The following is a 43,349-nucleotide window of genomic DNA, read 5'->3' as shown; positions in this document are numbered from 1 at the left end:
TCAATCTACACTGAAAGTGACATTTTCTTAGAAGAGTTACGGTGACATTTTCTCAGACTATTGACATAGTGCGTTCTCTTCTAATGGTCAAATTGTTTCATTTTACGTTTGGATGTATCTTTCTTTTCCTGTTAATCAAAAGAGCACTCGCAAATGATCCAATAAGCAAAAAAATGGAAATGAACAAATCCACATCCTTCATCCCAGCGTTGAAAGCACTAAATACTATTTTCTTACTTTCTTCAAAAGCCGGCATTTGTTTGAATGCTTCAGCTTGTTTACTGTCGAAAATTTGTGAGCCGGCAAAAGCTCCGGCTTTATGAAAAACATCCAGCATTTGATTTTGGAAGGCTGGATCTAAATTTTCGCTCTCCATAATATGGTTATCCAGTGAATGGTTATAACCCTGGGTCAACATTATTCCTAACATGACCACACCAAATGAAATGCCCACTTGCCGGAATACGTTTAAAATACCGGAAGCCATACCAACCTGTTTTTTATCAACAGCACTCATAACAGCATTCGATATTGGCGGGTTTACCAAAGCGTTACTAATTCCTAGAAGAATAAACCCGGGCATTAAATAGCTCCATTCAAAAGGGACTTTAATCATATGATTCATAACCATGATCCCAACCGCTCCAATAAATAGCGCGCCGCTGATCAACCAGCGGTTTCCGATTTTACCGGAAATAATTCCGGCCAAAGGACCCAATACCATGGTAAACCCGCTGATCAACAGCATTTTCACCCCGGTTTCAAACGCAGAGTAGCCCATATAGTTTTGCATAAGAATGGTCAGGTAGGTAAAGCCGCCATACAATCCGGCTCCCAAAGCAAAGGCCGCAATGTTGGCGCCGTTAAATGACCTGTTTCTAAAAATCGACAGTTCGATCATGGGTTGTTTAACCATTCTTTCGGTCAAAATAAAAGCAATTAATAAAATGCCCGATAACCCAAATAAGCTTAAAATATGCCAATCCGTCCACAAATAATTTGTATGCATTTCTTTTTGAATCAGCGCTAGCACCATCGTAAAAATCAATGCCGTGCTAAAAATAAATCCTAAATAATCGATTTTTTCATTATTATTTTTCTCACTTTCCCGAATGAAGAATATTCCCAACAGGATCGCTACCATACCAATAGGAATATTGACCAGGAAGATTGACCGCCAGCCCAAGCTATCCACTAAAGCACCGCCAATAAGGGGCCCTCCCGCAATAGCAAGACCAACCGCACTGCTCCAAATCCCCAATGCGAGTCCTCTTTGTTTTTCAGGGAACGAAGCTGTAACAATTGTTAGGGATAAGGACATCATTGCTGCTCCGCCGATTCCTTGGAAACCCCGAAAAATGTTCAACCAAAGATTGCTGCTTGCTAAACCGCTTGTAAGGGAGCCTATCACGAAGATGCCCAATCCGATTAGAAAGACTTTTTTGCGCCCGATGATATCCCCTAATTTCGAGACTGGCAATAACATTGCAGCATAGACTAAAGTATAAGCATTCAACACCCATTGCAGATTTGAAAAATCGGATGAAAAGCTTTTTTGAATCTCAGGAAAGGCTACGTTGACAATAGTAATATCTAACATTGCCATAAATACGGCTAAACTGACTGTGGCTAAAACCCACCATTTTCTAATAGACTGTTCCAAAATAAAAACCCCTTTACGTGTTTTTGTGTGCATAAATGCGCATATTGTATAAAATGAAAAGCACTCTGTTATATCAAATTCATGAGTGCTTTCATGTTATTTGTTGTCTCTTCAAATGTATCGACAATCAATTTTTTATTGGCTTGGTAATAAACCTCACGCCCTTCTTTTCTGCGCTGCACAATATTAAACCGGTTCATATAATCCAGATGGCGTGAAATCACTGAACGGTTCTGAGGAAAATGCTCCGCTATTTCCCCAATCGTCATTTCCCCGTTAACAGCAAGGAATATCAACAGCTCACTCCGGACCGTATCGAAAACCGCTCTAAAAAATTCAATATTTACATTGTCTTCAATCATCTTTTTACATTTATTCGGATCAAGATTGAGTCCCATCATCTCACCACCTGATTTCATTATATGCATTCGTGTGCACATGTCAACAAATTAATCATGCTGCAAGCGAAGGCAAGCTGCCCTTTATGTATAAGCCCATTTTTTGCCCATTCAGCACCAACAAATGCTGCCCTTCATATGATGATTTGACTGTATCCCTATACCTTGTATCCGACAACTACCCAGGCAAGGAGGGGTGACTACATTGAAGGGCATCGATCACAAGAGCAAGTTCATCCTTACCCACCGCGAGCGCGAAGTATTTGAGCTTTTGGTTCAGGACAAAACCACCAAAGATATTGCGCAGCAGCTTTTCATCAGCGAAAAGACTGTCAGGAACCACATCTCTAACGTTATGCAAAAATTAAACGTTAAAGGCCGTTCGCAAGCGGTCGTGGAACTGATCAAGCTTGGGGAATTGAAAATCTGATAGACCTAACCGCATACCCCATCCTTGGGCCTGTTGCCCGCCTTCGTCGAGAAGGCGGGTAGGGGCTTTTTCTTTTGGGAAGAAATTAACTGTAGCATCATATATGACAACAGATGTCCTATTCATAGTCTATACTATAATAGAGCAAACAGCTGAAGAAAAAGGAGCGGTGCATGATCTATATGGCGGAAATGAGCCGGTTTGAGTGATGTTTCGGAGCAAGCACAGTCCGGATAGCAGCAGGCTGAAATAATCTGTTCTAAAGCGGGACGCTCTCTTCTGCTATCCTCCCATCCGCAGCTCCCTTCTGAACCGCCAAAACAAAAACCCCGCACGAAGCGCCTGGTCGCCGGCAATCGATAACCAGACTCCCGCGATTCCCAGCTGAAGCTGAATGCCCAGCACGTAGACGCCTGCCACCCTGATGAGCCACATGCCGATGGCTGTGCTGTACATGGGGCTTTTGGTGTCCCCTGCCCCTTGCAGCGCACCGGCCAGCACCAGTCCCACCGCCAGGAAGGGCTGGGCAAAGGCATCAATCCGCAAAGCGGTGGTCACGTTGCCGATTACCTCTCCCTCCCCCGTAAACCACGAAGCGGCTGCCGGGGCCAGGACGAACAGCAGGATACCGGCCAAGCCCATAAACACAGCGGCCACCGCGGCTGTATAGATCCCATACCGGTATGCATCCCGCCGCCGGTTTGCGCCTAAGTATTGACCCACCAGGGTGGTGGCCGCCACCGCCAGTCCATACCCGGGCATATAGGAGAAAATCTCGATATTCCCGGCAATGGTATGGGCCGCATACACCTCTGTCCCGATACGGACGATCAGCCCCATGTACAAAACTTGGCCCAGACGCATAATCAACCGCTCCGCGGCAGCCGGTCCGGACAGCTGCAATAAAGGCAGCAGATGCGGATGCTTCCCCTGTCGGAGCAGCGGAAAGGCCAGCGGGGATTTTTGAATCTGCCGGAACAATGCCACGCTGCCGACAAGCCGCGCCAAAACCGTTGCCGCCGCCGCTCCCGCCAGCCCGAAGCCGGGAAACGCCAGCAAGCCGAAGATCAGGACATAATCCAGAGCCAGATGAAGCAGGTTGATCCAGATTCCCACCTTCATCGGGGTTTTGGTATCCCCGGCGGACCGCAGGATGCTTCCGAATACGGTCATCAATGAGATAAACACGGAAGGAACGGCAACAATGCGGAAGTACAGGCTTCCGGCCCGCAGCACCTCCGGCTCCGCCCCCATCCATTCCAGCAGAGGCTCGGCAAAAAACAGCGTAACCACTCCAAACAACAGTCCGGCGGCAATGGAAAGCCATGCGGCCTGCCGGGCGATCTGCCTGGCCTCATCCATCCTTCCCGCCCCCACCCGTTTGGCAATCATGGAGGAAGTGCCCACCCCGATGGCGAGAAAAAGCGCCAAATACACATTCAATAGCGCATTGGAGATTCCTACTGCGGTCACTTCCGTCAGCCCGATCCGGGAAACAAACAGGGTATCGGCAAACCCGACAACGGTCTGGAGAAGGTTTTCGATCATGGCCGGCACACCAAGGGCCAAAATAATGCTCAGCTTTTCCCGGGGAGTGGTATCTCTGATTTCAACATGGGCCGCCACCGCTATCCATCCTTTATATTCATTTGCTTTCCCGGCAGAATACCTGTACGATTTGTATGATAATGAACACTTTGTTTGATAACAGTATAGGCAGGCGGCTGAGACGGCCACAACAGTCAATTGCCCCCAACTGTACGTTACTGGACAGTTGGGCGAATTTGTACACCGGGAGGAGCTTATGGACAGACGGCAGCAAAAAACAAGGGAAGCGATTTTTGAGGCTTTCCGCTTGATTTTGTCGGCAAAGGGCTATTCGAAGATTACCGTCCAGGACATTATTAGCGAAGCGAATGTAGGCCGCAGCACCTTTTACTCCCATTTTGAAACCAAGGATGATTTGCTGAAGGAAATGTGCACCGACCTGTTTGACCATATTTTCTCCGAGACGCTGAATACGGAGGCCACGCATGACTTCTCTCTTGCCGGAGGCCATCCCGGCTCCATGATGACGCATATCCTCTACCATCTGCGGGACAGCAAAAAGAACATCACCGGCATTCTGGCAAGCGAAAGCGGGGAGCTTTTTTTGCGCTTCTTCAAGCAATATTTATCCCAACTGATTATTCAGCATCTGCTGGAGGATGTGAAACAAAGGCACCCGGGTGTTCCCGATGATTTCCTGGTCAACCATATTGCCGGGAGCTTCGTGGAGATGGTGCAATGGTGGATCAAAAGCAATATGAAGCATTCGCCGGAGGAATTGGCGGCGTATTTCCTGGCGGTCACCAATCCGGCCTGAAGCCATTCACTTTTGGGGGATTGTTTGATTACCGCAGCAACCGCAGCCCGCTTAGGATCACCAGCAGGGTGCTGCCCTCATGGCCCACCACTCCGGAAGGCAGGTTGATGCCGCCGAAAAAGTTGGAGACCACCAACACCAGCACCACTCCGATGGCAAAGCTCAGGTTTTGCTTGATCACCCGGGCCGTACGGCGGCCAAGGGAGACGGCAAAGGGGATTTTGGACAGATCATCCGCCATCAGGACAACATTGGCCGTCTCCAGGGCCACGTCCGTTCCTGCCGCCCCCATGGCGATGCCTACCGAGGAAGCGGCCAGCGCCGGGGCGTCGTTTACCCCGTCCCCGATCATGGCTACCTTGCCGGCTGCGGACAGTTTTTTTACAATAGCGACCTTATCCTCCGGCAACAAATCCGCATACACCTGGTCGACGCCAAGCTGGCTGCCGATTGCCCGGGCCGTTGCTTCCCGGTCCCCGGTCAGCATCACCACCTGCATCCCCATCCCTCTTAACGCCGCCACCGCTGCTTTGGCATTGGGACGCACCACATCCTGAATGGCCACGATTCCGATCAGTACCTGATCCGCCTCAACATAAATGACGGTTTTCCCTTCCGTCTCCAGCCGTTTGACAATGGCGGCATCCCGGTCGGACAGAGTTTGATTGTGCAAAAGCCCCAGCTTCCCCACCTTGCAGCATACGCCATTCACACTGCCGCTTACTCCCTGGCCGGGGATTGCGGTTAACTCCTGCGCAGTGTCCAGCGTCAGCCCTCTATCCTTGGCCTGCTGGACAATCGCCTTGGCAATGGGATGCTCGGACAGGTTCTCGATGGATGCGGCCAATTGCAGAAGCGCTTCTTCGGTGCAGCTCTGCAAAGGAAGCACATCGGTAAGCTTCGGCTTGCCCTCCGTCAATGTGCCCGTTTTGTCAAACGCCACAGTGGACACATGGCCGATATGCTCCAGGTGGACGCCGCCCTTAAACAGCACACCCTTCCGGGCGGCATTGGAAATCCCGGACAGAATGGCCGGCATGATGGAGGAAACTAGGGCGCACGGCGAAGCGACCACCAGGAAAATCATCGCCCGGTAGATGGTTTTATCCCAGGTCCAATCCAGAATAAAGGGCGGCAGAGTCATCAGCAATACGGCAGCAGCAACAACAATTTTGGCGTAGATGCCTTCGAACCGCTCCACGAACAGCTGACTGGGGGGCATTTCATTTTTGGCTTCCTGCACCATATGTATAATCCGGGATAACAGGGTCTCCGCCGCCGGTTTGGTAACCTGAATCTTAAGCGCTCCCTGACCGTTGATGGTGCCGGCAAAAACCTCGTCTCCCGCCAGCTTGTCCACCGGGATGGATTCTCCCGTAATGGAGGCCTGGTCCACAGCGGATTGGCCCTCCGCCACCTGCCCGTCCGCCGGAATCCGCTCGCCGGGCCGCACCAGCACCATATCCCCCGGCTGAAGCTGGTCCACCTTCACCCTTCGTTCGTCTCCCTCTTGCAGGACAACCGCTTCCTCGGGGCGCAATTTCATAATGGACTGAATATCCTGGTTCGTCTTTTCCATGGTGAAATCCTCAAGGGTTCCGCTTAGACAGAAGATAAAGATCAGGACCGCGCCGTCCATCCAGTATCCGATGCTGGCCGCTCCCACTGCAGCCACAACCATCAGGAGATCCACATCCAGATCCTTTTCCTTAAACAGGGTTTCCAGACCCTCCATGGCTTTGCGGTAGCCGCCAACCGCATACGCCAACACATAAAGGGCAATTTCCGCCGCCCTCCAGCTGTTTCTGCCTGCTGTCCACGCCAGGATAATAAACAGCAAACACAGGATGGTAATGAGGATCGAGCCGTATTTTTCCCAAAATGTACGGAATGAGTCCAGCCTTTTTTCGTCCGAACGGGCAGCCTGCTCCATGCTTTCCCCGCCTCCTTCGCTATATATACGGTATACCCCTATATGGTATGGTAACTGATAATGATTGTCAATGACCCAAAAATGAAAAAATCTTGACAGCAGCCTGTGCCGTCAAGATTTGATTGATGTTATTCAGTTGGAGGGAGTCCGGTCTGGATTAGCCTATCCGGGAGAAATGCTCCACCGCCTTGGCGAAATCGGCGATGGTCTTTTCCGGGTCGCCATGCTCGATTCCCTCGCGGACGCAATGCTGCAGATGCCCCTCAAGAATCAGCTGGCCCACTTTATGCAGCGCAGCCTTGGCCGCATTGATCTGCACCAGTATTTCTTCGCAGGGGACTTCCTTGCCAGCCATATCCGAAATGCCCCGCACCTGTCCCTCAATCCGCTTCAGCCTCGCCTGCACCTTGGCTACATCCATGCATTGTCTCATGTTATGCTCTCCAATCCTCGTTATGGCCCAATATCGGCAGCTGCTTGTCCGGTATCATTACCTATACGGTATATGAAGGGAGAAGGCTTTGTCAATCTGAAGCGGAAGCGGAATCACAATCCGGGGGCGGCCCATTCCTCCGATACCGCCTGCCCGTTGCGGTATTCGGACAGCTTGACGGACTGGTCGTCCCGCTCCATGTTCTGAACGGTGATGATCTGGGTCCGCCCGTCCTTCAGGCGTACCTGCATCGTATTTTCGTCCACGGCCCTGACCGATTCGATGACCGCTTCCACTTCAAAGGGCTCCACAACCGTAATATACCGGGCTTGTTTGCCCCAAGTCCGCACAGCGTAGGTCCTGCGCCGCTGGGCTTCGTCGCCGGGAAAGGCATCCGCCCCGATCAGCCCCACAAACCGGACCGCATCCAGCCCCGCCAAATCCAGGCGGATGACGCCCTCCAAGTCATGGTCAAGCGGGCTTGCCGGAAGAGCGTGGGGATATTCGTTGCCGATAATCGTCACCCGTCCGCCTTCGTAATCCTTGCCGATGCCGCAGCCGCCGTCCACATTTTCACAGGTGAAGTCCAGCTCGCTCAAATTGATTCTCCGCCCGTCTCCGGTGAGGATATACGCCTCTCCCCAAAAAAGCCCCTGCTTGCTCCGGTGCGGATACTTCTGCTCATCGTAAACGGGATGGTTTCGGACCCGCAAGGCCAGGGTGCAGGCGCCCCGGAGATCAATATCGCATTTGCCCTCGCCCAGCAGCCAGGCTCCGAACTCTCCCTGCGCCTTGATGCTGCCGTCCACCTCCACCTTGTATTCCAGGGGAATGGTATAGCCATGATACTCGGCCGCTCTGCCTGCCATAAGCGTGGACCGGGGCGGCCAGGCGGTGTGCACATCCATTTTGAGCAGACCCGGGGTATTGTGGAAGGTCCGGTTGCCCCGCATATCCTCACCCTCGCCGAAGATGGTTTGGAAGCTGGCCACGCTTGTGCCCGCCGCCTCGTACCAATGGCAATCCGTCACAAACTGGCCGTCGGAGAGGGGATTGTCCGTCCATTGGCTGGTGTGTCCGGCAGGAGTCAGGCTATCCGCCTTCAGCCCCGTCAAACCCTTGATCTGAAACAGGCTGTCATATTGATGCTCCTCCTTCCCCGCCAAATAATCGAACAGCACGATATAATCATCAGTGACGGCCATGACTCTTTTCTGTCTGATAGGCTCCGTATATCCGGTCAGCTCGCCATGCCGCGGAGCATTCGCAAGCTCCGGCAGGGAGGAGGCGTTCATCCTGCATCTTTCCGCCAGACTCTCCTCCTCCTTGTACACCATCCCGCCATAAGGGGGATACGCCCAGCGGGATTCCGTTTCCACTGCCACCGCCTGGATGGCCTTGCCGCTGTAAAAGAGCAGCCGCCTGGAATCGGCGGGCACCTGCAGCTTCCCATCCACAATGACCATATTCTTGGTAACGGAATTTTGGACATAGAATTTGTACATAAAATGCCCGTAGCCCCACCAGCAATGCTCCGGGTTGAAAAAGCTCCGCCCGTACCGCATCACCGACAGCAGCCCGGTGCGGTCAAAATGCCCGTGGGCATATCCGTGGGAGCCGTAGCGGATCACCGCCTGAAGCTGATCCTTCTGCTCCCTGTTTGCCGTCTGGCTCCGCAGCATGGCAATGCCGATATTATCCGCATAGGCATTGTTCTTCGTATAAACGGACTCATATGCCGGCAGCTCGCCATGGCCGAATATGGGATCGGCATAGCTGCTGCGGTTGATGACGGGAATATATTCGGGGTCCCGGTAATAATGGTAGGCCAGATCGAAGGTGGAGCCGAAATGGACCCCCTCCAGCTTCTTTTCATCCGAGTCGCTGATGCCGAACAGCACCCCCCGGTAATCCAGAAAAGGGATTACTGCATCGAACATATCCTTGATCCGGACGTAACCCTTTACATTGCCGCCCCATCTTTTGTTGACCATGCCAAATTTCACTTCGGCTTCCTGCCCGTTGCAGGTGCTGTTGACTTCATCGTTGAAGGGGATGGGGAAATGGGTATGCAGCAGGTTGTAGCCAAAGGGCAGCAGCGCATGGGCTGTATGAATGTACATGGAGGATACCCAGGTGTTGTAGCCCACGGAGCATTCATGCCACCAGCCGTCGTTGAACAGGCCGTACCGAAGCTGGTCGATGGAGCCGCCGTTGCCAAAAACAAAGCGCAGGGCTCTTTCCATATCCTCGATGGCAAGGGCGCAGTAGAAGGCCCCCGTAATCTCCGACAGAAGCCAATTGGACATATGGCCCCGCTGCAGGTGATGGTCCAGAATGTCCATGTAGATGCGGAAGACCTTTTCGATGCCCCGGTGCTCCTCCGGCGTCAGCACGCCTGCATCATGAATAATGTCGTAGGGAATGGCCAAATGCTGAAAAAAATGCCCCTCCTGCACATAGCTTTGGCTGCAGCCCTTCTTCTTTTTGGGGTAGCCGGTTTCCTCATCGATAAAATAACGGAGGAATTGCGCCACCTTTTCCGCATAACGAAGCTCCTTCGTCAATGCGTAGGCGTAGGCCGCCGACATGATGTTATGCTCCTCGCGGGTATCGTAGCAGTAGTCCCGCTCCTCCACGGGAACCGGCGGCTTGACTGTCCATGATTCGGCGTCGGCAATAATCCGCTCATATCCCGGCTTGAATTTGGGGTAGTGGGCGATTTTGTCCCTGACCGCCTTCCATTGCTCCTCATTGTGATAAATATAGGGATGCGGCAATCTCCGCAATGTCTTAAATTCCACCTGCACCGCGCTTGTTCCATCGCCGTTAGGGGTGAACTCCAGCCGGGTGCTCTCATGTCCGCCCGGCACCATGGAGCCGTGGATGCGCACCGCTGCCCGGACCTCCCGGCGGCCGAAGGGCTCCAGCACAAATGCGGAAGGCTCCACCACAGGCAAAAGCGACTCCCAGCCCTTGAACAACTGCCTGACGGACACGCTTTGCTTCCGGTCGGTGCAGTTTGCCACTGTCATGGTGTAGGAAACCTCTTCTCCCGGCTCCCCCGACCTGCCCAGCACCCCGGTCTCCACAAAAATCCGCTCCCCCCGGGTCAGGCTTGCCCGGATCAGCTCCGCCGGACCCTGGAGGGTAACCCCCTTCAGAAACCGCCAAATATTGGCCTTGCAGCTCTCGATATGAAAATCCGCCAGCCGCAACCGCACCTCATGATATCCCGTGCCGGCCAGGGAGATATCCGCGGTTACAGTCCGTTTATCCATAAAAAAGGCCGTTACCTGAATCCGGGTTTCCTCGGCCGCGGCGTTCAGCCCAAGGGCAAATCCAAACCAGCCCATGGCATCCAGAGAAGAGTCGTTCCCCCGCTCAAAGCCGATGGGATACCAGCCAACTGCATTCTCCGGCGCCGGATATTCCACCGTGAGGGAAGGGTTCAAGTCATAACCGGCGGCGCTTTTGGCCCCGGCTACCGTCCAAGCCTGCAATAAATCGATATGAACAGGCCTTTCGCCCGCTTTTGCTGCAACAGTCAATTTCGTGTCCTCCTTCGGCTATCTTGGCAGCTTCGGCCATCCGCGCAGGGATGGGCCCGCCGCTTTTCGCATCATTATGCTCCGCCTCTGTGGATTTGGATAGGATGCAGAATTGAAGGAAGCACCAAAATCAACCGATCCGCAACCCCAAAAATTGATCATCCCCTTAAAATTTGAAAAAAAAGAAGGGGTTGTTGTCCGAAAAAGTACGCCAAGGAGAATACATATTCGGCAGAAAATACGCCTGAGGACAAGCAGAATCTGGCTAACGAATCTCTCTCACGCTATTTCGCAAAAACGGGCATGAAAAAAACCTAACGAATCTATATCGCGTTATTTGCCTGGTTGAACGCATTTCGGCGCAAATTCGGACAAATAGCGATTCTACGATTCGTTAGATTTCAAACTGGCTCACCTATAGGCAAATAGCGATGCATAGATTCGTTAGCGTTTCTCCCATTTTTGAAGCTTTTTCCGGGAGAGCCTGGAGCTTTCGGACAGCCTCATCCTGGCGCGGCGTGAATCGACGCTTATATGTTGGATATTTCCATTAGGATAATTGCATGGTAGTGATGCAGGTGCGGTCATTTTCGTTGGTGGGGATTTCCTCCTCCGAGGATTTCCCGTTGTAATCCACTTTCACCTTCAGCTTTTCGCCCCGCGGCACCCAAAGATCCAGGAACCCGTTCTGGAAGGTTTGCACATCCTTATCGATCAGGACCTTCCCGGAGGCATTCTTGACGCTGACATGCACGGTTTGATTCACCAGTTCCCCCTTGCATGTGGCCAGGTTGTGGTTATAGCAGGTATGCGTATGCTCCACAAACGGGGCGATGGAGAGGTAAAACTCGTTTTTCGGCATGGGATAGGTTTTCTGTGTGCCGTCATTCTCCAGAACCAGAAGCTCCGAGGATTTGGCGGATACGGATTTGGCCGTTCGTTTGGCCAAGCTGAATTCCTCCACGATCTGCTTCACATTTTTGTCAGCCGGGGAGGTTGAGTCCGCCGCCGGACCGCTTTTGCCGGAGCATGCCGCTGCAAATACGAGAACGAGCAATATCCAACTTTTTCTCAAAGGGACCACCTTTCCAAAACCAATTATTCGGGTTATATTTCTCACCATTTATTTTACTGCCAATCCTCCGCCGGATCAAGCTCTGCCGGGAATCCGGTCCATGGGAAAGGCAAACTCATACTCGTTGGCTTTCGCCCATCTGAACAGATGGTCCAGCTTGGTTTCCAATTCAGAGGTCCAGCATTGCTCATGGGTGAAAAAAGCCAACGCCTGCATATGCCCGGCATAAGCCGGGTCCCGGGACCAAGCGGATAAATCGGCAACGGGGTCGGCCCATTTTTCCAGCCGCGGCATGGATTTGAGAAAATAGAAATGCTCGTTTTCGTCGTAATACGCGCCCTTCTCCTTTAATACCGCTCTTTGCGGTTCCTGCAAATACATATCCACGTCCCTGCTGTCGTCACTGGTCAAAAAGCCCCTGGCGCCTGGGGAGGCCTCTCTCCATGCCCTGGCGTTAACCAGATTGCCGGAAAAATAATGGGTTCTCCCCAGGGTATCGATATTCTCCTCCGCCGCAAAGATTCGGAGGGCCTCCATAGCATTCTGATAGTGGGCCCGCGCTTCCTCTACAGTACAGTCATTATAATTGTCAAGCCGGGTGTTGGCATGGAAAGCCAGCCGCAGCCAATGGGCATGTGCGGCAAACTCCTCTTTGAACCGGGTTGTCATCTGCCCCAAATTCCAGGCAGCCGGTTCATCCGAATAGAAACAATTGAAGGTGACCACTGCTCCGTACCGGTCATGGAACGACTTCAGGCAAGCCAGCCGCGGATGATCAAAAAGAGAAGCATACACCTCCGCCTGACCATCGATTTCCCGCAGCCACAGATATACATCATCAATGGAAAAATGAACATACTTGTTGTCCTGGGCAGTCAAATGCTCTCAAATCCTTTCTAAAATCCGTTTGGTTTAGGGACTAGGGCCAGGTGCAGCGCATTTCGGCGGCGGTGCAGCGGTTGTACTCCCGGAAGACGTCGATTCCGGCGAGAATCCTGTCCGCAACGTCCGTGCTGTTCATTCCGTCCTCAAGCCAGATCCGGTTCACCAGCAGCGTCTTGCTTTTTAGGTCCGTTGCCAGTTCCAAACGGGCTGCCAGTTGATGGCCGCACAGGACCGGCAGCACATAATAGCCGTACTTCCGCTGGGGGACGGGGGTGTACACCTCCCACTTGTACTCGAAGCCGAATAAGTCAGCGATCAGCTTGCGGTCCCACAACAGGTTATCCAAGGGGGCAAGGATTCTGGCGCAGCCGGTTGTGTCGGGAGCCTGGGCGGCAGCGGCTTGCAGCATGTCCAGATTTTCCGCTGCGATATATAAGGGCTGTTTGATCCCATCGACGCTGATTTCTGCGATTGCCCCTTCATCCAGCAGAGTGTGGAAAGCCTGATTGCGCTCCCCGCTTTTTAACCCGTTTATGCCCAGCCATGCGTCACTGGGCCTGTTCCACAATAAACCGACGGCGTTGATTCTGCGCAATACTCCCCACTTGAAATATTCCGCTTCTGTCCGGTAGGGGGGAGCCATGGTGAAATATTGCTCCGGGATGTGGGTTTCCGCCAGAGCATAATATCTCCGGGTTCCCTTCTTATGATGGACAACGGCCAGCCCGGCATAACACATGGCCTCCAGCGCGGCCTTGGCCAGCCGTTGGGGCCCGTAATGCCAGCTTACCTTCTCATCATGGGCAAAATCCGAGGAGCAGGCGGAATCATGCCATTGCAGATACTCCGTGATTTCGTCAACAACCGTTTGATGCTCCCGGCACCAATCCAGGAAACGCCTCCGGAACCGCTCGAAGCAGGACCAATCCGCCACCGTGCTGATGGACATATTTTTGTCCCATACGTCGAACAGAACTCTGTCCCCGTACAGTAACGCTTCTATATCCCCCTTCCGGTAGGAGCGGCACCTGGCTTGCAGGACCAGGTCGGGATTCCTGCCCACCACATCGAGGGGGTCATACTGGATGCATCCGACCTTGCGGACATAGCTCACGATGTCTTCCCCATCTTGCAGGGCCGAGTCGTCGCACAGATGCTGATAACGCACCAAATACCGGCATATCTGCTCTTTATCATAACGCAGGGATGGGATAGGAATCACCCGCCTTTTCGGAAATGATCGGGATTGGGGTCGTTCATCTTCATTATGAGGATAACAGCCAAATCCGGCAACCGGTTATCGCATGGAATGGGCGGATTGGCCAAGTGCAGCCTCTGACGGTCTAATATGGTAAAAAACCTGGGGAGGGGGTGCAACGTGTTGCTGGATAGCGGAAAGCGAGTGTCCGCTAACTCTGCCAATGGTGGGGGATCAGTCCAATAGCGGAAGGGCAACTTCCGCTATTGATTCCGCCACTCCTGCAAAAGCTCCACAAAACGGGCAATAGTGGATAAAAGGCTTCCGCTATCATCCGTTTGTCCCCGCCCCGGAGTAAATAGCGGAAACTTCCTTTCCTCTATTCCCGGTCGAACCGAGCTTGAAACCCCCGCCAAAACTCTTCCGCCACACACTAACGGTTTTGCCCCTTTATGGGGCCGGCCTCATAAACAGGATGAGGAACTGAGCGGCTCTTAAAGCAGCTTTTGCGGCTTATTCGCGTCCCCCCCTCCGCCGCATCCCAGCAAAAAATCCTCCGCATCCGCAGAGGATTCAAGTGCGCTTATATGCTTACACAAGCTGATGCATCACCAGGGCCACGGCAATTCCGATCAAAGCCCCTACAAAAACCTGAAAAGAGGTATGCCCGACAAATTCCTTCAGAATGATCTGGGGGGACGGCTGATTCCCGTGACTATGGAGGAAAGTGTTCAATTGGTTCAATATTTTCGCATGTTCCCCAGCTTCTTTCCGGACCCCTCTGGCGTCATGCATCACAATAATGGCCAGGACGGCACTGATGGCAAAAGCAAAGGAGTCAAAACCATATTGCATTCCCGCCGCCGCGGCAAGGGCAGTAACCGAAGCGGAGTGTGAGCTGGGCATTCCGCCCGCACCCACCAGGCGTTCCGCGCTGAACCTTTTATGAATGACAAAATAAATAACTGTTTTCAGAAGCTGCGCGCATAACCACCCCATAAACACATTCAGCAGTATAAAGTTGTTCAAAACTTCGTTGATCATAATTCGTGGAGTCACCTTCTTTTGTCAGATTGCACGGACTACACCAACTATCATAACGAATATACCAACGAACCTGCAAATGGAACCGGAACCCAGGGAAGCCGAAGCTTATACGCGGGAGATTTGTTTGTATGCATGTATAAAAAACACCGGATCAATATTAATTCGGTATGGATAAACACCTTGTTTGGTATGCAGATAGAAGATTCCCTCACCCTCGCCCATTTTTCTAAACGACATGTCATACACCTCTTCTAAGGCGAATACCCGGGAAAAAGCGCTGATTTGTGTTTCGTACAAATACAGTTTACGGTTATGCACAACCGTTTCCTGCCCCCGACTGGTTACTTGCCTTTCTGTTTCTATATAGGGCAAAACGGCAAGGTGATCCAATTTCATCCCCTCCTGACAGAATGTGAGACAGCTTTTACCCGATCATAATTTTCTCCTCCGGATACCGGTACTTTTGCTTGTCGTTCTTTTGTGCCAGGGCAAGGACAAGGGTAAGCGGGCCTAACCGTCCGATGTACATAACCAATATAATGATCAATTTTCCCATAACCGACAGCTCCGGGGTCAGCGCCATGGAGAGCCCAACTGTTCCAAAAGCGGAAGCAGCTTCAAATAACAGGGCAAGGAAGTCTCTGTTCAATTCATGCTCCGTTATGGTCAGGAGGAAGGTGGCTGTTATGACCACAATGACGGAAATCACCATAATGGCTAGGGAGCGTATGATAATGCTCTGCGGAACTCGCCGCCCCATTAATTCCGTATCCCTTTTGCCTCTGATGATGGCAAGAATGGTCAAGGCCAGCACCATAAAGGTACTGGTTTTGATTCCGCCGCCCGTGGAGCCCGGGGACGCCCCAATAAACATCAGTATAATCATAAAAAATTGGGAAGCCGGCAGCATATGGGAAATATCAATGGTATTGAAGCCGGCCGTTCGGGTGACGACCCCCTGGAAGTAAGAAGCCCATAGCTTCTCCGGCCAGGATAGGGCACCGAAGGTGCTGGAATTAAAAAGCTCAATCAGAAAGATGCCGATAAAACCTGCCAAGCACAACACTCCGGAGGTTAGGAGCACCAGCTTGGAATGGAGAGTCAGCCTTCGCCAGCCGCGCTTTCTGAAGATATCGAGGATTACTGTGAAGCCAATTCCTCCTGTGATAAAAAGCAGCGTGATGACCAAGTTGACTATCGGATTTCCCACGTACCTGCTTAAATTATCGGGCCACAGCCCGAAGCCCGCATTGTTGAAGGCGGATATGGAATGAAAGACCCCATAATACAAAGCTCTCTTAAACCCAAGATCAGAGGCCCAGCTCAGGGTCAGCAAGGCGGCGCCGAAGATTTCCACAATCAATGCTATCAGAAAAATACTCAGAGACAGCCTCACCACCCCTTGCGTGGACAGAGAGTTGGAGGATTCTTGGATAAGCAGCCGCTCTTTGAGGCCAATTTTCTTTCCCATCACCACTGCGATCAGCACGCCGAAGGTCATGAAGCCCAAACCGCCAACTTGAATGAGCAGCAAAATGACCGCTTGTCCAAACAAGGAGAAATCCGCGCCTGTATCCACAACAGTCAGTCCGGTAACACAAACGGCGGAGGTGGAAGTAAATAAGGCATTCAGCCAGGAGATGTTGCTCCCTGTTGACGCAATGGGCAAAGCAAGCAATATGGACCCGATCAAAATCAGACAAGCAAAGCCTATAAGAATAATTCTGGAGGAGCTGAGCGTAAAATGCTTTACGGAATAACCTAAAACCTTTTTCATGAACATATTTATGAGCTCCCGTGAAAGTAATTTTGGAGTATATCCCTGATTCCGCCATTATACAATTTTCCGCAATAAACACAACACGAAGTTCCTCTGGGACTATTTATGGGAACCCCAAAAAAGAGCCGCCTCGAAATGAGGGGCCCCGGCTGAACATGAACATATTTCTTATTCTGTACCAAACCCAATCCAAAGCGGCGTCAATCATGGTCACGCGGCCGGAGATATACGCAGTGGAAGCCAAGCTGTAGCTGCCGTTAATGACCGTTACATCCCCCTCCACATTGCCGTCTATCTGGATTCTTCCCCGCTTCACCTTCAGGTTCCCGTATACGGTTACTCCCTCCGGCACAACAAGGGTGTCTCCGGTAATGAATAATTGGTCAAGAGCGCCTTGAACTACCATATCCTGATCCGAGTAAACGCGTGAAGTGTAGTGAACGAGCACAATCATCAGAATGACGAAGGCTGCGGCGGCAATGGGATGCAGCCTCAGCATACGCCCCCACCGTTTCCGCTTTGCCGTCCGGGGGATAGAACTCATGATGCTTTCCTTCAAACGTGCCGGCGTTGCAGTTTTCAGCGGAACCCTCAGCAATGCCTCCGTGCTTTCCATCTGCTTGAACAGCTGCCGGCAGGACGGGCAGGATTCCAGATGCTTTTTGAGCTCAGAAGCTGATGCGGCATCTATTTCTTCATCAAAATAATCATGCATGACGGCTATTGCCTCCGAACATTGCACATCCGCCACTCCTTTCTTAGGGTAAAAACCACAGCCCTAAAAGACATACCAATACACATTTACGAATAAACCCGGCCATTGGTTTCGTTTTTTATCATGGCCGCCCCGGAAGGCCATCCTCCTGAAGACTCCAGTTGATCTTGATATATTCCCGCGGCTGAAAAGGGGCATTGGTGTAATTCGTGTGCAGCATACGGCTTTGGAATGTGCCATCAGGAGGAGTCTTGGCGGAATCCCGGGAGGCTTCCGGCAACAGACGGGCATTTACAACCCAGCCCGCAATGATCCCGGCCAGAAACACGCTTATACATACGGCAATCTTATATTTCAATCTAAAAACGCCTCCTTCCTATACATGAAGTGATCTCCAGATCAGAGCGGCGCTATACGCCGCTTTGACACAACACCTTAGAGCGGCTATAATAAACAAGGAATTTCATACGGACGGAACTCGGAGGAGCCTGCCAAATGCAGGCTCTTTCTGTCTTTTTCCGGGTTTTCGGACAGCCGGGGATCACTTCGGAGAAATCCGGGAAAAACTATACGCATGTCCAAATAAAGGAGGTATCGGGTTGCCTTTCCTGCACGCTGCAATACTCATTCCGTTTCTATTCTGCATTCCGGTGCTGCTGGCGCATCGTGTTGTCCCGCGGCTGCATACGGGCTGGGCCGTTCTGCCTGCCCCCCTGTTTTTGTTTGTCTGCTTTCTGCTTCAGCTCCCCGCTGTTCAGGAAGGTGAGGCGGTCCTTGCCTCCGTGCCGTGGATTCCGTCCCTTGGCGTCAACATTCAGCTTTACCTGGACGGATTGGCCCTGCTGTTTGCGCTTCTGATCACAGGCGTCGGCTCTCTTGTGACGCTGTATTCCATTTTTTATCTGAACAAGGCCAAGGAAGCCCTGCATCTCTTCTATGTCTATCTGCTGCTCTTTATGGGAGCTATGCTGGGAGTTGTGCTGTCCGACAATTTGATGGTGCTGTACGGGTTTTGGGAGCTGACCAGCCTCTCCTCCTTCCTTCTGATCGCGTTTTGGCATAACAAGGAAAAATCAGTCTACGGGGCGCAAAAGTCCCTGCTGATTACGGTATTCGGCGGATTTGCCATGTTCGCGGGTTTTCTCCTCCTGTATGTTATGACGGGAACCTTCAGCATCCGGGAAGTGGCCGGCCAGCTCCACGCCATTACAGGCCATTCTCTCTTTCTGCCGGCTATGATTCTGATCCTGCTGGGCGCCTTCACCAAGTCCGCCCAGTTCCCCTTCCATATCTGGCTGCCGGATGCCATGGAGGCTCCCACCCCGGTCAGCGCCTATCTCCATTCCGCCACCATGGTGAAGGCGGGTTTGTATCTGGTGGCCCGCTTCACTCCCGTGTTTGCCGGACAGGGGGAATGGCTATGGATCGTATCTTCCGTGGGGCTGCTGACCTTGCTGTACGGCGCTCTGAAGGCCATCCGGCAAACAGACCTGAAGGCGCTGCTGGCTTATTCCACCATCAGCCAGTTGGGCCTCATCATGTGCTTGCTGGGTCTGGGCTCCGCATCCGCCTTCTATTCCGATCCGGCTGAAGCCGTCTTCTTCTCCAAAGCGGCTGTTGCGGCGGTGTTCCATCTGCTGAATCATGCCATGTTCAAGGGTGCTCTGTTTATGGTGGTGGGAATCATCGACCATGAAACCGGCACACGGGATATCCGCAGACTGGGCGGGCTTATGACCGTTATGCCGATTACGTTCACGGTTGCAGCCATCGGCGCCTTTTCCATGGCAGGGCTGCCGCCGTTCAGCGGCTTCCTGAGCAAGGAGATGTTCTTTACGGCGGTGCTGAACATCCGGGAGATGAATAGTCTTGGCCTTGCCCAGTGGGGAATGCTCTTCCCGGTTATCGCCTGGCTGGCCAGCATCTTCACCTTTGTATACAGCATGATTATCGTGCTGAAGAGCTTTACCGGAGGGCTACGGAGAGAGAAGCTGGCAAAAACGCCTCATGAAGCTCCTCTTGGCATGCTGCTTCCTCCCGTCATCCTGGCAACCTGCACCGTCGTGTTCGGCTTTTTCCCGAATGTGCTGTCCAGATATCTCATCGAGCCTGCCATGGCGTCGATTCTTCCTGACATGCTGGCTTCGGGCGGACGCTATCATGTGCACATCACCTTCTGGCATGGATGGACGCCGGAGGTGTTTATGACCTTGGGGGTCATCGCTGCCGGAACGGCCGTTTATCTGCTTCACAGGCGGAGCAAAAGCTGGCAGTCCCCCGGCTCCCAGCGTTTTTCGCTGAATGCCCTCTACAACGGCGGATTGAGCAGCCTTGACCGTTATTCCAAAAGGCTGACCAATTTCTACATGACCGGCTCGGTTCGGCATTATCTGATTTACATCTTCGCCTTTCTCATTGCCGCCGTGGGGATCATCCTGTTCACCTCGGATTCGGTGAGCTTCCGCATTTCCAATCCGGCGGATGTGTCGCTGTATGAGGCGCTGCTGGTTCTGGCCATGCTGGCGGCGGCTGTTGCCGTTCCCCTGGCCCGTTCCCGCATGTCGGCGATCATTTTCACCGGGGGCGTAGGATACCTGGCAACGCTGTTTTTTGTCCTGTTCCGGGCTCCCGACCTGGCCCTGACTCAAATCATCGTGGAGACCGTATCCGTCACCTTGTTCCTGCTGTGCTTCTACCATCTGCCGGACCTGAAGAAGGAAGCCTTCAAGCTCCCCTTCAAGCTGACAAACCTGCTGATTTCCCTGGGGGTAGGGGCAATCGTCACGCTGATCGCCCTGGCGGCGGGCGGCAGCAGCCCCTTCCCGTCCATTGCGGAGTATTATCTGCAGGAAAGCCATAATCTTGGCGGCGGCGACAATGTGGTCAACGTCATTCTGGTGGACTTCAGAGGCTTCGATACCATGCTGGAAATATCGGTGCTGGGCATTGCCTCCTTGGGCATCTATGCGCTGATCAAGCTCCGGCTTGAAGCCGCCGGACCCGGGATAAGCTCGGACAAAACCAGACCACGGCTTCCCCTTGCCCAAAGCAATGATGTCATTCTCCAGACCGTATCCAGGGCGGCGGTGCTGATCATCCTTACCTTTTCCTTGTTCCTGTTTCTGGCGGGCCACAATAACCCGGGCGGCGGTTTTATTGGCGGATTGATGACCTCGGCCGCTCTGGTATTGCTGGCGATTGCCTTCGGAATGAAGACGGTGGCCCGGACGGTCCCCCTGAATTCCCGCAAGGTGATGGCAATAGGTTTGCTGCTCGCCTTTTTGACAGGCTCCGGCTCCTTTTTGTTCGATGCCCCCTTTATGAGCCATGCCTTTGGATACTTCAATTTGCCCATATTGGGAAAAACCGAGCTGGCCACGGCGGTGCTGTTCGATTTGGGCGTCTATCTGGCCGTGGTCGGCGTGACCACAACCATACTGTTCACAATAGGGAGGGACCGCTAGCATGGAGACGCTTATGGCAGTGACCATCGGCATTCTGTTTGCCGTCGGGGTTTACCAGCTTCTATCCAAGAGTCTTCTGCGCATTATCCTGGGCACGGCGCTGCTCACCCACGGTGTGCATCTTCTGCTTCTGACCATGTCCGGCCTGAAAACAGGGGCGGCGCCTTTCCTGGGACAGCAGGCCAAGGCATATACCGATCCTTTGCCCCAGGCTCTGATTCTCACCTCCATTGTCATCAGCTTTGGGGTCACCGCTTTTTTCTTCGTTCTGGCGTACCGCTCCTATCAGACCTTAGGAACCGACAATATGGAAGAGCTGAGGGGGGAACAAGGTGAATAATTGGCTTGTGCTGCCTCTTCTGCTCCCCCTGTTTACTGCTGTTCTGCTGATCTTCTTCAAGGAGCGGATCGGAATACAGCGGCAGATCAGCCTGGCGAGCGCATTGGTGAATATCGCAGTTGCCGGAGGGCTGGTTTACCAGGTCCAGCAAAAAGGGATTCAGTCCCTGTTCATGGGCGGCTGGCTGCCCCCCTACGGCATTGCGTTTACAGCGGATATGCTGGCCGCTCTTCTGGTGCTCAGCACCGCGGTAGTCAGCACCGCCTGCCTGGTGTATTCCTTCGGAAGCATTGGAGAGGAGCGGGAACGAAACTATTTTTATCCGTTTTTTCAATTTTTGCTGGCAGGGGTCTCCGGCTCCTTCCTTACGGGAGATATCTTCAATCTGTTTGTCTGCTTCGAGGTTATGCTGATGTCCTCCTATGCTCTGATTGTTCTGGGCGGAACCAAGCAGCAGCTTCGGGAAACTCTGAAATATATCCTGATCAACATCGTCTCCTCCACCCTGTTCGTGGCTTCGGTGGCTTATCTGTATGCGGCCACGGGCACTCTGAACATGGCGCATCTGTCCGTCCGCATTGCAGAGGCTGGTCCGGGCGGAGTGCTTTCCGTCATCAGCGTGTTATTCCTGATCGTATTCTCCTTGAAGGCCGGCCTGTTTCTTTTCTTCTGGCTGCCCGGCTCCTATGGCGCGCCGCCTGCGGCAATCGGGGCTTTGTTCGGAGCGCTCCTGACCAAAGTGGGACTTTATGCCATCATCCGGACATTTACCCTGCTGTTCTATCAGGAAACCGCAACCGGCCATTCCCTGATGGCCTGGATGGGCGCAGCCACTATGATCCTGGGCGCCGCGGGAGCCGTTGCCTTCCGGGATGTGGCGCGGATTATGAATTACAACGTGATTATCAGCATCGGCTTTACCGCCTTCGGCATCGCGGCGGCAACCTCCGCTTCCTTAAACGGAGTGGTGCTGTATCTGCTGCACGATATGGTGGCCAAAGCCCTGATGTTCATGCTGGGCGGAATGCTTGTCCAGGCGGCGGGAACAGGGCGGATCACGGAAATGGGCGGGCTGATGAAGAAGAAGCCCCTGCTGGGATGGATGTTCTTCATCCTCTCCCTGGCGCTGGCCGGGGTTCCGCCTCTAAGCGGCTTTGCCGGCAAGATGCTGATTATCCGCGGCGGCCTTGAAAGCGGCCTGTATCTCTTCACCGCTGTGAGCCTGGCCTCCAGCCTTATCGTCCTGTATTCCATGCTTCGCATTTTCATGCACGCCTTTTGGGGCGAGGAAAAAACCAGCGCGCCTGCTATGCCCCGGAAGCAAACGGGGATGACACTTGCCGCAGGCGGCCTCTTCTGCCTGATGATTGTGATGGGACTGGGCTCCGAATGGCTGTATTCCCTGGTCTCACAGGCAGGCGATATCTTGATCCAGCCGGAGCTGTATATTGAAGCGGTGCTAAGGAGGTAGTGGAAACATGGGCTCGCAGCTAATTTTGAACGTCGCCATTGCCTTTGTCTGGATGTTTCTTTTTAATGAGGTGTCCGCTCTGCAATTTGCCATCGGATATGCAATCGGCGGGTTGATCCTTTTCGGATTAAGAAAGTGCTGGCCCGGAGGCTTCTATCTCCACCGGCTATGGGCGGTGCTGAAGCTGCTGGGGTTGTTCATCCGTGAGCTGTTCGTCTCCAGCATAACGGTTATCGGGCATATTCTCCGCCCCAGGCTTGCCGTCCGCCCCGGCATCTTTGCTTATCCCACAGCGCTTAAATCCGACTGGGAAATTACCCTGCTGTCCTGCCTGATTTGCCTGACTCCGGGAACACTGACGCTGGATATTTCTCCCGACAAAAGCACACTGTATATTCACGCCATCGATATCGGAGATGTGGATGAACTGGTCAACCAAATCAGAACCACATTTGAAAAAGCCATTCGGGAGGTGACCCGCTCTTGATTGATTTCTTGCTCTCTTGTTCCCTGCTGCTCTTGTCCCTGGCGGTTCTGGGCTGCGGCTACCGCCTGTTAAAGGGCCCGTCCATGCCGGACCGGATTGCCGCCTTGGATTCCATCGGCATCAATCTGCTGGCCATTATTGCCGTAACCAGTCTTTTGCTGGACACCCAGGTGTTCATGGATATTATTCTTGTTATCGGGATTCTGACGTTTATCGGAACCACATCGTTTGCCAGATATATTGAACGGGGGAGGGTGATGGAGCATGGAGATGATCATCAGGGGAGCTGAGCTGCTGTCGGTTATATTCATTTTCGTCGGAGCCTTGCTTGGAGCGCTTAGCGCATTCGGGCTGATCCGGCTGCCGGACGTATATCTCCGATCCCACGCCGCCACCAAAAGCGCAACATTAGGGGTGCTGTTTGTGCTTACCGGTGTTTTCTTGTACCTTCTTCTGGCAGATGGATATGTCAATATCAAGCTGCTTCTGGGAATCGTGTTCGTATTCATGACCTCCCCCGTGGCCGGGCATCTCAACGGGCGCGCCGCTTACCGCTCCGGGGTTCCGATGTGCGGAATGAGTGTAAGAGATGACTTAAAGAATGCCGGTGCGGAGAAATCCGCAGGCGGACAACGATAATCGGCATACGGGAATTGGGAATAGCCATCCTTTATTTTACAAACCATAATTTGTATCTGAAAGGAGGCTTTGATATGTTCAAAAAGAGAATTTTGACCATTTCTTTGCTCTTGGTTCCCCTTTTCCTCGGCGGGTGCTGGGACCGGACCGAATTAAACGAGCTCTCCATTACCTCTGCATCGGCCATGGATATTGACAAGAAGGGGAATTGGATCATTTCCTTTCAGGTGATTGTGCCCTCCGCCATTCCGGCGGCGGCCGGAGCAGCTGGCGGACCAAACGACCAGGTGCCCGTGGTGGTGTATTCCACGGAAGGCCCCACCATGAAAGCGGCCGTTTCCAAAAGCTATCTGGAGGCTCCCCGGAAGCTTTATTTTGGACATAACAGCATGTTGGTCATCGGTGAAGAAGCTGCCGAAAAAGGGTTCAGCCAGATGATTGACCTGTACCTGCGCAACTCCGACTCCCGGGAAACGGTTAGCGTTCTGATTGCTTCCGGAGACGCACGGTCCATTCTGGAGCAGCTACTGAGCATTCAGCCCATTCCCGGCATTGGCGTAGAGCGGATTCTGGAAAAGCAGCAGCGCTATTTATCCAAAATCCCCCATGTCCGAATGTATGAGATCATCAAGCATCAGCTTAGTCCCTCTCACAGTGTGCTTGTTCCGGAAATCATGATTTCGGGAGGCAAGGAAGTAACCAGTATCGAGCAGTTCAACCAGACCACCGTCCCCTCCAAATTGAGGCTAAAGCGGGCAGCCATTGTCAAGGAGAGCAAGCTTGTGGGTTGGATGAATGAAACTGAAGCCTTGGGAGTCGCTTTCCTAAAAGATAAAATCAATCGCTCCAGCATTTCTTTTGCAAGCGATCCGGATAAAAGCCCGGTCAAGGATTCCAATTTCGAGATTTCTCATTCCAAAACCAAGCTTTCCGTCCGCAGGAGCGGTGATGAATATAATGTGACCGTCTCCATCAAGTCTGCGGGATCGCTGAATGAAACAGGAGGCTCGCAAGATTTGCTGGACCCTGCGGTTATTAAGAAGATGGAGCAAAGCCTGGAAGCGGAGGTGGAAGCCCTCTGCACCAAAGCGTGGGCGGCGATTGTAAGATCGAATGCGGATGTAGCCGGAATTTCCGACGAAATCTATCGAAGATTTCCCAGGCAATGGAGACAAATGCAGGAGGAGCATATAGAGGTTTTGAACAAAATCAATCTGCAGGTAAAAACGGAGGTTAACATGAAGAAGGTGGGTTTGAGCAACAAGGGATTTAATCAGCTTCAGGAAAAGAAGTAGGGCGAAGGGAAGGGGGCATCGCCAGATATGCGGAAGGTGAAAATAGGGCAAAAAAAGGAAGGCATGCCAGAGGCAGACCTTCTTCTGCATGCCAAAGAGAGCGCTTTCTCCTTCCTCAATGAAGGGCTTCACCCGCGTCCAAAGCCTCGCTGCGCAGCCGCAGCTCCTCCCGGATGGAGGCCGTCCAGCTGTCCAATTCTCCGGCATTCATCGCCTTGCTGTATATCTCCGCCAGTGCATCCCGATGCTGCTTGCCTGCAGCCAGGCTGGCTATCGCCGCCTTCATCTTAGCCTTGTAGCGGGCCGACACCTCCCGAAGCTGCTCCGCAAACCGTTCATCCGTGCCCGGCGCAACAGCAATCGCATAGGTATCGATGATTTCATCCCCCTCCCGGTCCGGGAAGTATTCATGGGGACTGGTGCTGTCGAAGATGGCGAAATTCAGCTGCCGCACAATAACCATATCCAGACTGTGGGGGTCAAAGCCGCAATGATAGATTTCCACATCCAGGCCTCTCGCTTCCGCCTCTGCAGCAATCCTTTTCAGCATGGTGGATTTTCCCGTTCCCGCCCTTCCCTTGACAAAATAGCGTTTGGACAGCCCTTCCGTCAGATTGGGCACAAAATCCACAGCTCCCGCCGGTGTGGCGGCTCCCAGAAAGCGGCGCTTCACTACCCCGGTCCCGTTCCCCAATGTGCTTCCAAACAGCCGCTGCAGCAGCGTATCGGTCAGCTCATCCGCCTTGCGGAAATCCATATTCTCGAAATAGATGGCCTCCCAGTCATCATGAATGCTCAGGGCTTCGGCAAAAAGGCGGTATGCCGCTTCGAAGGCTTCCTTCATTTTAAGCTGCGCATCCCGGAGCGCCTCCTGCCCGTCTGCAAGCGCTTGAGGGTCGGCCGCCTGCTCAAGGCTGATGTGCTCCACCGCCGCGAGGGCAGCCCCGGAACCGAGGCTATAGGGAGGGGTTGCATCCACAATGCCGGCCTTCAGCGCCGGTATGATGACCCCGTCCAGCTCCTCATTGTCCGCCGGCGAGTGTATATATTCCACATCATATCCCCGCTCCTCCCATTCCCCGCCAATCGCCTCCAACAACGCCTGCTTGCCCGTCCCCGGTCCGCCGCTTACGGTATACAAACGCTCCAGCCCCTGCAAATTTGACTCATACAGGCTATAAAAGCCCCGCGCTGTATTCCCGCCAACAAAGTATCTTCGTATTCTTCCCTTCAACCTGCCACTTCCTCTCCGGTTATTCGCCTACATCTTACGGTATGCGCCGGACGGGAAGGGAGTGCCTGTCAGCCGCCGCCTCAGCCGCCTCAAAAGGCCTCCGGGCTTCGCCGCCGCAACGAATACGCTGCACAGCACAAGCGCGGCGCCGATGTACCCTTGGACCGACAGGATCTCCTGCAGAAAGATAAACGCAAGCAAGGCGGAAAACACCGGCTCCAAGGCAAACAGCAAGCCCGTATGCTCCGGGGTGGTATAGGTCTGGGCAATCGGCTGCATCACAAAGCCGAATGCGCTGCACACCAGCGCCAAGCCCAAAACCGCCCCCCATTGCGCCGTACCGGCAGGCAAAGACGGAGCTTCAAAGAAGAAGCTGGCGATCCACCCATAGAAGCCGGCAAACCCAAGCTGCAAAATCCCCAGCAGCAATCCCTCCGCCTTCTGGGCGAACCGGTCTGTCAGGATAATATGGTAGGCATACAGCAAGGCTCCGGTGAGACAGAATACCGCCCCCCGGTTCAAGGCCAGCGAATCCTGCACAGTCATCAGAGCAATACCCGTAATGGTCAGAACCACTCCCGCAACTACTCTGCCTTGCGGCTTTTTCCGTGTAATGATCATTTGCAGAATCGGCACAAACACCACTGTGGTGCTGGTCAGGAAACCGGCGGTGGAGGCAGTGGTGGTTTGCAGGCCATACATCAGAAAGCTGAACATCCCGAATAAGGTCAGACCCAGAACCGCTCCGCGGCCAATCACCGGGAGAGTGGCTTTCCGGAGTCTTCTATGAAAGAGCAGCGCCGTCACCAAAAAGGCAATGCCGAAGCGCAGGCCGATCAAATTAAACGGTCCCAGTCCGTCAAGACCGGTTTTCATCAGAAGATAAGAAGCCCCCCATGCCATGGAGATCAAGGCGATGCAGCTATCCGCCCGTTGTTGTGTCCAGCCTGTTTGCCTCGTTGCATAAGCCGCCTTTTGAACAATCATCAGGTTCTCCCCCATGGGCTGCAAAGTCCTCTTGTTTTTATTTCCATCCATTATTATAGTGAAGGCATACCATTTGAGAAGAGAATGTTATTCATCCCTACCATGAGAGATCGTAATGTCCAGGAGGCCTTCCATTGAACATTAACAGCAACCGCTATGAAATTTTCCTGAAGGTGGTGGAGCTGGGGAATATCACAAGAGCGGCGGAAGCGCTCAGCTATACCCAGTCCGGAGTCAGCCATGCGATTGCGGCCCTGGAGAAGGAAACCGGCTTCGCCTTATTCAGGCGGAGCAGCAATGGCGTAACCCTTACAGACAACGGCAAGCAGATTCTGGAGCGGGTCCGGAGTCTGGTGAACCAGCAGCGGAGTTTGGCCCAGACCATTGCCAATATCAATCATGTGGTGGCCGGAACTCTCCGCGTCGGCACCTTCACCAGCGTTTCCGCCCAATGGCTTCCCGGAATTATCCGCTCCTTTTCGCAGCTGTATCCGCTGGTGGAGTTTGAATTGCTGGACGGCAATTATGACGAGATCACCGAATGGCTGCTCCAGGGAAAAATAGATTGCGGCTTTCTCACCGCTCCGGTTCCGGAAGCCCTTCATTTCCGCCCTCTCAAGCAGGACCCTCTGCTGGTGCTGCTGGAGCCGGGGCATCCCCTGGCAGAGAAGGAAACCCTCGCCCTGGAGGACATTATCAAAGAACCCTTCATTATGCCCATGAAAGGGTCGGACAATGATATTCAAGCGGTATTGAGGAATGCTCCCTCCCTGCCCAAAGTCAAATACATCCTCAATGACGATATTTCCGTCATGGCGATGGCGGCCAACGGCTTTGGCATCAGCATCATGTCGGAGCTCATGATCCGCAATGTCACCTTCCGTATGGCGGCAAGACCCTTGAACCCGCCCCAATACCGGAACATCGGCATTGCTTCCTTGCCTGTGGGCGCGGCAACGGTGGTAACCAAAGCCTTTCTCCGGTATCTGAGCGATACGGACGTGCAGCAATTCGATTCTGCCGCCAACAAATAAGACTCCGCATCCGAATCCTGATGGAAAGCTCATTCCATCGGGATTTTTCTTTTGCAGGAGATCATTCCGGCTCATTCCCCCTCCCCCGCAACCGGGCTTAACTGGCCTTGCACTTTCTTGGCGGAGGAGCCAAACGCCCATTTTTCGCCCAATCAAGAATCTCCCATTGTTGTCAGATTACCCAATGGAACATAATCGAGGCATAACCCGCTCGAGAAAAGCCAAAGACAACCCGGAGGTGATGGGGAGTGGAGCCGACAGCCGCGAATGAGCTGACTGTTGTACCAAGTACCCGGAAGAGCAAATGGAATCTGTTCAATAAGCGGTTGAAGAGAGACAAGTGGTTGTATCTGTTGATTACACCCGGATTGCTTTACTTCATCATCTTTAAGTACGTGCCCATGTGGGGCATTCTGCTGGCCTTTAAGAATTACCAGCCCTTCCTTGGTTTTCTCAAAAGTGACTGGGTAGGCTTCGACCACTTCACTATGTTCTTTCAAAATATTGAGTTTGGCATGCTGCTGCGGAATACTCTGGTTTTATCCTTATATAGTCTGGTCTTTTCATTTCCCGCCCCGATCCTGCTGGCGCTTCTGCTGAATGAGGTCAGGCTCTCGTGGTACAAACGGTCCGTTCAGACCCTGGTGTATGTGCCCCACTTTATCTCCATGGTTATCGTGGTCAGCTTGACCTACATCCTCTTGACCACGGAGGGCGGCACCATCAATGAATTTATCTTTCAATTAACGGGGGAAAAAATCTCCTTCCTCACTGATCCGAAATGGTTCAGACCGCTGATCATCATTCAGACCATCTGGAAGGAATGCGGCTGGGGGACGGTTATCTTCCTGGCGGCTTTGGCCGGCGTGGATATAGAGCAATATGAGGCGGCGATTATGGACGGGGCCAACCGCTGGAAGCAAACCTGGCATATTACCCTGCCCTCCATCCGCAGCACTATCGTCATCCTGCTGATCCTGCGGATGGGCAATATTCTGGACAACGGCTTCGAGCAAATTTACCTGATGATGAATGCGCTTAACCGCGAGGTGGCGGAGGTCTTCGATACCTATGTCTATACCATGGGTATTACCCAGGGCGCGTTCAGCTACAGTACGGCAGTCGGCCTCTTCAAGTCCGTCATCGGCGTGACGCTGGTGCTGGGAAGCAACTGGCTGGCCAAAAAATTCGGGCAATCCGGACTTTATTAAGAGGAGGATCAATCGATGGCCAAGCAATACAGAACAACCGGCGGAATGATCTTCGACGTATCCAACTACCTCTTTCTTGGAGCAGCCGGAATTGTCGCCATTCTGCCATTCATCATTATTATCGCAGGCTCCTTTGCCTCCGATGCGGAAATTACCCAGCGCGCCGTATTCCTGATCCCGGAAACCTTCACGCTGAACGCGTATGAGTTTATTTTCTCCACGGATTCCATCATGCGAAGCATCGGGGTTTCCGTTTATGTCACCGTTGTCGGCACCATCGTCAACCTGTTCTTCACCGTGACCATGGCCTATCCCCTGGCCCGGCGCAGCCTGATGGGCCGCAATATGTTCCTGAACATGGTGATCTTCACCATGCTGTTCGGGGGCGGGATGATTCCCACCTATCTGGTCATCCGCGAGCTGCATCTGTTGGATTCGTTCAATGCGCTGATTCTTCCCGGAGCCATCAGCGCCTTCAACCTGATTATTGTGAAGAACTTCTTCCAGGAGCTGCCGGCCGAAATTGAGGAAGCGGCCCGGATCGACGGCTGCCAGGAGCTGGGGCTGCTGTGGAAGATCGTCCTGCCTCTGTCCAAGCCGGTGCTGGCTACCTTCACCCTGTTCTACGCGGTAGGCCATTGGAACAACTTCTTCTCGGCCCTGCTGTACATCAATGACCCGGCCAAGTGGCCCCTGCAGGTGATGCTCCGCCAGATCGTCATGCTGTCCCAGGCAGCCGGGGACTTGAATTCCATGGACCCCAACTTCGTGAAACCACCGGAGCAGTCCATCAAGATGGCGGTTATCGTGGTGGGTACGATTCCCATCCTGTGCGTATACCCGTTCCTGCAAAAGCATTTTGCCAAGGGCGTGATGATTGGCTCCGTCAAGGGGTAAGCCCTTCGGAGGCGCAACGAAGATGCAGACCAGGTTATTCCCGGACAGCGGATTTCTCCATCTGGAGTTATTCCATACATGCTTGACTATTCCTAATCTGCTTAACCATTACAAGGAGGGTACACAATGAAAAGAAAAGCAAGCAGCATGAAACGTTTTGTTGCAGTTGTTTCGGTAGGAACCATTGCTGCCGGTACACTTGCAGGCTGCGGCGGCGGCAATAATGAAAGCGCGGCTTCCCCTTCCGCCGGCGCCGCGTCAGCCGCTCCAACGGCAGCGGCAAGTGTGGCCCCCACCCAGCAGCCGCCTCTTGAACTGACCATCATGCTGCCGGTCTTCAAGACCAACTTCCCCAAGGATGACAGCCCTGTTGCAGCGGAGCTGGAGAAGCAAACCAACAGCAACATTCACTTCGAGTGGGTGCCCAACGCGTCCTACAACGACAAGTTCAACATTACCCTGGCATCCGGCAAGCTGCCTAACCTGATTGCCGTATTAAGCGACAAATCCTCCAGCTTCGTCAATGCAGTCCGCTCCGGCGCCTTCTGGGAGCTGAGCCCGTATCTGAAGGATTACAAGAACCTGTCCGGAGCCAACCCCACTGTATTGAACAACAGCTCCATCGACGGCAAGATCTACGGCGTATACCGCGGCCGCGATTTGGGCCGCAATGGCTACTACTACCGCAAGGATTGGCTGGATGCCGTTGGCCTGCAGGAGCCGAAGACCATCGACGATTTCTACAACATGTTGAAAGCGTTTAAGGAAAAGGACCCGGACAAGAACGGCAAGAACGATACCTACGGCATGGTGCTGGTGAAATGGACCGGCGGCTGGGCCAGCGGCTTCGATATCATCAAGCTGTGGTTCGGCTCTCCCAACAAGTGGGGCATCAAGGACGGCAAGCTGGTTCCCGAGCATCAATACGAGGAATACATCGACGGCTTGAAGTTCATGAAGAAGCTGTATGACGAGAAGCTGATCAACTCCGACTTTGCCGTCTTCGACAGCGCCAAGTGGGTGGACCCCATGGTCAACAACCAGGCCGGCGTAATCGTGGACGTAATCGACGGCGGCGCCCGCGCCGACGACAAGATCCATGCCGCATTGGCCAAGGAAGGCAAGGACAATCCGGACATTCATTATGTTGACGTTGCCAGCGGCGTGCTGGGCAAGGACGGCAAGCTGCATACCCTGCCCACTGCCGGCTACTCCGGCATGATGTCCATTCCGAAATCCTCTGTCAAGACAGAGGCTGAACTGAAGCGGATTCTGGCATTCCTGGACAAGGTGAATGATCCGGACATGCAAACGCTGCTGAGCTTCGGTCTGGAAGGCAAGCACTACACCACCGATGCCGAGAAGAATGTCACCATCAGCAAGGATACGGTTCTGCTGGAATCCGAGGTGGAAGGCCTGAACCAAATGCTCTCCTTCCTGCCGAAGAGCAGCGCCCTGACAGTGAAGCAAACCGCGCTTAGAAAGAAGCAAACCGAGCTGATCAAGAAAAATGAAGAATTCATCGTGGCTAACCCTGCCGCTCCGTTGATTTCCGATGTGTACAACCAAAAGGGACCGCAATTGGAAAACATCATCAACGACGCCCGCATCAAGTTCATCGTGGGCCAAATCGACGAAGCCGGCCTGCGCGCCGCTTTTGAAACCTGGAAGAAGTCCGGCGGCGACGACCTGGTGAAGGAAATGAACGAATTGTATGTGGCTGCCCAAAAGAAATAATCCCGTTTCGTAAATGCAGAAGCTGCAGCGGTCTTCATGTCCGCTGCAGCTTCTATTGATGCTCCGCCTCTTCGGTTGGGGAACTGCTTCTACCCCTTACCGCGGCTGAATTCCTTGTATTGGGTAGGGTTCATCCCCTCCTGCTTCTTGAATATCCGGTGGAAGTTGCTGTTCTGGAAACCGGCCTGTTCGGCTACATCGCTGATCAGGAGATCCGTATCCCGCAGAAGCTGCTTGGCCTTATCCATCCGGACCTCCATCACGAAGTCCATAAAATGCTTGCCTGTTGCCTGCTTAAAGGACCTGCAGAGAGAGAAAAGCGTAGCCCCCGTATGCTCCGCACAGCTTTCCGGCGAAATATCCTTCATGTAATATTGCCGGATATACTCCACCGCCTGCTCCGCAACCCGCTTCGCCTGGGTATCCGTCCGCTGCACAATTTCCTGCAGGTACGGCTCCACAATTTTCTCCCGGAACCATTCCAGAATGAAGCGGGGCTCGCGGATTTGGGACAGGGCTTCATACATATTCGCCCCTTTGAACAACCGGTTGGGATGGATTCCCGATGTCATCACCGCATGCTGGATGCTTCCCAGAAGATGCAGCATACCCATCTGCACCTCAATTTCCTTGGCCCCCTCAACCGCAAGCGCCGCCAAAAAAGACTCCAGCAGCTGATAGGCAGTCTCCTCCTGCCCGATCTGCAAGGCCTGGATCAGCTCCCGCTCCAGAGCGAGAGGGTATTGGAGCTCTTCATCCGCCGGGATATCCGGCTGGCGGTCCATATGAATCACCTGATTTTTGCTGGAGAAGTTGCGGAAGGCGGCCCATTGCCGGGCTCCCTCGAAGGCCGCGGGAATCTCCGTAATCCGGCCGACGGGCCGGCTGATGACCATGGTCATATGCATGTTCAGCACCTGGCTGAACGCCTGGGTCAGCTCCTCCGAAAAGGTCTGAAGCTTGCCGGCCAAGGGCTCATGATTGGGAGCAATCACCAGCAACGCAGCCTTCAGATTATGGAGGTTGATGGCATTATGCTGTTCAAAATGAAGCCCCGCCAATTCGCTGATAATGTTCACTGCCGCGAAGGTCGCCAAGCCTTCATCGCCGAACTTGAATTTGCCCCCGCGGTTTGTGATCCCCGTCAGCTGAACATACATCACAACAAAAAGCCTGTCGCGGATCTCCCACCTGAAGCTTTCCATCCGGCGCTTCAAGTCCTCCTCCGAATAAGCGTAATAATACCCTTGGATCAGCTGGCGCAAAAAGCTCTCCTGGACATGCGGCAGCTGCCCGGACAGCCGATTCTGCATCTCATGGCTTTGTTCATGGAGCAGGCTCCACCGCTTTTCAATAACCGCAAATTCATCCCCCTTGTTGTATTGCACATGCGGGTCTCCCGCCAGTTGCCGGGCCAGACGCTTCACCGGAGAAAAGATGCGGTGCGAGGCGAACCAGGACAGAACCCCGGCCAACACAAGCGCCACAATACTGAGCATGAAGATAAGCTTGGAAATAAACAGCACCGGCATGGTAATGCTGGGGACAGGAGAAGCGGAAACATATGTCCAGTTGGAGGCGATTCTGCTGAAGGTTCCGTAGGATACCGTATAGGTAACACCCTGCCAATCGTAGAAAAAGGACCGCTCAGAGGGCTCTTCCCCGATTTTTTCCCGCAGCGCCTTCACCAAAGGAGCTTGCGCATCTGCTCCGCTTGCGGAAAAATAGAGGCCCCCTGAATCCTGAATCAGGAAGCTCTCCTCTTCGTTATAAGGCATCAGCGACTTGATCATGCTGGAAATTTTGTCCGAATCCAGCCGCAGCAGCAGGGCGCCGAAGGGCTGGGAGCTGCCCCCCGGAATATGCTGCACCAGGGTAATATCCTTCTCGTCCGGCTGATCGGGATCGAATGCCCACTGGGTCCAGAAGGAAGGTTTGTCCGTCTGGAGCAGGCCTTGGTATACTTGGTTAAACCTCTCCTTGCCAATAGAGGAATACTGGGGATCAAACAAAATGGCCGACGGCTTGTAAAGACAAAGCTCCACCCGCTTGGTCAAGGTATTGGAGCCCTCCATAACCAACAGGGTTTGGGTGATATCCTTCACCCGGTCATAATTCTTGTGAAAATCCACTTCCTGAAGGGTGTAGTCAAATTGATTATCGGAAGCCCAGTGGGACAGCATCACCTCCAGATTGCTGAGCTGCTGGTCAATATTGTGCGCGCCCTGTTCAATCTGAAGCTGATGGAGATGAAGCAGCTCCCTTTCCAAACGGCCGCCCCCCATCCAATACACCAGAGCGGCAATAATAAAGCCGGGGATGCTGGATATGGTGAGAATGATGGCCAAGCTTTTCTTATAATGATGCTTCATGATTCATCACCACTGGTCTTTGGCGTGGAAAAATTGAGTATCACTTCAATTGTATCCGCTTTCACTCCATCAAACAAGGCGATTATATATTTTAAATTTATACAAAAAAGGGAAAGAAGGAAAATGTCGAATAAGGTAGAATAGTAATAAATGGAAGACGTGAAAATTTTAGAAGAAGATATATCATTATCGCACAAGGCGGAGGGAAATCATCTATGGTGTATGGGAAAAAGCTTTTACACGTACTGCTTGTTCTTCTTATCGCAATTCCAGGATTATTGGTGGCCCAGCCGCAAGCTGAAGCGGCCTCTTATTCTTCCTTCTGGTATCCGCAGGGACGCGTCGGATTAATGAGGCCAACCATCATGTTTGAATTTGTAAAAAGCGATATCACACCCGAATTCAAAAGCTACAAAATGAAAATCGACCAGGTTGAAGTGGACGCCCAGTGGGACATCGGGAGAATGATCCTGTCCTATACGCCGTCGGAGGATTTAAAAGCGGGAGAACATACGGTAGATGTTGTGTTGGAGCTTAAGGACTCCGACTACCTGCCCCTTGAGAAAAGCTGGACCTTCCGCGTTGACGAAAAGGCGGTTTCTGAGCTGCCCGCAGCCCCTACGGACCAGCAATTGGAAGGCATTCAGGCGATAAACGATTACAGGGCCTTGCACGGCTTGAATCCCCTTGCCTACAATAAGAATCTGACGTATGCGGCCAAGCTGCACGCCCAATATTTGGACACCAACAAGGTCGGCTTATCCGGAGTATCGATGCACGAGGAAAACAGCAAGCTCCCCGGCTATATCGGAAACGAGCTGTATGAACGGGGCATGTATACAGGTTATATAGGCAATTTTTCAGAGGATGTCTCCTTCATTGGAAGTCCGAATGCAACGGTCACCCAAGCGATTGATAATCTTTTCGACGCCCCTTATCATCGTATGCCGTTCTTGACGCTTGATGCCGTGGAAATTGGTTTCCATAAACAAGGGGAGTATACGGTTATTGAATTTGGATTAACCAATGAATGGAACTCGCGGCTGGTGGTTTCTCCGGCTCCCGGCGATCCCTATGTTCCGGCTCAGTTTGACGGCCATGAGGTTCCCGACCCTATCCGAAACCACCCCAGCGTGAAATATCCTGTAGGTTATCCGATTATGGCTCAGCTGTCAGGAAAATTTGTCAGAGACGTAAAATTGGTGGAATCCAGGCTGACGGACAGTACAGGCAAGAAGCTGGAGCTGCTGCTGAATACACCCGAGGATGATGATCATCTGCAAAATGAGGTGATGCTGATTCCGGCGAAGCCGCTCTCCCCGGATACGGTGTACACGGCATATATTAAATTATCCGTCATTGAGGATAATCAGCCCAAAATCTATGAGAAGGAATGGAGCTTCCGCACGGAGCCTCTGGAGTATATGGGCAAAACCAAGCTGCACAAGGATTCCGCCGCGTATCTGAAGAAAATGGACCAGCCCGACAAGCTGCAGCATGTGGTTTCGTTTGGGCTGACAGATGATCAATTCATCCTGGATAATATCCGGGTGCCCATGAAGCAGAAGCCGATCATTAAGGACGGAAACTCTTATCTGTGGGTAAGGGATTTGGCCCAGGCGCTGGGGGCGTCCGTCACCTGGGACGATGAACAGAAGGCGGCCATATATACGAAACAGGACAGAACCGTCACTCTCTTCACAACCAAAGATGCTTATGCGCTGAATGGTGTGGAGGTGGCAACGGATTCCCCGGCCATTCTGGACAATGACACCACGATTATTCCGGTAAGGCTGCTGTCGGAGGTGCTCGGCGCCAAGGTCGAATATATGGACACCACGCGGACGGTTATAATTACGTACTAAACCTCCCTCCGTCTCCCCGCATCGCAAAAAAAACAGCTCCTGCAGGACATCTGTCTCTGCAAGAGCTGTTTTTCGTTTTAGTTTACATTCACATAGGTGGTAGCCCGTTCGCCGTTAAACAATATGGCGTTCAGCTCGAAGGAGGTTACGCTGCCGGACAGGCTGACTATGCCGTCCTGGCCAACAGAGACGCTGCCTCCGCCTTCAACCGCGGATACAGTGAACATCGTACCCAGCGCGAAATTATACTTTTTAATCTCGCCCTTCTCGTATTCTGTCCCGAAGTTGTCCGTAATGGTCAACCCCATCGCTTCGTATGCGTCGAATTGGCTGGAATCCGCCAGTTTGTGCTCGTAGGTGGAGTTTTCCACTTTAATGGCATTGGCGGCTACACGCTCGCTTTTCACCGTAACAGTGGTTTGGATCAGCTTCGTATCCCCGTTCACCGCTTGGAAGGAAATCGTCAGTGTAGCGGTCCCGGTTTTGAGGCCGAGGGCATAGCCGCGGTGATCTGCAGATACGCCGGTTTTGATGATGCTGGGGTCAGTGGACACGATGCTCTGGATAATGCCGGGCACCGCCACCTCATCTCCGCCGGAGGTCAGCTTGATCTTGATTTCCTTGGCCAGCTTGCTGACCGTGGGGTCCTCCGCATTGGCCCTTGTCTCCAGGCCATCGGCGCCGGTTGCCGCTTCGGTCAAGCCGCTGTCCACCACATTTGCAAGCTCGTAGTCTTGCGGAATACTATAGGTGAGGTTGCCGATTGTTACCGATCCGAAGGAAACATTTGCCGCAGGAATGTTGAAGGATGCAGTAGCTTGCTTGATGTCGGAAGCCTCCAGACCGCTCAGGGCAACGGTATAGTCGCCTGCCGTGAGAGCCGCGGCGGCTGTCAGGGTGGCAGACTTCTTATCTGCAGACCATGAGACCGTAGTCTGGACAGCTGCTGTGCCTTTGCTTAGGGAAAGAACCGCTTTTGCCGTGTCCACTGCCTCATCGAAGGTAACCTGAACCTTCAGATTATCGCTTGCCGGCTGGGCGGAAACCACGGACACAGGCGTTGTCTCGGGAGGAGTCACCGGCTTGTCCACCAGCTGCTTCACCGTGTAGGAGCTGTTGACCAGATCGGCGCGGTCGGCCGCAACCTCTCCGGTTTTGCCTGCGGGATGGAAGCCCAACGCTCCGGCTTGCTTCACCGCATCGGCATACCACACGGCTCCCGTTGTATCGACGGATTTGCCCAGCCCTCTCAGCAGGATCGCGTCCAGCTGGCCAGCTGTCACTTGCTCTCCCGGCGCAAAGGTGGTATCCGTAACGCCGTCGATCAGACCGGCCTTGCGGGCAGCTTCAACGTAAGGAATGGCCCAGCCGTTGGCCGGGTCCTCCGCCCGGACATCGGAGAAGCTCGAGGCCTGCACGGATGTATCCAACGGAAGCTTAAAGAGGAGCACCGCCACCTTGGCGAATTGGGCGCGGGTCATATTTTGGTCAATGCCGAATGTGTCGCCGGACACGCCTTCAAAAATATCGGCGGCCAGCATCGCGTCAATCTTGGCCTTCAGGCCGGGATCGGCATTCTCCAGATCCTTGAAGTGTTCCGCCGTCAGGGACGCGGCAAACGAGGTTCCGATCGGCTGCACCAAGGCAGCGCCTGTATACAAGGAAAGTGCCATCGTGCCGGTTGCAAGCAAAGCTGCTACTTTTTTCATGAGACCTCCACTAAGAATAGAATAGGAAATAGGATAATACTAACTATACATTGCATCAGACGAGCTGTCATTGTCAATTGTTGCAAAAGATTAAGGATATTGCATCACAATCAGGCCCGCAACATGAGGTTGCCATGGCGGTGCAACGAATGCGGTCTTTATTTGTGCACAGGATTCACATAATATAAGCTTATAAATTTTGCGGAAAGGCAGCTGCTGCTATGATTTTCGGAGAGAAATTGAAAGCGGAAAGAAACAAAAAGGGCTGGTCGCAGGAAGAACTGGCCGAGAAGCTTTTTGTAAGCCGGCAATCCGTCTCCAAGTGGGAGAACGGGCAGCAGGCAATTGGCCCACCCCAAATTAAAGTTTCTGTTTGACGTCCTCTTTTTGGCAGGCGTTCTGCTGCTGGTGATCAAATTGGCGGTCTTGTTGCTGAACAAAGTGGCGGACATGGATATTGGGCTGTATGGCGGAAAGCTCTTTTGGAATTTCGGCTCATTGCTGTTCATGGTTGTCGGAGGAGTGGCCTCCGGCATACTGAAGGAAAAATATAAGCGTGACTAACCCAATTATATTCCTCAACAGCTGGCATCCTTCGCTCTCTCTTTTCCAATGGATTTTGACCAAAAATACATGGCCATGCCGCCAAAGGTTATTCCCGCTCCCAAAAATTGAAACAGGGAAACCGCTTCTCCCAACAACAGATAAGCCAGAATAATGGCCAGAACAGGTTCTCCAATAATCCCCACTGAGACGGTGACAGCTCCCAGTGATCCCAGCAATACATTAAAGAGGTATTGCCCCAGAATAGTCGGGATAATGGCCAGCAGCAAAAAATAAATCCAGTCGGAGGAGTCATAGGACACCAGAGGAACATGATTCACCACATTATAAAGAAGCAAAACCATGCCGCCAATCAAAAATACGATGACGCTGTAGACATTGGCTTCCATCTTGCCGCTTACTTTCTGCCCAGCCAGCATATATGCCGAAACGGACAGAGTGCCGATTAGCGATAAGCCGTCTCCGATCAACGCTTCCTTTGAGATGCCGATGTCTCCCCAGGCGATCAGGATTGACCCCAAAAAAGCAACGGCCAAGCAAAAAGCGGTGAGCGGGGAAGAGCGTTCCTTGAACAAAAAATAGGAGCCCATCAAAACGAATAGCGGCTGTAGAGACAGGATGACCATGGAGCTTGCCACGGAGGTATAAACCAAGGATTCCATCCAGAATAAGAAATGCAATCCCAGAAAAACGCCGGCCAAAACAACGATGCCCCAGTCCCTTTTACTCATCCGGCAACAAGAGATCATTTCCCGGCGGACAAAAGCAAGCATCAGGATTACAGAAAAAAGTAATCTGTACATCCCCGCTATGGAAGTCGGGGTATCCGAAAATTTGATCAAAATGGAAGAGACGGAAACAGACAGAATGCTGATAAATAGCAGAACATACGGATGGGAAGGTGAAGAAGCTTGCTTCAATTTAACCATAGAGCCTCCAAGCTGTTGGAACAATTGCCTGTGCACGGGAATTGTCAGGATGAGCCTAAGCTGGATATAATAATATCATCGCAAAGACCTAAATTGTGCAATTATATCTCTCATTTATATGGAAATATCGTCAACAAAGGAGCTTCGCCTTGAAAAAGCCCTTGCATGAAACGATTCGCTATCCCGATGAGGCATTTCCGTACATTATGTACACGCATACGAATCACAAATCCGTTCCCGAAGGCAGAGGCGTACAGGATCTGCATTGGCATGAAGAATTGCAAATCACTTTGGCGACCAAAGGGAGGATGACCATCCAAATCAACGGAATCGATATTGACTTGGAGGCCGGCCAGGCCATTTTTATCAATAAGAGTGTGCTGCATATTGTTACCCAGCTCAGTCATGACGGCGAATATGTCAGCTTTAATTTCCCGGAGAAGCTTCTTGCCTTTTATTCGGACAGCGCCATGGAAAAAAACTACGTACTGCCTTTTACCAATTCCTACTTATTATCATTGGAGCTCAAAGGGGATGAAGAATGGCATCAGCAAATTCTGCGCATTCTCTGGGATATGAAGAAAGGCTTTGAAATGAAAAAAAGCTGGGGGTGGCAGTACGAAGTTTCCATCCAAACGGTTCAGCTGTGGCTGATTCTGATATCCAATATTTCCTTATCTGAAGAAGAGTCCGCCAATCCCAACAGACTCCAGCAGGAGAGACTGCAATTAATGCTCAGCCATATCCACCAAAACTACAAAGAGAATATAAGCTTGAAGGAAATAGCCGACGCGGCGCATTTGAGTGTTTCGGAATGTACACGCAGCTTCAAAAAAAGCATTCATATGACTCCCTACGCCTACCTGGTCAAGTACCGGATTCAAAGAAGCTGCGAGCTGCTGGAGGCAACCGACTATCCCGTAACCGAAATTGCCCGGAGGGTTGGCTTCAATCATGTCAATCATTTTATCCAGTCCTTCAAAAAGCAGCTTCAGCTTACGCCAAAGGAATCCGCACGAGCAGGGCGCAGCAACAAAAAACCTCCACCGGTCAGGGTAGAGGCTAAATGTTCAGCAATATGATGTTGGGGAGAAGGAAGTGCACCGTGTTGTCAGACCCGGGCTACAAACCGGAACAGATAGGCTTGCTCGTATTGGGCCTGCATCTTATCCCGAATGCTCAGCATAAATTTATCCTTGGCCGTGACGGAGATAAAGCCCGTGGGCTGCCTTCTGCGGATTTCGGCCTGAAAGCCTTCATTGACAAAAGCGGACGCGATATCATCCAGTGTATGCATATTCGCCTTCAATAGACTGTTGGCCTGAATCTGCTGCCGGAAATGGTCCGCGCTGGGGTTCCCCGTGTAATCCGTAAAGGTGGTGTAATACACGCCGCCCGGTTTTAAGGCTTGCCGTATTTTGCGGGCATGAGTGGGCAAATCTTCAATTAAGTAAATTACGGACAAGCTGAAGGCCAGATCGAACCGGTGGGGAAATTGCTCAGGCGAGTCGGTTGCCACATAAGAAAGCGGCAGCTCCCCTTTGCGCTCGTTGGCAAGAACGATTGACTTTTGCGCCAAATCCGTGCCAAAGCCCTCCTTAAACGGTTTTCTTTCGTACAGATAACGCAGAAAGCCGCCTTGATTGCAGCCAAAATCGAGGACAGACATCCCCCGCAAATCCTCCTCCTGTACGAGCTGGATAATTTCCAGCCAGCCCTGGCGGTGGCGCTCCTCCATTTGCTGCTCGCCTTCCGAAAGGTTTTGCCACCAAACATCATAAAGCTTGCTTCCTCCATCCGCCATTTTTCAATGCTCCTTTACACCTGAACTGGTCGATGTTGATGGTGTCCCAGCTCCGCGGAGCCTTGTTGCGATGCTGATCCCCGCCGGGCTTGATAGCGATGCAGTTATCCTGACAGACAATCATCGAGTGGGAAAATTCGCGCTCCACCTATTTAAAGTTAGTTGCATGTCGGTATGTGTATTCTATCATTGCGGGAATGCTTTCATCCATAATCATTAAAAATGATTATAGCCGGGCTGGTTCCGCTCGCGGAGTCTTCCCGTTTCATCCAATTTACTTGCCCGTTGTCCGCGTGATAAAATATTGTCATACCCCAAGCGTTCTTTCACCATGAGAGCGCATGGCTTCGAGGACTTATATGTGGAACAGGAGACTTTAAATGGACAACCAGTTTGAACAGCTTAGAACGCTCAAACATAATCTGACCCGGTTTATGATGATGTACAAGTTTGCTCTGGAGGAGCTCGAAACCAAAATCAGAATTTTGAACGACGAATTTCATTCCCTGCATGAATATAACCCCATAGAGCATACCAAATCCCGGGTCAAGTCGCCGGAAAGTATTCTGAAGAAGCTGGCCCGCAAGGGCGTGGGCGATTCCCTTTCCAGCATCAAGGAAAACATCCGGGATATTGCGGGCCTGCGCATTACCTGCTCCTTCACCGAGGATATTTACTGGATCAGCAGCATGCTGCAAAGCCAGGAGGATATTACGGTGGTCGAGGTGAAGGACTACATCAAACATCCCAAGCCCAACGGCTACCGCAGCCTTCACCTGATTCTCCAGGTTCCCGTCTTTATGTCGGACCGGCAGGAGCTGGTGTATGTGGAGGTGCAGATCCGGACCATTGCGATGGATTTTTGGGCCAGCCTGGAGCACAAAATTTTCTATAAGTATGAAGGCTCCGTCCCCAAGCGCCTGCTGGATGAACTGACCGATGCCGCCAATTCGGCCATGGCCCTGGATATGAAGATGGAAAAGCTGCACAAGGAAATTGAAACCATCAAGCTCACCGACGTGTCCCAAGGGGCACATGCTCCGGAGACGCTGCTTCTCCTGAACCAGGACATCACCATTCCCCAGGCGTTGCTGAAGCTGGCGAATTCGCAGAAATGGTAAAAACAAAGCCGCTGGGGCCTCAACAGGTCCCGCGGCTCTATTTCTTTTGGGTCAAGGCATAGCTTTGCCCAATCATCTCGTGAATCTCTTCCTCCGGTACAGTGCCGTCCAGGATGATGGAGTTCCAATGCTCCTTGTTCAGATGGTACGCCGGAATGACGGAAGGAAACATCTGGCGCCACAGCTCCAGGAACCCCTGCCCGCATTTCACGTTGATCCACATCAGGCCGTTCCGCTCAAAAATCCACGCAAAAACTTTGCGGTTGGCCCGATGCCGCATCACGGTCCAATTGGGGTCGCGGAACGGATAATCCTCATACGTATTCCCCAGCGTTAAACAATAATCAATGGCTTCCTGCCTGGTTTGCAAGGCCTCTCACCCCCGGATGGACAGAAATTCTTCCCATTCATTCGTCTTACAGGGTAAGACAAACGGTCATAGGTGTGCTATACTGTGGGTAGAATGATAAAGAGGAGCTGCGCTAACAGCCCCTCAGTGTGCAGCAACCGCTTGAAAGGCGGTCGGCTTCGGGTATTGCGTCACAAGAATGGACCGCGCACCTTGGCGAGGGGGGCGGTCTATTTCAATTATTATACCAAATTTTGATAGAGCCGCATACTGCGGCTTTTTTTGTGGACAATTGTAACCAACAATCAAGTGTGGTAAAAATAGATTATGTAAATATGAATCGAAATGAGGGTTTTAACAGTGTACA

General features: G+C 52.6%; 37 protein-coding genes and 1 pseudogene. 17 read left to right on the top strand and 21 right to left on the bottom strand.

Annotation, left to right across the window (positions count from 1 at the left end):
• Positions 1–97: 97 nt before the first annotated feature.
• Together DQG13_RS13045 and DQG13_RS13040 are read right to left on the bottom strand one after the other, a co-directional pair.
• Positions 98–1,663 (bottom strand): MFS transporter, encoded by a 1,566-nt coding sequence (locus tag DQG13_RS13045; protein ID WP_113020198.1) that lies wholly within the window; start codon positions 1,661–1,663, stop codon positions 98–100.
• Positions 1,664–1,731: 68 nt separating this feature from the next.
• Positions 1,732–2,064, bottom strand: coding sequence for an ArsR/SmtB family transcription factor (locus DQG13_RS13040; protein ID WP_258525658.1), 333 nt, complete (start codon positions 2,062–2,064; stop codon positions 1,732–1,734).
• Positions 2,065–2,266: 202 nt separating this feature from the next.
• On the opposite strand from DQG13_RS13040, the gene DQG13_RS13035 reads away from it, so the two are divergent.
• Positions 2,267–2,491, top strand: a complete 225-nt coding sequence (locus tag DQG13_RS13035; protein ID WP_113020196.1) for a helix-turn-helix domain-containing protein — start codon at positions 2,267–2,269, stop codon at positions 2,489–2,491.
• A gap of 282 nt (positions 2,492–2,773) precedes the next feature.
• Here DQG13_RS13035 and DQG13_RS13030 read toward each other — a convergent pair whose 3' ends face one another.
• Positions 2,774–4,117: an MATE family efflux transporter gene (locus DQG13_RS13030; RefSeq protein WP_258525657.1), complete on the bottom strand. Its 1,344-nt coding sequence runs from the start codon at positions 4,115–4,117 to the stop codon at positions 2,774–2,776.
• A 178-nt stretch (positions 4,118–4,295) separates the two neighbouring features.
• On the opposite strand from DQG13_RS13030, the gene DQG13_RS13025 reads away from it, so the two are divergent.
• Positions 4,296–4,856, top strand: a complete 561-nt coding sequence (locus DQG13_RS13025) for a TetR/AcrR family transcriptional regulator (protein WP_113020195.1) — start codon at positions 4,296–4,298, stop codon at positions 4,854–4,856.
• Positions 4,857–4,884: 28 nt separating this feature from the next.
• Here the strand turns inward: DQG13_RS13025 and DQG13_RS13020 are convergent, their stop codons facing one another.
• The 11 genes from DQG13_RS13020 to DQG13_RS12970 form a co-directional block, all read right to left on the bottom strand.
• Positions 4,885–6,789 (bottom strand): heavy metal translocating P-type ATPase, encoded by a 1,905-nt coding sequence (locus tag DQG13_RS13020; protein ID WP_113020194.1) that lies wholly within the window; start codon positions 6,787–6,789, stop codon positions 4,885–4,887.
• Between the two features lie 157 nt (positions 6,790–6,946).
• Positions 6,947–7,222, bottom strand: a complete 276-nt coding sequence (locus tag DQG13_RS13015; protein ID WP_113020193.1) for a metal-sensing transcriptional repressor — start codon at positions 7,220–7,222, stop codon at positions 6,947–6,949.
• A 113-nt stretch (positions 7,223–7,335) separates the two neighbouring features.
• On the bottom strand, positions 7,336–10,773 hold the full coding sequence (locus DQG13_RS13010; protein ID WP_258525656.1) for an alginate lyase family protein: 3,438 nt from the start codon (positions 10,771–10,773) through the stop codon (positions 7,336–7,338).
• A gap of 550 nt (positions 10,774–11,323) precedes the next feature.
• Entirely contained in the window at positions 11,324–11,848 is a 525-nt protein-coding gene (locus DQG13_RS13005) for a CueP family metal-binding protein (protein WP_113020192.1), read from the bottom strand.
• Positions 11,849–11,923: 75 nt separating this feature from the next.
• A complete protein-coding gene (locus DQG13_RS13000; protein ID WP_113020191.1) occupies positions 11,924–12,727 on the bottom strand; it encodes a hypothetical protein in 804 nt (267 codons plus the stop codon).
• Positions 12,728–12,767: 40 nt separating this feature from the next.
• The gene (locus tag DQG13_RS12995; protein ID WP_113020190.1) at positions 12,768–13,955 is read right to left on the bottom strand and encodes a DNA glycosylase AlkZ-like family protein; all 1,188 of its coding nucleotides are present in this window, start codon (positions 13,953–13,955) and stop codon (positions 12,768–12,770) included.
• 567 nt (positions 13,956–14,522) lie between these two features.
• Entirely contained in the window at positions 14,523–14,975 is a 453-nt protein-coding gene (locus DQG13_RS12990; protein ID WP_113020189.1) for a divergent PAP2 family protein, read from the bottom strand.
• Positions 14,976–15,083: 108 nt separating this feature from the next.
• Positions 15,084–15,368, bottom strand: a complete 285-nt coding sequence (locus DQG13_RS12985; RefSeq protein WP_113020188.1) for a hypothetical protein — start codon at positions 15,366–15,368, stop codon at positions 15,084–15,086.
• A gap of 34 nt (positions 15,369–15,402) precedes the next feature.
• Entirely contained in the window at positions 15,403–16,761 is a 1,359-nt protein-coding gene (locus DQG13_RS12980; protein ID WP_309472234.1) for a TrkH family potassium uptake protein, read from the bottom strand.
• Positions 16,762–16,861: 100 nt separating this feature from the next.
• The gene (locus DQG13_RS12975; protein ID WP_258525655.1) at positions 16,862–17,500 is read right to left on the bottom strand and encodes a zf-HC2 domain-containing protein; all 639 of its coding nucleotides are present in this window, start codon (positions 17,498–17,500) and stop codon (positions 16,862–16,864) included.
• Positions 17,501–17,594: 94 nt separating this feature from the next.
• Entirely contained in the window at positions 17,595–17,831 is a 237-nt protein-coding gene (locus tag DQG13_RS12970) for a hypothetical protein (protein ID WP_113020187.1), read from the bottom strand.
• A gap of 241 nt (positions 17,832–18,072) precedes the next feature.
• Between DQG13_RS12970 and DQG13_RS12965 the strand changes: the two genes are divergently transcribed.
• The 7 genes from DQG13_RS12965 (at position 18,073) to DQG13_RS12935 (ending at position 25,169) form a co-directional block, all read left to right on the top strand.
• Positions 18,073–20,937 carry a Na+/H+ antiporter subunit A gene (locus DQG13_RS12965; protein WP_113020186.1) on the top strand — a complete coding sequence of 955 codons (2,865 nt, stop codon included), beginning with the start codon at positions 18,073–18,075 and terminating at the stop codon, positions 20,935–20,937.
• Position 20,938: 1 nt separating this feature from the next.
• Positions 20,939–21,277: a Na(+)/H(+) antiporter subunit C gene (locus DQG13_RS12960; RefSeq protein WP_113020185.1), complete on the top strand. Its 339-nt coding sequence runs from the start codon at positions 20,939–20,941 to the stop codon at positions 21,275–21,277.
• Complete coding sequence (locus DQG13_RS12955; RefSeq protein WP_113020184.1) at positions 21,270–22,748, top strand: Na+/H+ antiporter subunit D; 1,479 nt, start codon at positions 21,270–21,272, stop codon at positions 22,746–22,748. The genes DQG13_RS12960 and DQG13_RS12955 overlap by 8 nt, the downstream gene beginning before the upstream one ends.
• 7 nt (positions 22,749–22,755) lie before the next feature.
• Complete coding sequence (locus tag DQG13_RS12950; protein ID WP_113020183.1) at positions 22,756–23,235, top strand: Na+/H+ antiporter subunit E; 480 nt, start codon at positions 22,756–22,758, stop codon at positions 23,233–23,235.
• Positions 23,232–23,525 (top strand): Na(+)/H(+) antiporter subunit F1, encoded by a 294-nt coding sequence (locus tag DQG13_RS12945; protein WP_113020182.1) that lies wholly within the window; start codon positions 23,232–23,234, stop codon positions 23,523–23,525. The genes DQG13_RS12950 and DQG13_RS12945 overlap by 4 nt, the downstream gene beginning before the upstream one ends.
• On the top strand, positions 23,500–23,874 hold the full coding sequence (gene mnhG, locus DQG13_RS12940; protein WP_113020181.1) for a monovalent cation/H(+) antiporter subunit G: 375 nt from the start codon (positions 23,500–23,502) through the stop codon (positions 23,872–23,874). Before DQG13_RS12945 ends, mnhG begins: the two co-directional genes overlap by 26 nt.
• A 74-nt stretch (positions 23,875–23,948) precedes the next feature.
• Positions 23,949–25,169, top strand: a complete 1,221-nt coding sequence (locus DQG13_RS12935; RefSeq protein WP_113020180.1) for a Ger(x)C family spore germination protein — start codon at positions 23,949–23,951, stop codon at positions 25,167–25,169.
• 115 nt (positions 25,170–25,284) lie between these two features.
• On the opposite strand, the gene DQG13_RS12930 is transcribed toward DQG13_RS12935, so the two are convergent.
• The gene (locus DQG13_RS12930; protein WP_113020179.1) at positions 25,285–26,403 is read right to left on the bottom strand and encodes a PRK06851 family protein; all 1,119 of its coding nucleotides are present in this window, start codon (positions 26,401–26,403) and stop codon (positions 25,285–25,287) included.
• Between the two features lie 27 nt (positions 26,404–26,430).
• Positions 26,431–27,390 carry a DMT family transporter gene (locus tag DQG13_RS12925; RefSeq protein WP_113020208.1) on the bottom strand — a complete coding sequence of 320 codons (960 nt, stop codon included), beginning with the start codon at positions 27,388–27,390 and terminating at the stop codon, positions 26,431–26,433.
• Positions 27,391–27,524: 134 nt separating this feature from the next.
• Between DQG13_RS12925 and DQG13_RS12920 the strand changes: the two genes are divergently transcribed.
• The 4 genes from DQG13_RS12920 to DQG13_RS12905 all read left to right on the top strand — a co-directional run bounded on the left by DQG13_RS12920 (position 27,525) and on the right by DQG13_RS12905 (position 32,269).
• The gene (locus DQG13_RS12920) at positions 27,525–28,424 is read left to right on the top strand and encodes a LysR family transcriptional regulator (RefSeq protein ID WP_220094369.1); all 900 of its coding nucleotides are present in this window, start codon (positions 27,525–27,527) and stop codon (positions 28,422–28,424) included.
• A gap of 272 nt (positions 28,425–28,696) precedes the next feature.
• The gene (locus tag DQG13_RS12915) at positions 28,697–29,635 is read left to right on the top strand and encodes an ABC transporter permease (RefSeq protein WP_258525662.1); all 939 of its coding nucleotides are present in this window, start codon (positions 28,697–28,699) and stop codon (positions 29,633–29,635) included.
• 15 nt (positions 29,636–29,650) lie between these two features.
• Positions 29,651–30,532 (top strand): carbohydrate ABC transporter permease, encoded by an 882-nt coding sequence (locus DQG13_RS12910; RefSeq protein WP_113020177.1) that lies wholly within the window; start codon positions 29,651–29,653, stop codon positions 30,530–30,532.
• A 126-nt stretch (positions 30,533–30,658) separates the two neighbouring features.
• Positions 30,659–32,269: an extracellular solute-binding protein gene (locus tag DQG13_RS12905; protein ID WP_113020176.1), complete on the top strand. Its 1,611-nt coding sequence runs from the start codon at positions 30,659–30,661 to the stop codon at positions 32,267–32,269.
• Between the two features lie 89 nt (positions 32,270–32,358).
• On the opposite strand, the gene DQG13_RS12900 is transcribed toward DQG13_RS12905, so the two are convergent.
• Positions 32,359–34,641 (bottom strand): helix-turn-helix domain-containing protein, encoded by a 2,283-nt coding sequence (locus DQG13_RS12900; protein WP_113020175.1) that lies wholly within the window; start codon positions 34,639–34,641, stop codon positions 32,359–32,361.
• A gap of 365 nt (positions 34,642–35,006) precedes the next feature.
• Here DQG13_RS12900 and DQG13_RS12895 point away from each other — a divergent pair, with 365 nt between their 5' ends.
• Positions 35,007–36,506 (top strand): stalk domain-containing protein, encoded by a 1,500-nt coding sequence (locus tag DQG13_RS12895; protein WP_258525653.1) that lies wholly within the window; start codon positions 35,007–35,009, stop codon positions 36,504–36,506.
• 77 nt (positions 36,507–36,583) lie between these two features.
• Here DQG13_RS12895 and DQG13_RS12890 read toward each other — a convergent pair whose 3' ends face one another.
• Entirely contained in the window at positions 36,584–38,215 is a 1,632-nt protein-coding gene (locus DQG13_RS12890) for an S-layer homology domain-containing protein (protein WP_113020173.1), read from the bottom strand.
• 221 nt (positions 38,216–38,436) lie between these two features.
• Here DQG13_RS12890 and DQG13_RS12885 point away from each other — a divergent pair.
• Positions 38,437–38,779: pseudogene (locus DQG13_RS12885) on the top strand (helix-turn-helix domain-containing protein).
• Positions 38,780–38,793: 14 nt separating this feature from the next.
• On the opposite strand, the gene DQG13_RS12880 reads toward DQG13_RS12885, so the two are convergent.
• Complete coding sequence (locus DQG13_RS12880; RefSeq protein ID WP_113020172.1) at positions 38,794–39,708, bottom strand: DMT family transporter; 915 nt, start codon at positions 39,706–39,708, stop codon at positions 38,794–38,796.
• A gap of 149 nt (positions 39,709–39,857) precedes the next feature.
• Here DQG13_RS12880 and DQG13_RS12875 point away from each other — a divergent pair, with 149 nt between their 5' ends.
• Positions 39,858–40,790, top strand: a complete 933-nt coding sequence (locus DQG13_RS12875) for a helix-turn-helix domain-containing protein (protein ID WP_113020171.1) — start codon at positions 39,858–39,860, stop codon at positions 40,788–40,790.
• Between the two features lie 29 nt (positions 40,791–40,819).
• Here DQG13_RS12875 and DQG13_RS12870 read toward each other — a convergent pair whose 3' ends face one another.
• On the bottom strand, positions 40,820–41,512 hold the full coding sequence (locus DQG13_RS12870) for a class I SAM-dependent methyltransferase (RefSeq protein WP_113020170.1): 693 nt from the start codon (positions 41,510–41,512) through the stop codon (positions 40,820–40,822).
• Between the two features lie 380 nt (positions 41,513–41,892).
• Between DQG13_RS12870 and DQG13_RS12865 the strand changes: the two genes are divergently transcribed.
• Positions 41,893–42,633, top strand: coding sequence for a GTP pyrophosphokinase (locus tag DQG13_RS12865; RefSeq protein ID WP_113020169.1), 741 nt, complete (start codon positions 41,893–41,895; stop codon positions 42,631–42,633).
• 37 nt (positions 42,634–42,670) lie between these two features.
• Here DQG13_RS12865 and DQG13_RS12860 read toward each other — a convergent pair whose 3' ends face one another.
• Positions 42,671–43,003 (bottom strand): MmcQ/YjbR family DNA-binding protein, encoded by a 333-nt coding sequence (locus tag DQG13_RS12860; RefSeq protein ID WP_113020168.1) that lies wholly within the window; start codon positions 43,001–43,003, stop codon positions 42,671–42,673.
• Positions 43,004–43,349: the final 346 nt, after the last annotated feature.

Origin of the sequence: Paenibacillus sp. YN15, assembly GCF_003285005.1 — a bacterium.
GTDB lineage: Bacteria > Bacillota > Bacilli > Paenibacillales > NBRC-103111 > Paenibacillus_AR.
Note: the sequence above shows the minus strand (reverse complement) of the source record. Positions and strands in the feature narration are given on the sequence as shown.

Bases quoted from the DNA above. Each gene is read 5' to 3' on its own strand.
- DQG13_RS13040 (WP_258525658.1), bottom strand. From the start codon at position 2,064: ATGATGGGACTCAATCTTGATCCGAATAAATGTAAAAAGATGATTGAA.
- DQG13_RS12990 (WP_113020189.1), bottom strand. From the start codon at position 14,975: ATGATCAACGAAGTTTTGAACAACTTTATACTGCTGAATGTGTTTATG.
- DQG13_RS13015 (WP_113020193.1), bottom strand. From the start codon at position 7,222: ATGAGACAATGCATGGATGTAGCCAAGGTGCAGGCGAGGCTGAAGCGG.
- DQG13_RS13020 (WP_113020194.1), bottom strand. From the start codon at position 6,789: ATGGAGCAGGCTGCCCGTTCGGACGAAAAAAGGCTGGACTCATTCCGT.
- mnhG (WP_113020181.1), top strand. From the start codon at position 23,500: ATGGAGATGATCATCAGGGGAGCTGAGCTGCTGTCGGTTATATTCATT.
- DQG13_RS12960 (WP_113020185.1), top strand. From the start codon at position 20,939: ATGGAGACGCTTATGGCAGTGACCATCGGCATTCTGTTTGCCGTCGGG.
- DQG13_RS12935 (WP_113020180.1), top strand. From the start codon at position 23,949: ATGTTCAAAAAGAGAATTTTGACCATTTCTTTGCTCTTGGTTCCCCTT.
- DQG13_RS12980 (WP_309472234.1), bottom strand. From the start codon at position 16,761: ATGTTCATGAAAAAGGTTTTAGGTTATTCCGTAAAGCATTTTACGCTC.
- DQG13_RS12900 (WP_113020175.1), bottom strand. From the start codon at position 34,641: ATGAAGCATCATTATAAGAAAAGCTTGGCCATCATTCTCACCATATCC.
- DQG13_RS12905 (WP_113020176.1), top strand. From the start codon at position 30,659: ATGAAAAGAAAAGCAAGCAGCATGAAACGTTTTGTTGCAGTTGTTTCG.
- DQG13_RS12925 (WP_113020208.1), bottom strand. From the start codon at position 27,390: ATGATTGTTCAAAAGGCGGCTTATGCAACGAGGCAAACAGGCTGGACA.
- DQG13_RS12880 (WP_113020172.1), bottom strand. From the start codon at position 39,708: ATGGTTAAATTGAAGCAAGCTTCTTCACCTTCCCATCCGTATGTTCTG.
- DQG13_RS12870 (WP_113020170.1), bottom strand. From the start codon at position 41,512: ATGGCGGATGGAGGAAGCAAGCTTTATGATGTTTGGTGGCAAAACCTT.
- DQG13_RS12895 (WP_258525653.1), top strand. From the start codon at position 35,007: ATGTTTGAATTTGTAAAAAGCGATATCACACCCGAATTCAAAAGCTAC.
- DQG13_RS13025 (WP_113020195.1), top strand. From the start codon at position 4,296: ATGGACAGACGGCAGCAAAAAACAAGGGAAGCGATTTTTGAGGCTTTC.
- DQG13_RS12950 (WP_113020183.1), top strand. From the start codon at position 22,756: ATGGGCTCGCAGCTAATTTTGAACGTCGCCATTGCCTTTGTCTGGATG.
- DQG13_RS12910 (WP_113020177.1), top strand. From the start codon at position 29,651: ATGGCCAAGCAATACAGAACAACCGGCGGAATGATCTTCGACGTATCC.
- DQG13_RS12865 (WP_113020169.1), top strand. From the start codon at position 41,893: ATGGACAACCAGTTTGAACAGCTTAGAACGCTCAAACATAATCTGACC.
- DQG13_RS12890 (WP_113020173.1), bottom strand. From the start codon at position 38,215: ATGAAAAAAGTAGCAGCTTTGCTTGCAACCGGCACGATGGCACTTTCC.